Consider the following 57671-nt stretch of genomic DNA (forward strand, 5'->3'; position numbering starts at 1 on the left):
ACCAGCTTCACGTATTCGTCGGTGGGAATGGAGGACAAATAATCATTCGAGGCAACCGTTCTGTTGCTGAACGGGAGGAACACCTTCGCCTCGGCAATGTACGTACTGGAGGCTTTAAGCATACGCAGCCGATTCTGAACGGCGAGCACCTGGTTCATGTGACCGTAATTCGTGACCGGCTCCTCCGAGATGCCAACCTCCATCAGTTCTTTATCGATCACAAACTCAAACATAAGCTGGCTGATGCCTTTAAGCGCAATCTCTAGCGACTGTATATAGAACGCGTCTCTGCTCTGGACAGACTTGGATATTTCCTCATAAATCGTACGCCCCCCCTGCTGGTTCAACAAGAGCGTAATCATCGAAAGCGGCAACAAGACAGCCAATAAAGCTGTAATCAGTTTGGCGAAAATCGTAAATCTTGTTCTTCGATTCATCGATGAGGCGAACATTGCCTGCCCCTCCTTTTCATTTCATTGCCCTGTAAACTGATTTCTCTAAAGACATTCTTGTTCATTTGTGCTTTTACCAATTTGTAAAGAAAAATAGAGGGTATGATAGCGCATAAACACACCACTTACTAAAAGAGCATAATGATTTGTGGAAAGATTTAATATATCTTTCAACCAAGAAGCAGGTAGTAATGAAACCCCTAAGTAGCAAATGATTTTTCTTCTGCGTCAAAATGTCCCCTCCCCCTTTATCGATAACCATATAGAACTATTAAACCTTAGTTTCGACTTAAGATCTGATTCTCCTTTCAATATTTGTATAAAAATGTAATTGTTTGTTGGCTTATTCTTAAGTTATGTTTGGAAATGTACTGATTCTATTTTCCTCTTTTATGAATTTTATCCAAACTCTAAGAACATAAAGATATAATAGTATTAGCTAAGAGTATGAGCTTGAATAATTGTTTGATATTTTTCTCTAACTCCTTGTCCTCTTCCTTTCTTGATTTAGTATTTTGTCAGCCTTCCTTTCCTTGCCTCGTTTGGACAAAAAATCACCTCCATTTAGGTTTACCATAAAACGGCCTATGGAGGACGGCTCGCTGTGATCCCCCTAAAACGACTAATGGCTTCACCCCTAACAACAAAGAGCGAAGCCATTAGACATAAATTCGACAAAGTACGGACAACCGCACGTTGGGCGGTTTATTTCACCTGCTCTGCGATGAAGTTATTATTAACTCAACTTTCGCAGAGTGAAAACCAGCCTAACTGCATGATCAAAGATGACAAGAAGCGTTACCTTGTTGGCGGAGAAGAAGAAATTATCCGGATCTACAGAAGTAGTTGGGATATCTTTTTTCAACAAAAAAAGCATTCCTCATTGCAAAGAAATGCTCTATAACTTTAAACATTCAATTTATAACTTATTGAGCTAACCTGCGAGTTAGCGCAACAAGGCTGCCAATCGAGCTGGCAGCCTTGACATGTTTGAACTATCGTGTCCCGTTAGTGCGAAGGTCTATCAGAGGTTTATGTCACACTCTGGTCGTTTACGATTCAGTTAATATTTATATACATTAAATCGGTTGCCGTCTGGGTCACAAAAGTGAAGAAACGCAAAAAAACCACCCGAAATGTAGTCAGAAGTGCGTATGCCTTCTTTTTGGAAATAAGCATGCTCGGCTTCTAAGTCACGCTTATTTGACACCAACGAACGTTTGGGTTAACCGTGCCACGTTCGGTGAAAAATTGATTAACTCTTCTGTCCTTATCATCTAAACGGATGCTTCCTCAAACCGAATGGCCAACATTCTTCCCCCAAGGATGCGGGAAACAAAGCATCGTAGCCAGAGATACTTCCTTCCCGTGCACCGATATATCAGCTTGCTTAAATAAGTGATTTATACCGGTTACGGTATTTTATAGGACTAATTCCAGCGTACTTCTGAAATGCCAAACTTAGATGCGAAGGGGAAGCGTAGCATAATCGCTCGGCAATTGATTCTAATGAAAGATCCGTTTCAAGAAGCAGTTTTTTGGTTTCCCTAATACGAATATTGGTCATGAAATCTCTAATCGTCATTCCGTATACTTCACGAAAACAACTGCTTAAGTGCGATCGGTGGACGTGTAACTGATTAGCCAAATCTTGTATTTTCAGTCCGACTGCTGATGATTGCCCCAGCCGATATGCGGCTTCGTGTGCAAGTCTCAAATGGGAGGGGGAAATGCCTAGCTCTATGCTGCTGTTGTGTTGATTCATGGCAAACGATGCGAGCAGGCTGATCAGGTTGAGAACGCTAGCCTGCATCTGTAGCATTAGGATGGATGAACGAGTCCTTTCTTTCAAAGGAGTAGTAGGTAGTAAACCAGAATCAAGTGTTTTCAAATCATCTGCAAACTGAGAAAGAAACTGCTTCACCCAAAGTTGAATGACATTACCGTTTGTATCTGGATCTACGTATAGATACGGTTTTGTATTGGATTGAAATACCGAGGAAACGGTCTCGTCTTCCAATTGAAAGTGGAAGACGAATAACTCCGTTTCTTCCTCAACGGGGTTCGAATGGTGGTAAATACCGGGCTTGATTACGATAGCCGAACCAGAAGGAATGTCACAAGGTATTCCGTTAATTGACTGTGACAACCGCCCTTTAGCGACAAAAATGAATTCGAATGCAAGATGCCGATGATTGCCAATAGACCAACCGGGTTCCACTACGACATAATGAAAACGGTCAAGTAGAACGGAACCGTAAACGTTTGAGATATGAAATAATTGTTCCATTATACTCCCCCTTGCGACTCTATGCTTTCGGAAACAATTATAAAAGTGTTAGGGCTATATGACAACATATTTGATATTTTTGCTTGCAATTATAAATACATATATTTTGCACCGCGTGCTAACCTCTAGTTGTCGGACTCATTACAGTTTAACCAACCTGATGAAGGAGCGCTACAATGAATAAACCGAACGGTTCATCCCTACTTAACGAGCAATATAATATCGAGATTGATCCAGTCACCGGTGGAATCCTCTCCTTGGTACATCCTGAGGATTCTTATGGTATGAATTGGGTAGAGGGAAAGAATATCTGGGGAGGCATTACCAGTATTGGCACGGGCAGCTTTCAAGTTGAACATGCTGAAACAAAGGTATTCGACAATGTATCCACATCCATTTACTTTACTGAAAAGCTAAATATCACAGTAGAGCGCTCCTTCAATCCGGACGGCATGTTTCAAGAGAGGTATATCTTTGAAAACAAGACAACCATCCCGCAAACATACGGGGAGTCAGATCTCGGAATATTTACAGTCTTCAATGAGAATTATCAAGATTCGGCAACCTGCATTACGAGGCGCTGCCATACGCATATCTGGTGTGGAGAGAATGTGAGTTATGTAAATGCATTACGAATGGGAGGGGAAGCTCCTCATCTTGGTCTGGTGCTGACTTCTGGCAGCCTTTCGACCTACAGTGTGATTCGGGAGGAAACTTCAGACGATCGAGGGGATTTTATTTTGCATCCTTCTCCCTTTACCTTAGCTCCAAAGCAGTCTATGGAGCTCTCATGGGTCATCTTTTGGCATCAAGGGCCGGACGATTTCTACCGTAAAGCATTAACAATTCCAGGATTTGTAAAGGCGAGCGCCAGTGAATATACCCTATTTCAAGGCGAAACAACTACGATTACTGCACAATATGCAGCTGAATGGAGTGAGCTGCACGTTTCCGTAAATCACAAACCACTGCAATATGCGATAAACGGTAAGACTATGACTTCTGTATTTTCTCCCGAACAACCCGGGGAGTACATCGTTATATTGCAGACGGATACCGTGAGGACCTTTTTGAAAATTTTGGTTCTCCCTTTCTTTGAGCATATTGTAAACAACCGTTGTGAATATATCGTCGATAAGCAACAGTATCTGGACGAGCAAAGTCCGCTGTATGGCGCTTATTTGATTTATGACAAGGAAGCTGGTCGTACGTATTACAGCCAAAGAGACGACCACAACGCTGGACGCGAAAGGCTCGCGATGGGAGCTCTTCTTGCTTTATATTTGAGCGATAACAAAGGAAATTCGGCAAACACGGATTTGGAGAATAGCCTTGATTTATACGATCAATTTATACGGCGGGAACTGTATGATGAACAGACCGGCATAGTATTTAATAACATAAACCGCAACAATGATTGGCACAGACTGTACAATTACCCTTGGGTCGCCGTCATCAATATGGAGCTGTTTAAGCTGAAGGGGAATTCGGTCTTTCTCGAACGAATGACGAGAGCGTTAAAAACATATTACCACAACGGTGGCCATAAGTTTTACTGTATTTGTATGCCGATGTATGAAACTATTCAGCTTCTTAACGAGCAAGGTATGACGAAAGAAAGCAATGAGTTGCTGGGTTTGTACCGCAAGCATGCCAACTATATTATGGAAAATGGGATCAACTATCCCCCACATGAGGTTAATTATGAACAAGGTATTGTAGCACCGGCAGCAATTTATACTACAGAGGTCTATTTACTGACAGGTGAGAAGAAATATTTGGAGGCAGCTGAAAAGCATATTAGGTTATTGTCTTTGTTTAGCGGAGACCAGCCGGATTATCATCTGAATCGGATAGCGATCCGACACTGGGACGGGTATTGGTTCGGCAAGAGGAAACTTTATGGCGACACATTTCCCCATTACTGGAGCACACTGACAGCCGTTGCTTATAAATATTATTACATGGCTACGAAACAAGTAGAATATAAAATACAGGCAAACACGATTTTAAGAAATAACCTCTGTTTATTTGACCGGGACGGATTCGGCTCGTCTGCACACGTATACCCATTCTCCATTAATAAAGTATTAGGAAGATATTATGATCCATGGTCAAACGACCAAGATTGGGGACTATACTATGCATTAAAATTTCTGGATAAGGAATAAGGCTAAAATTGCCGTTCCGTTGAACAGTGTTTAACACTCTGGCGTGGGTGTGTAGGCGTGGGTAACCCAAGTTTTACGGCAGTATGCGCTGCGAAACAAGAGAGATTGAATGCGGTTGGTTTCAATGTTAAATAGTTCGTGAGCTATAGAGAGTTTTGCTTCGTCATTCTTAGGAACTGTTAAAGCATATTGTATAACTGAAAGGCGGACCTACTTGGAGAAGAGGCCCGCTTTTCTAATAAGTCCGATCACTTTATTACAATCTTGGCAAAGGCGGTGTCGCGGGTTAACGCAACACGCTTTTCACTGAGGAATCTCCTTTATAGGCATCTGCACAATCATATAGTTATTAACCTACATACTGTAAACACAGGTTATTTGACTTTACGAATAGTGCATTATCTTTTTAAAGCAAAAGGAGATATTATATGACAAATTTTCTTTCTTTTCACGGGACTATCACTATGATTAATGATTTTTTTACAGGTCAAAATGATGAAGGATGTTTCAAATTAATATCTGTAGACAACGGAATGGGAGCATCAGTAAATTTCGTTGTGTCACCCCATACTTATTTTGTAGACCATGTAATGGTGTCAGTAGGAGATCAAGTGACTGGATATTATGACGGAAATGCACCTGCTCCTCTAATTTACCCTCCACAATATCAAGCAATTGTCATGGTGAAAGATAGCCCATATCCGAATGTAAAAGTAGATTATTTTAATACTGAATTGGTGAGCAGTGATGGACGATTACGATTAAATATTTCTCCATATACTCAAATAGTATTAACAAATGGGCAACCCTTTTCAAGAACCCCTGCGAACCGAGATCTAATTGTTATTTATGGACCTACCACAAACAGTATCCCCGCCATTACCACGCCCTATAGAATTATAGTTTTGTGTTAGGGGTGTCCACGGTTCCCGTTCCTCGGGTTAGTTGAATAGGCGGCTCATAAGATATCGACTCCTTTTCAACTGATCAATAAATACTATTCGTCCTCCATAAACCTCTTCCTATAGCAAATGAATCACAACTCGTTATTTCTCCCAAAGCTCGATCAGTCGACCTTCAGGATCTTCAATCCAAATAAACTTTCCAAATTCACTAACCTCTTCTTCCTTTGCAAGAGGTACACCAATATGTTCAAGATGCTTAATAGTCTCGTATAGATTATGTACTTGGAAATTTAACATCACTTGTTGTTCTGTTGGAAAATAACTGTCGTTCTCGGTAAAGAAGGAAAAGATAGTCTCGTTTCCTAATTGGGGTTTTATCACAGCCCCATTCCAATCTCCAATTTCAATCTTCAACACTTCACTGTACCATTTTTTTGTAACTTCAAGATTCTTGGTTCTCCAAAATACTCCTCCGAAACCTTTTATCATCGTATCTAACTCCTGTCTGTCATCAAATTTTTAGCTATCCGATTACATTAGATATTCGAGATTTCAATTTAAGTTCCTTTTTCAACTATACTGCCCCTTACTTCAACAAAATAAGCAGGCTTAGGCAGCCTGCTGTGTACTCCATTACCTTTAAGACCTGAAATGTCACAGTCTTTTACATCTGCGGCGCATCGTTTCTGCAATGCGCTCTCACAGCTTGGCTATGGTTATCTTCACTCCCCCCTACTAGACTGTGGCAACTGACCTCCGATCTCTTTTTTCTTCATACTTATTCCCAGTATGATGAAGGCGACATAGATTACGATTGCAATCGAATCGAGTAACGTATCCGTAAGTGCCGAAATGTCATGAAATGCCGTTATGCCAAGAATAACCATCAGTCGGACGATCAGAAGCGAAACGATAGTCCATGCGGCAAATCTGATCTTCGATCGCTCGCTTTGGAATGACATGAAAATGAATACGATGCCGAAGACCAAATTTTCCGCCGTGATGATGTGCCAAACATACTTGAATACTATCTGGGTATCCATGGCTATTGCACTCACGTGGAGCATCGGCAGCACTGTGGATTGCCCGTTCCATGCGTGCGTGACGGCAAACAGAATCACAAGAATGCCTGCAATCAGATAATAAAAATTCCTAATCTTGATGTCCATGACATCCCTCCTCGGATATTCCTGGTTCCTTCTTTCGAATAGCCTGGTAAATCTCGCGAACGATCTCTGCCAATCGCTGATCGCTTTCATGATTAAGGTCCCTTAGCGTTTCGGCTGTTACCTCGAGCAACTGACTGACCTTTTCCAGATGGGCAATCTTCTTGCGTGTTTCTGCATTCTTGGCATCGATGAACGCAGCAACTTCCTCGCAATAAGCAGAGTCTACATTCTCCATCCTGTGGAATCCAAACTTCCCCTTGATTTCGTCAAGAGAAAACTCCGCATACTGCATGATTTGAATATTCATCAAGTCGATGAGGTCGTTCTTCGAATACCTGCGGTACCGATTGTATTCCCGGGACGGCGATACGATTCCAATCCGGTCATAGTACCGAAGCGTATCCTTCGGGATACCAAGCATCCGCGAAACTTCTTGTATAGAGTAAAGTTTTTCCATAAACTCAAATTAACATTGGAGTGACCTCCAATGTCAAGTCATTTTTGTTTTTTTCATGCGTAATCGAGATCATGGTTAAACGATATTTTAACGGTTGGAATTGAATTGATCCCGTTGTCTACACGCTATTCAGCGAACCGTCCGCGCGGACTGAAATCCAAGGCTCGCCCCCTGGCATTCCATATAAAAAACGCCACCACGTTGAGTGGTGACGTTTGCTAAGCACGTCCAAATGCTTCATTTCCGCTATAAAAATGACATATATACACCCTTACCTTGTAATAGCTTAAACCCCAGCTTGCCGTACAAAGAACGAGCTGGGAGATTATCATCATCTGTTTCGAGTTGTAATCGTGTAGCTTTGTTCGAAATAGCTAAATCAATGGCATACTCCATTAGCTTCCTGCCTACACCCATCTTCCTATGTTTCGATGATGAATATAGAGCATCTACATGCAGTACTGGGTACCCTTTGCTTATGGAGAAGCTCCAGGAAAGGATGATGAACCCTATATATTCATGATCCTGCTTAGCTAAATAACAAGAAGACGAGCTGTCACTAATAAGCCTATGTAAAATCCGTTCACATTGTTCTAGCTGCTCTGATGATGGATCTAATTCGTCCATGCCACTGGATGAAGAATTGATGTAGCCCGCTACCAAGCCTTTAACTTTAGGAATATGAGATTCATCAAGGGATATGATTTCGATATCCAATATAATCCCTCCCGATAGATTATGATCTTCAATATGATCTATGAAATGAAGTCAGTTTGTTTGCAGGGATGCCCAGCTCCTTATAGGCCAGAAGAATAGCACCGGCTACAGGCGGCAATTGTGGTTCAACCACGCGATATTGCTTAATTGGATTGGCCATGAGTAATTCTGTCAGCTTGCCTCTCATATAGGGACTGCAAATGACACTACCGATTAGCGCGACCTCGACGTCGCGTTGAACAAAGCTCGAGCCCACAAGCTCAATACCCAATCGGAGCTGCTCAGCAGCGCGGTTACATACACGTCTTGCAACACTGCTGCCCTGTTCTGCGGCCCTCGTTACGTGTGGAGCGAACTGTCCAAACAGTTGATCGCGCTTCATCGTATCAGGATGAAAGCCCTGTCGAGCAAGCTCCTGCAGCTGCTCCAAGCTATCCGCTTGCCAATGCTGCAGCATTTCCGTGATCAGTCCCTCATTCGAATCATCTCGATATCCGGCAAGCACTTCATACACAGCTTCATAAGCGAGATGGCGCGCGGCACTATAGGCGTATTGATGATAATCTAAGTTTCTGATCCGCCTGCCGTTATCATCGATGCCCATGATCATCGTGCCCGTTCCGGCGATTGCAATAATACCTGGTCTATTCTGAAGCGCTCCCGCATGAGCAATATCCGAGTCATTCAAGTGCAGCTTGGGACAATGGAGTCCCGGCAAGTCGGTGAAAGGTGTAATCCATGCATCATCTGCTTCTGATTCGTAGCCTGCAATTCCAGCAACCAACATGGCTGCATCAGCTGCAACCCGCTCCGCCTTCGCAAGAGCATCCTCAATAGTCGCTTTCACATGATCAGACGCGTTCTCGTCCTTATACCTAGATGCACAGCCACCCTCCGCATAAGCAAGCTCATTCCCCTTCAGATCGCATATCATGACCCTTGTACTCGTTCCGCCTCCATCAATGCCGATTACAACATCGCGTTCCGTCATATATGTAGCCTCCCTCCGGTCTGAATCGCCCAACATTGGTTATTTCTACTTGTTAACCAACTTTACCTTTATTGAATGATACATAGTAGCTAAGAAAGTCGCTATCATGGGTGCTGCAACAACAACAGATATCAAAAATATCACATAAAATACATCGCTAAGCATACCCGTTGTGATTTCACGTACGATGTAACTTCCAACCATAGCACACGAGGTTATGGCTGCAGCAGGACCAACCGATTTTTGAAGACGCTCGAACTTTTCAACCTTTGTTTCTTTATCCGTATAAATCGGTTTTACACCAGGTAACGCTTTAAATAAATACGTATCATACTGCGAACACACATGCGCCCACCCAGCTGTCTCAAATAACTCGATATATTCGTCTAACTCTTCTTCTTTCAAATCTCGTATATCGATACTAAATGTCACGTCCTCTGGATTCCCTTTTACTAATTCGTACCCCATCCTTTTATATCTCTTCACGATCCAGCCATTTGCGGCCTCTTTGCGCAGCATTATTAGATCTTTCTTTTCTGAAAATGCAATTCCATTCGATACAACATACTTTGTTTCACTCATTTACATCTCCCCCTTTAATCCTTGTTCCGCGAATTCCACCATCTTTTTACGTTTCTCAATATCATGCATTAACACGTTTCTCCCTTTGTCTGTTAACACATAAATTTTTCTTCTTGAATCTGAATCATCATAAAGCTCAATGTATGACTCGTTCATTAATTTTTTAATAATCGTGTACAACGATGCTGGGCCAATCACAACTTGACCTTCTGTGATTTCCTCTATTAAATTCATTACCGCATAACCATGTCTAGGCTTGATAAATCCGGACATGATGTAAAAAACGGAATCCGTTAATTGATCTAATGACTTCATGCATTTCCCTCACTTTATATCACTTTATGATATATCTAAAAATAATATATCACTTTATGATATATTAGACAACAAAAAATGAACAAACAAAAGTTTGTTCATTTTTCTTCCTTACCACCTAAAATCATCCATTAATACTCCATCTCTATTGCTTCACCAACAATATCCAACGAATATCTAATGACGGGTACATTAGTAAGTTCTATACTTCTACGATCGGGTTGATTTCCACCTATATATATTTCAAATAATCCTGGTTCCAAGATGCGCTTGCCCTCTTCATTTATCATTGATAAGTCATATGGTGTAATCGTGAACGACACAAGTTGTGTTTCGCCTGACTTAAGGAAAAGCTTATGAATTTTCTTCAATTGCCATCGTGGAACTGTAACTGAAGCCTCAACATCTTTAATATAAAGCTGAACAGTCTCTTCCCCATCCATTGATCCATTATTTTTGACACGAACCTGTAACTCAATCGAATCATTTACAGTTAATATTTGCTGTTCTATTGGAACCTCTTGATATTCAAAGCGAGAATAGCTTAAACCATAACCAAACGGATATAAAGCATCCTGCTTCATGTATCGATAAGTTCTCCCTTGCATTGCATAATCACGGAAATCAGGCAACTCTTCTGTAGATCGATAGAATGTAATAGGAAGCCGTCCTGATGGATTAATTTCACCAAATAGCAATGATGCTACTGCTTTACCACCCTCTGCTCCAGGATACCACGCTTGAAGAATGGCTGGCACATGTTCATCTGCCCATGACAAATCTAAAGCACTGCCACTTAGTACTACAAGAATAACTGGTTTCCCTAATGCGGTTATAGTTCTCAATAATTCCTCTTGATGTCCTGGAAGCTTGAGGCTATTTTTATCTCCGCTCGCATCCATATTATTCGCATCCCCTTGTTCCCCTTCCAATGTTGCATCAAGGCCTAAACATAGGATGACAACATCACCACGCTCTGCTACAGAAATGGCTTCAGAGAATCGGTCATTCGCTTCATCGAACAAATGGCAACCTTCAGCGTACAGAACTCTAGTTTCTTTAGAAACCTTCTGCTTAATTCCATTCAGAATAGTCACGTACTCTGATGCCGTTCCACTATAGTTTCCTTTAAGTGCTGATTGACTATCCGCATTTGGACCAATTACTGAGATTGTCTTTAATTGATTACGATCAAGAGGCAGCAATTTATGACTATTTTTAAGAAGGACTAGCGTCTTATGGGCCACTTCTACCGCAAATTCCCGATGCTGTTCGCAATCATTTACTTCGTAAGGGATATTCGTATAAGGTACATGTGCTGGATCATCTAACATCCCTAACTTCATCCTACTAATCATAAGTCTAATAACAGACTGATCTATAGTTTCCTCTTGAATTAAACCTTGCTCTACGGAATGGACCAAATTGATAAACATATTACCACAATTCAAATCACAGCCATGATTTACTGCATAAGCTGCAGACTCTTCAGGTGTGCTTGTTACTTTGTGATATTCATGGAAATCCTGGATTGCCCCACAATCCGAAACGACATGACCTTCAAAGCCCCATTCATTCCGTAAAATCTCAGTGAGCAAAGTCTCACTTCCACAGCAAGGCTCTCCATTTACACGGTTATATGCTCCCATGATCGCTTCGACCTTGCCTTCCTTTACACAATCACGAAAAGCAGGTAAATAAGTCTCGTATAAGTCCTTTTTGGATACGATCGCGTCAAATTCATGCCGCTCAGCTTCTGGTCCACTGTGAACAGCAAAATGCTTAGCACATGCTGCCGCTTTCAGATAACGAGGATCTTGTCCCTGCAGCCCTTTAATATATGCAACGCCAAGCCTTCCCGTCAAATAAGGATCTTCACCATATGTTTCATGTCCTCTACCCCATCTAGGATCCCGAAAAATGTTTACATTTGGTGACCAGAAAGTCAGCCCTTTATAGATGCCATGATCATTTTTACGTTGGAACTCATGATATTTCGCTCTTCCCTCGGTTGAGATCACTTCGGCAACTTGCTCGATTAAGTCCGGATTAAAGGTTGCTGCCATACCGATTGCTTGAGGAAACATCGTTGCCACTCCAGCTCTTGCAATCCCGTGCAAAGCTTCATTCCACCAATTGTAAGATGATAATCCGAGCTCAGGAATTGCTCTAGCGGTATGGAGCATTTGCGATACCTTTTGTTTAAGCGTCATACGAGACATTAGATCCTTAGCTCTTTCTTCGAAGCTGTAATTTTCATTTTGATAGATTGGCTTATTCATCTAGTACCCACCTATTCTAATATTTGATCAATATGATTTTTCCCAGCGCATTCGGAGCAAATTTGAGATTAAGATATCATATCATAACGTTTTCCACAAAACTATAATGCTTGTTACCGAAACTGTGGTTTGGCTATATCAATCCACTTTTTGATAAGGTACTTCGATACCTTCATCGATAAATATATGATTCGCAGCATCTACATAACTCATCGTATTGCGTACCCAATAATACGAATCCTCTATTTTAAATAGCGGCACAGACAGCTGATGCTCAAATGAAATCATCCATTGTATATCCTGTTCAATCGTGAATCTTGTGCCCAGGCCATCTGCTAATTCATATCGACCCGCAATATCATCTTCATCAGTGAGCGGTAGGACTACTACATGTTTTGGCGCTTCTACAGCATGGTGTATCCCCATGAAGCAATTCAACATTTCTTGTTCATACTGCGGAAATACTTCTTGATTCGTCGCTAACACAATCACTTCTTCTGTTGATCTATTCATGAAGGCTTGTGCTGAACAACCGATCCATCCACCTGTATGACCAACCCACTCATCTTGAATGATAAAACCATAGCTATAATGCTCAGCGACTGCTGTTGGTGTTAACATTAATTGCACAATCTCTTTGCTTATGTACTGACCTTGCCAAAGTGCTTTTAAGAACTTCGCTACCTCTGCCACCGTTGCATATATACCACCATCGCCATATCCATCATTATATTTTTCACTTTCGTGGTAATATCGGTCATCAATCGCCCTTAAATACTGCTGCTCCTCATAATCATACGTTTGACCCTCCGCTACGTATTGCCTTGCAGGTTGTGTTGTCATCTGGGTAAGATTTAATGGCTCTGCAATATGTTGTTGTAAATAGGCTTCATACGATAAGCCGCTCACTTCCTCAATAATCTTAGCAAGCAACACATAATTCGTATTACTATAAGACCAATGCTCATTCGGCGCATATTGTGGCGGCATCACTTGGATAAATGTTTCAACATTCGTTGTTGAATCTTCAGCAATATACTCTGGAATACCTGATGTATGTGTAAGTAATTGTGCAACTGTCACTTCTGTAAAATGAGGTGCGTTAAACCAATTTGTAATTTTATCTTCTAAATGTAACTGACCTTTTGCGATGAGCTGGAACGTCATGACCGCTGTAAACATTTTGCTTAATGATGCTAGATTAAATTGTGTATTTTCCGTAATAAGATGCTGCTTTGTGATATCTTGATAACCATGATAATACTGCTTGATAAGTCCATTTTGTTCATGATACACAGCACCATTAAACGCAATATGTTTAAGTAAATCCTCCATCAATTAGCCTCCTAAATAAATTAGATATCTAACATATTGAGCATGAAGAAATGTTTATAATTCCTTCATCGCAATCTCCTTTAATCTCTCAACAATGCGTTCTAATTCGTCTACCTCTTGTGATGTAAGTTTGCTGTAGATTTTATCTACGACTTGCTGTTCTACATAATCCTGCTTCGCAAAATACTCCGTTCCCTTGTCATCTAACGTTATAAATACTTCGCGACGATTGTGTGGATTAATGTCTCGCTTGATATATTGATTCATTTCTAATTTCGCAATCAATTGGCTGACTGCGCTGGAGCTAATATTCATTTCAATCGCGATTTCACCGACCGTAATGCGTTTTGCTAAGTACACAATATCTAATACAACCGCTTGTTGAGTCGTAATGCCGCTATTTAAATATTGCTTATAATGTTTAAAGATCAGACGGTTTATCGTATATTCAGCTTCATTAATACGCTTGACTTGTTCAACTAAAGACAAAAAATCACCCACTAACATGTTAGATACCTAACACATTATCAGGTGATTTATGAAACGTCAATCTTTAGATGCGGGTTTACTTTCTTTCCATTACAGCAAAATAATTATCTTCAGGATCTGCAAAGTTAAACACTCTTCCGGAAGGTATATTTACAATTTCACCGACTTTGACATTTTTATTGGACAAGTCGTCATGTAGTTGATCGAAATGTTCCGAGAAAAACATTAAAGAAGGTGTACCGAGATTCATTTCAGGCGACATCTTAGCAACGAACTCCTTGTTGTGGAGAATGATGCTGGTTTCTGCTCCCTTAGTAGGCGCAATTTCAATCCATCTCATTCCTTGACCATTATTCTCCTCAGAAACTACATGAAATCCAACTTTTTCTGTCCAAAAGCCCACTGCCTCATCTTGATTATTTACATACAACATAATTTGCCCAACTTTATTAATCATTGATGTTTCACTCCTTTGTATAAGTATTTTCCTTATATGACCTCGTTCAGACGCTCTTCCTGTCGATTAAACTTGTTTACCAATCTCTGTTTCTAATTGCTTCTTCAATATCAATAGCAATCTGGTATTTCTTTAATATTTTCTCCACTGTTTCCCCAATAGACTCCCTTGCTACCGTTTCTATTTCACTGTCATGCTCCCAGAATTCTTCTTGTATTTCATTAATGGTTAATGTCATTTCATCTAAACTTTCTTGAATTTCCTCTAATGAGTGATTTCCTTGCTTAATAAAATCCTCAGCTCTTATAATCGCAGTCTTAACCTTATCTACTAAAAAGTCTGGAAAATACGAGTCCGCATACATGTCATTTACATATTCAATATCCACCATTTCTCTTCACCACTTTCTATGAATTCTTTTTCAATTCGTAATCCGATTTTTTTATTTCCGCCAAAAAGTCGAACAGTCTGCCTTATCCAAATCATATCCAACGGGCTAAACCGATGCAACTTTATTTCAAATCGATTGTATTTACATCAATTCTTCAAAGAGATCACCGTGTGACGCTGTTCAGCATCGTAGGGCATTGGAATTCTTTCTTTGATGGGTTAATCTATATGAGTAAACCACAGAATTATCCATTGCAGACGTACATCCAACAATTGGTTGTGAATATTACACCGGACCTGATGAAAGAGATGACGACAGAGCAGCTGATCGAATTGATGAAGGCATCGAACAAGACCTTGAACGCGGCCAAACTGATGGTCGCTATGATCCCGATCCTGCTCATCTATCCGTTTTTGCAGCGTTATTTCGTTCACGGTATCGTATTGGGATCGGTAAAAGAATAATCCATTCAACGAGGAGAGGGAATTTATATCATGGCAGCCTACAAAAGAGTTCATGTTATTTTCAAAACCCATCTGGACATTGGCTTTACTGACTTAGCGAAACATGTTGTCGAGCGATACATGAATCAGTACATCCCGCAAGCATTGGATTTGTCCGAGCGATTGGCCGTTGAAGAAGGAAATGCGAAATTCGTATGGACGACCGGGTCGTGGTTAATCCACGAATATTTGCGCACGGCGCCGGTTGAGGCCCGCAGCCGTATGGAGGAAGCGATACGCCAAGACCGAATCGCTTGGCATGGACTGCCGTTTACAACGCATACCGAATTAATGGACGCGGAGCTGTTCGAATTTGGATTGTCCCTATCCGGGGATCTGGATCGCCGGTTCGGAAAAACAACGATCGCTGCAAAAATGACGGACGTTCCAGGGCATACCATCGGTATCGTCCCAATCTTAGCCAAACACGGCATTCAATATTTGCATTTAGGCGTTAATCCGGCTTCCAAAAAGCCTCATGTCCCTGATGTTTTTGTATGGCGCGCCGCTGACGGCTCTGAAGTCATCGTCAATTATGCGGCGGATTATGGCAAGCCCCTTGAAGTCGACGGACTGGAAGATGCGCTTTATTTTGCCCATACCGGTGATAATCATGGTCCTTCCAGCATTGAAGCTGTTCGTGAAATGTATGCTCAATTGCAGCAGAAATATCCAGGCGCAGAAATCATAGCTTCCAGCTTGGATGCGTTTGCGGAGAAGCTGCTCCCACTGAAAGAGCGCCTGCCGGTGATCCGCGAGGAAATCGGCGATTCGTGGATTCACGGAGTAGCTTCCGACCCATGGAAAGTAGCGCGTTATCGGGAACTGCTGCGTTTAAGGGACAAATGGGTCTCTACCGGTGCCTTAGATCCGAATAGTGAAGCGTACGCTTTATTTTGCAACCGCTTGATGCTCATTCCTGAGCATACGTGGGGGCTGGACGAGAAGGTTTATCTCGGCGATTACAGCGCCTACGCCGCGGCTGATTTCGCCGCTGCCAGAGCAGGCGATGCCGTCCAAGACGCCACTGCGCATAAGTTTGCTTTACTGCAGCAAATGGCAAAGCCAGAGCGAACTTTTCGCCTTTTCGAAAGTTCTTGGCAAGAACAGCGCGAATATATCGACCAAGCTTTATCCGCATTGCCTCAAGAACTGGTTAGCGAAGCACTGGCCGCATTCGAGCAAATGGCGCCGAAGAGCAGCGCAGCTTCGGATTCCATCTCGGAGCAGCTTGAATGGAATGCTCGATATGAACTAGGTTGCTTTCGCGCGGCCTTCGCGCCGGATGGATCGATCATTCAGTTGGTTGACCGGAACGGAAAAGTGTGGGCGAACGACACTCACCCGATAGGTGCCTACCGTTACGAGACGTTCGGCCAAGAAAATTACGATCGATTCTATAGAGAATATTCTAGAGATCTTAGACTGCATCACAGCTGGGCAGAACCCGATTTTGGCAAACCAGGCATGGAATATGCGGAACCGCGGCCCGAACATGCAAGTTATCAGGGAGCCCCAAGGAGAATACGATTGGAGAGGCAAACGGAGCACGATGTGGTCCATATCGAGCTGGCCATGGATTCGATCGCCTGCGCCCAGTACGGCGCGCCTCGCAAGCTGATCGTTAGCTATGCATTTCACAAGCAGGAACCGCAGATCGATATTACACTCCACTGGACTGGGAAAGCTGCCTGCCGATTGCCGGAAGCAAGCTGGCTCTCCTTTGCTCCGCTCGTGGATAACCCGAATATGTGGTTAATGGATAAGCTCGGATACCGCCTCTCTCCATCAACCGTTGTGAAGGACGGAAGTCGCAACATGCATGCGGTAGACACCGGACTATTCTACGAAGGCGCGGACGGATGCTGCACGATCCGAACACTGGATGCTCCGCTTGTATGCCCGGGCGAAAGACGGCTGCTTCAGTTCGATAATACGTTTGCTCTTATCGACGGCGGGTTTCACTTTAACCTTCACAATAACGTGTGGGGGACCAATTTCAGAATGTGGTTTGAAGACGATATGAAGTTCCGTTTTCAATTGGCATTTCAATCGTTCGGGAAGTAGACAACTATAAAAGATTTATTAAGCGGCGATTGCTCCTCTAAATTCAATTGGGGAGCAGTCGCCTAACTTTTTAGTAATAAACGGTATTTCCAATGCCGCCAGTTACCGAAATGACATCGCCGGTAATCGATCCCGACAAAGGTGAAGCTAGGAAGGTAACGACATTAGCAATTTCCTCCGCTGTAATCAAGCGACCGAGCGCATTCATTCCCGCGAACTGGCGTAAAGCATCTTCATCCGTAACTTGTTCTCTAAACGCTTCCGTACTTACAATCCCTGGATAAACCGCATTGACGGTAATTCCGTGCTTCCCTAATTCCATGGATGTGGATTTTGTTAAATGGACAACAGATGCATTCCGCGGACCAGAGCTAAAATAATTGCCACCTATTCTGGCAGCCAAACCGCTTATATTAATGATACGTCCCCAATTATTTTTTATCATATAAGGTGCTACAGCACGGATACTGCGAAAATAGCCCAAATACTTTTCTTCAAAATCTTTCAGAATAAGTTCCTCATTAATGCTGTTAAAATCCTCTGGCACTTGACCTCCAACACGAGCCCCGCTGTTGATAAGAATATCAATACTCCCCATCGCCGCTGCTGAATTCTCAACTAGTTTTAGGATAGAATCCGGATTCGTGGTATCTGCCACAATCGGATAGATATTTCTTTTTGTTTCCTGGGCCAATTCCTCTGCAGCGATTTTTAGCGAGGATTCGTTTCTTGAACAAATCGTACAGTCTACACCTTCCAGAGCCATTTGGCGGGCAATCGCTTTACCAATGCCACGGCTTCCTCCTACAATAAGTGCTTTTTTTCCAGATAACTTTAAGTCCATAGCTGTAACCTCCTGGCTGAATTAGCTGATATTATTAATTCCCATTTAAATGATAGATTAGCTGCACAACGCCAGAGGAGAACGTTCTTGTACTAACTATTTTTAAGTTCAACCTCTGTTTTATATCTATAAACAACGGCTTTCCTTCTCCCAAAATAACAGGGTGAACAGATAATCTAAATTCATCAACTAGCCCTAAATTGATAAACGTTGTAATAAGACTTGCTCCACCATATAACCAGATGTCTTTACCAGGCTTGTTCTTCAATTTATTTACTTCTTCAATAAGATTGTCGTTTATGAATATTGCTTTATGATCCGTTCCCTTTTGCGTTCTGGAAAACACGTATTTTTCTTTGCTGTGAACTAATTCCCACATTTCTTTTTCAGCATCCGTACCTTCAACTTCTGGAGTAAATTGTCCCCATAAATCATAGCTTTTTCTTCCGTATAAGATAGTATCAATTTGATTTAAGAAATGAATAAACCCCATCTCTGAGTCCATGATGCACCAATCAACTTCCCCATTTTTCCCTTCAATAAAACCATCTAAAGTAACAGCTAAATCTAAAATGACTCTTCTTGCTCTTACGTCATTGGACATATTTCTTCCTCCCTTTAACGGAACAATTTTATTAACAGCGTGATTGTTCCTTGCTCTGTTCATATTTACTTCAAGCACTAACAAATGTTACCTTAAGGCTACAGTATGTCATATTACTATAGCTTTAGTTTTTATTAAGGAGGTAAAGATGAACACAATAAATTACTATTATTTGAGTTTAATTTCAATATTGATATCAACATTTACTCAGTACAAAAAGTTTATCTTCTTGCTTAATGAGGACTATATAGTTCCCAATCAAGCTAATGGTTTGGGTGTAGCTTTAGGTATCATTTTATTTCCTTTTCTAATTTTTATAACACACCTAATTGTTCATTTAGCTATTTACAATATTATTGTGAAGCGACATAAAAATAAACCTATAGATCTTCAATGGCTTGTTTCAAGTGGTAGTTATTTTAAAAAATAATTTTGCTTTTGGGAGTTACCACTATATTGATTCTTACATCACAGAAAATAACCATATACCCAATATGGATTTCTTTTGTTGACTTTTTGACTTATAGTAATTATTTGTTTTGGTTACTCATTTTATTAACTAGGTCTAAAGTGGCATAGCTTCTTCGCCATTCACTTACGTTTCAGTTGTTTTCATTATATAGAGCTGGAATGGTTATGTACTACAAATCATTTACTTCTATTTAACAGGCTTTTTCCCTGTTACAGCGGACGAAACCCACAGTTTAGATGAGATAACAGGGGAAAACCGTGTTACAGAGTCGAGGCACTGTAGAGATGGAGAGGCCAGAGTGAGATAACAGGTTTTTTTCCTGTTACAGCGGGCGAAACTCACAGTTTAGGTGAGATAACAGGGCAAAACCGTGTTACAGAGTCGAGTCGCATGTATTTGATAATAATTTGGAAGTCAAAGAGCTCAGCTTAGTTAGCTGAGCTCATTTTCATTCTCATTACATACTTTATTATTCACGATTATCCCGCATTATATTGCGGCTCTAGCACAACTTCTTGGTCCTTGCTCGACTCATTACGTTGGCTAGGTACTGAGATAAAGATCGCCATCAAGAAGGAGAGCACACACAAGATCGCGATGACTGAAAAGGTAATTTGGAAACCACCGAACGACACACTCAGGAACGAGCCAGCCAAGGCACCTAAACCGAATCCTTGATAAATGATTCCGTAGTTCTTGCTCTGGTTCTTCAGGCCGAAATAGTCAGCCACAATCGCTGGGAAGACTGTGATATTACCGCCAAAACAGAATGCGATCGTCGCGACACATGCGAAGAAGATGCCCGTGGTCAAAGGTATAAAGCTTAAAATCAGGACGGACACTGCCGTTGCGAGAAGCGCGCCAGCTACAACTTTCATACGTCCTACTTTATCAGACAATGGACCGAGTACGAGCCGACCGGAAGTATTGAAGATCGCCACCATAGCTACAGCATTCGCTGCTGTGCTGATATCAAGACCGGCAAGCTGCACACCGATGTCTTTGACGATACCGATCATATACAATCCACTCATACAAGCTGTGAATAGAATAATGAAGAGCATATACGCTTCTTTCGTACGCAGCATTTCTTTGACTGTATAGTTCCGTTGACTGTTCGATTGGGTATTTGCTTTCGCAGGTGTTTCTGTAATTACGGCTTCTTTGATTAAGAACGAACCGGCAATCACCATCACCATCACGATCAATCCCCAGACCAGGAAAGCTTGGGAGACTCCCAAGGTATTGATGAAATGCGCATTGATATATTTAAAAACCAAGCTGCCTGCCCCAAAAGCTCCCACCGAGATCCCCGATACTAGTCCTTTACGTTCAGGAAACCATTTAATTAAATTCGATAGCGATGTGATATAGGCTGTACCATCCGCAAAACCAACAACCACACCAGCTAGTAAATACAACATCCACAACGATGAAACCTGTGAGCTAGCGATTAGCCCTGCACCGAGAACAGCACCTGCAATCATCGTCAAACGCTGAATTCCGATACGATCCTGAATCTTACCGGCGAACAATGTCGCAAAAGCCAGTGCAAAGCTGGTGATGGAAAACGTAATCGATACGGAGCTAAGCTCCCATCCAAATTTGTCAGCTAACGGCTGATTAAATAAACTCCACGTGTATATTGTACCTAATCCCATTTGTACAATGATTGTCCCTAGGACGATCATCCATCGATTTACCTTCGCTTGGGGTGCTTGATGCGTTCTCATGATAGATCCCCTCTTTCCATTCTGCTATGATCAAGATGTTTGCGTTATCTGTAGGGAAGTGAAGGCTTCTTGCGCCTCGCTTTCACACCCTTATCTTACAGGATAAAACGCTTTCTTGAGCCATAAGCGACATGAAATGACGGGATCACGGAATGAACTGCATTTATATACGCATCAACTGCCTAAATTCTTTGACTTTACTTCGACTGACGGGCACTTTGGCATCCAAATCACGTAGACGCAGCAGGTAAGTATTGTTGAACCATGGAACGATTTCATGGATTTGGGACAAATTGATGGTATAGGAACGATGACAACGATAGAATCGATCTTGAGGCAGCATGGCATGAAAGTCCGAAATACTCATCGGCATCGTGTAGATTCCGCTCTTCGTGAATACGTTCGTCACCTTCTCTTGTGCTTCCGCATAGTAGATGTCATCGCTGTCCGTTACGATATATTTGTCATTTTTCAGCAGATTAATGCGTTTCTCCTCAGATCTTTGCCTGCTTTCCACAGGATTTGGACTTCCTCCTTGCTGCAGATCCCGTTCGAAGGCGGTCTCCAGCTTACGTAACATCGCGGCAATCCGGTTCTCGTCATAAGGCTTCAAGATATAATCAAAAGCTTCCAGTTCAAATGCTTGGGCAGCATGTTCCTTATAAGCTGTTGTAAAAATAACATACGGTTTATGGGCGAACTTACTGATATTAGTCGCCAGCAGCATCCCGTCCAGAGATGGAATGTTGATATCGAGAAATATCGCATCGACTTCCTTCTCCTGCAGAAATTTAAGCACATCAAGGCCATCCTCGAATCGCTCCACGATTTCAATGCGGCTATGTTTGGTAATCAGATACTCCAGCTCTTCACTGGCCAATACTTCATCTTCCACAATTATCGCTCTCATCGTGTCTCCTTCTGTATGTCAAAAAAGATGTTCGTTCCTTGATCCAGTCGCTCCATCGTAACACCATGCCCGAAAATGAGCTTCACACGCTTATGCACATTGAAAAGACCAATATGGTTCGGTGGAACTCGCTCCTCCATCACCTGTTCAATGAAATCTTCACGGATACCCACACCAGTATCCTGCACACCTATCCGAATGTAATCTTCATTATCTTTGACATAGATGGTGACCGTTCCGGGTCCTTTCTTCTTCAATATACCGTGGACAATCGCATTCTCCACTAACGGTTGAATGATGAGACTGGGAATCTTCACGGTGACTTCATCCACATCATAAACAACACTTAACCGATTTCCAAAGCGTGCTTTCTCAATTTCCACGTAATTCCGAACCTGCTCCAGCTCCTTATGGATATCGATCAATTCATCCGTTAGCTCCAAATTATAACGTAAATATCCCGATAAATTGACGATCAGCTCCCTCGCTTGATCCGGTCTATTCCGGATTGAGGACCCAATCGCGTTCAACGCATTGAACAAAAAGTGAGGCTGAATGGTTGTCTGCAGCGCTTTGAGCTCAGCTTTATTCGCCATCTCCTTAATCTCTTCCACACGGGAAACTTCCATTAATGTCGAGATGATCTGGGATAAACCGACGGCCATAGTCTGCAGCGGATAGGTAATTTTATGCGCTTTCCGATAATAAATCTTCAAGGTCCCCGTAACTTCTTCTCGCTCTTTCAGCGGAATAATGAGTAAGGATTGAATGCCGGGCATCGCATCATCCAACGCATGGTTGCTTATCATGAACTCCCCGCTCCGTATCGTCTCTTTGGTCATATCACTTATGATCTCATGCCGGAATTGATAGCGGTCTTCCCCATAACCGACGTAAGCGAGCACATTTGAGGCATCCGTAATCGCCACCGCATCGGCTTGAATATCTTCTTTAATAATGGAACAGATCTTGTGCAAGGATTCCGTATTGATGGAGCGAAAATAGGGTAATGTCTTATTCGCAATGTCCAAAGCTAACTTCGCTTGCTGCGCAGCGATTCCTTCCCGCTCACTTTCCACATTCTGAATTAACAAAATGATCAATCCCACATTCAATTGCCCTAGGATCATTGGTCTTGCAATCTTGGATACAATCTCGATACCTAATGATGTAGGCTTCGCCATGAATATGATCAACAGCATCGTTAATGCCTCGCAGGCCATCCCGGCAAAAATCCCGATAAACCAACGCTTCTCTTTCGGTGTTCGAAGATGAATATAGCCAGATACCAGCCCCGCAATAATACTCGTGATGAGACATGGAAATGAGGTCACACCGCCGATGTCGATCAAATAACGGTGGATTCCGGACACTACGCCCACGACAAGACCGACCCAAGGCCCGAATAAGATGCCTCCTGACATAATCACGATGATCCGTACGTTGACGAGCGAGCCTTCCACATCGATGCCTGAGTAGGTACCGAATATTGCAAAGGTACAGAACAGAATCGTAACGACGGCGAACTCCTTCGATGACAGCGATTCTTTTTGCAGAATCTGCCTAAAGCTCGGAATACGAGTTAATAAAAACAAAATAATTAGCAATAATGCTGCCCGCTCAAAGAGCTGAAGCAGCATCGTGAAATCTTCGTCTATGGAAACTACCTCCCGTTATCACAAGCTGTTGTTTGTTTATTTTATCAAAGTTTGCGCTGTTTTCACGCTCCAAATCCATGCAAAATGTTCAACTAAATATAATTAGGCCGACCTAAATCTTATTAGGTCGGCCCAATATCATCTTCATTTTCACGAAAAAGTTGAACAGTCGGTCATATTCAGAATTTTAAACTCGATCATTCTTTATAAAGTAAGGGTAAGCTTATTAAAAGCATAACAATCCCTAGTGCTAAAAAATATAGCGGCATCGCAAGGACTGTTCCGTTATGGAAAACGCTCATACCATAGGTTGTAGCGCTGACGAGTAAATAATAACCTAAGCTAAATATCGCACCCGCAGAACCTATGACATCTTGAAAGTCAATGAGCGCTAAGCTTAAGCAGTTTGGTAAAGCGGTACCTGTACCAAATAAAATAATGAACACACTAGCCATCATGGTTGCCATTTGTAATGAAATCGGTAAAAAATGTACCGACGTAGCGAGCAATGTACCGATGAGCATAATGGCTAACCCGAGCACGATAACCTTCTCAGGTTTTGTGTGGCTAACGAGTCGTTTAGATAGCATCGCACCTGCGATAGAAGCGAGCGCAACGATAATGCCTAAAAAACCATACATCGCACTTGTTAGTGTAAAGTATTGCGTAAAAATAAACGGTGCTTCGGTATAATAGCTAAATAATACACCGTTAATACCACCAATTAATACGCCGTAGCGCCATAGACGAGCATTTGTAATCATGCGCTTTACTATTGGTAGTAGTGGCATCATTTCGATTGTAGCAGGCGATGTTTCAGGTAAGCGTAAAAATGCATAGCAAAATACAATAACACTCATAGCGACTAACACCAAAAATACAACTTTAAAGCCAAAATAATAATCGGCAAAGCCACCAATTAACGGGCCAATGGCAGGTGTGAAGGCCAGGGCAGCTGAAATTTGAGCAAACAGTTTATGACGCTCAACGCCAGAAAAGCTTTCGCGTAAAATCGTTTGTGTCACGACAGAGCCAACACTTGCACCAAACGCTTGAACAAAACGCGCGACTAATAAAACCGCCATCTCATTTGCTACTAAACAAAGTACGTTACCAACAAAATATAAAAACAGCCCATAAAGCATTGCTTTGCGACGACCGATTTTATCGGATAAACGCCCAAAGAAAAATACCCCGAAAGCAAAAGCGATAAAGTACACACTCATCGTAAGCTGTGCATCACTCATAGAAGTTTCAAACGCTTCTGCGATAGAAGGTAATGATGGGCTAAAAATGGTTTCACTAATTTGTGGGAAGCCTACTAATACAATCAGTAATAATAAGCTAGGTATTTTGTTTCCGATGTTCCCCTTCAAAATAATCCTCTCCTAGATGATTATAGGTTTGAAAGAAAAACATCGTAGCTTGGGAAATGGTGGCTTCACGAGTTTAATTCTTTCTAAATCACTCATGAATTCACTTCCTTTCGATAAAAACACATAGAAAATTATACTATCTTTTTAGTAAGTATCCAAGAAACAGCTAAATAAATTTATGATAAATAACCGTTGCATCTAATTCACCATTCGGAGAAATTGCATAACCCGGTATTTTGCCGGATTCTTGATAGTCTAATGATTTGTACAATCTATTGGACGGATCCCCTTCTCTAGTATCTAATACTAAAAGAGACCTGCTTTCTTGTTTTGCTCTTTCTTCTGCTTTTTGCATAAGTGATCGTCCAATACCGTTACGTCTAAAGTTTGGATGAGTCATTAACTTACAAATTTCAGCTCTGTGGCTTCCATTCGGCTTAGTAATTAAATGCAATTGAACACTGCCCGCCACTTTATTGTTTATTTTGGCAATAAACAAGATCACCTCTGGTGCCAAGACAGTTTGCCAATACTTTGTCGCTTCATCTAGCTCCAGTGGAGGTAAAAAACCTACTGACGCTCCATCATCTACTACGATTTTCAAAAGTTCAGAAAGCTCTTCAATATCTTCATCAAGTAGTTTAATCTCTTTTATTTCTAGATTTTGCATTACTGTTCCCCCTCTTGTTCACTCAATATATAAATTGTATATCATCACCAATTGAAGGAACATAAAATTCTGTATCCCGAAACTTCCCCCGAAAATGACTAAAAGCCTCGCCCCTAATAACAAAAGTGCGAAGCCATCAGATATAAATTGTTTAGCTGTAATCTAGGTGTCTCCATCCTTCATCACGTTAAACCACTAGAAGTTTGATGTAAAACCTGAGAAAACACCGAGAAAATCACAGAAAAATCGAGGAAAAGCCTGATGTAGTGAGGGATATGAGGCATTTGGGTCTTCCCTATCCCCTTAATCCCTGCTCCCTGAAACAATAGAAAGGCCGAGCGAAAATCAGGACAAATGCCTAAAATTCGTTCGGCTTAGCGGCAAACTTTATTTGCTCAGTGGCAGACTTTAAGTGCGGAGTTGCAGACTTTAAGTGCGGAGTTGCAGACTAAAATGCATATCTACAGTGGAGTAAATAATCCTGAGTAAAAGCATGATCAATGCATGGTTTGAACCCGCTTCAAAGCCTGAAAAACTTTGATAGGACTGAGAAAATCATTGAGACAAAAATAGATACTATTTTCGAGAAGAAGTCTGCATGGGATGAAATCATAGAGAAGAAAAAGCCGAGCAAATGGCGGGAAATATACCTGCATCTGCTCGGCTCTGATATGACTTTATTTTCTATGATACGAGTTTAGGTACATTGATATGAGTTTATTTTCTACTCATAGCTCTGTTTAGCGACATTATAGTTGGTTCCTAAAAAATCCACTAATATCAAGCATTTTGGGGTTTTTGGTCTCATTTTCAAGTTACATTATAGTTGGTTCCTCAAAATTGATCGCTCAACACGCGATTACATTAAAGTTCGTACCCGGAAATAACATTGAAGTTTGTTCCTAAGATGGGATTTGACTTTTTCACCGTTAAGAAGAAATTTGGGGCAGCCTTTGGTGCGGCCCATGATGATAATTAAGATTCAATTGGTTACCACTTATTATTCAATTACTCGGATATGGATTATCGCCTTTACAAATGATACAAAATGTATTGGCGAGATCGATTTGCTTGATCTGGGATTCGTTTGTATATCGAACGGTATAACTCTCGTTCCTCATCTATATGGATGCAAAGCAGCTTCCGATACCTCTGGCATATCGCGGTTAACAAGTCCCGATGTACTTTTAACCTCGTCCCGTACGATAACCCTTCTCTAGAATACGGCTCGTCTTGATAGCCCTCCAGCCATTCCTCGTACTGAGCCACCATATTGTCCTCTTGCAATTAAATTTAATCCATCAAAACCAAACTTGAAATCTTGCACAATGCCAGATCGTCGCCACTCATCCAAGATGCTACCGCCCTGGCTCCATCGGATTTAGTCACCGACGCGGCAGAAGTTGTGACTACGGTCGACCACGCGGCACAATACGACCTACTACTGCAGGAGGTGGGATAAGTGGCAACCAGCAGTTTAATCGAAGCACGAATTGAAATCGCATGCGGTGAACTGCGCATGCCAGGATTACTTCAGCAATATCCCACTCTACTGCGAGATGCGTTAGAGCAGAATGTCGATCACCTTCATTTCTTAGCTTTGTGCCTTGAACATGAAGTGCTCAAAGAACGGGAACAAAGGCAGCAGTACCTCTTGCGTCAAGCAAATTTTCCAAGACCGAAAACACTGCAGGAGTTTGACTTTACACAAATTTCGAAATTACCGAAGATTAAAATCGAGCAGCTGGCTAAGGGCGCGTTCGTCACAAGGCGCGAGAATGTCTTGTGCATAGGCAGACCTGGAACGGGAAAGAGCCACATTGCGACCGCAATCGTAATGGGGGCTATGCTGGAAGGACATCGAGTCCGCTTCATTCCCGTCATACAGCTAATCCAAGAATTGCAATCAGCCGAGTCCGAGTACCGTTTGGCCCGGTATCTTAAAAGTTGGAGCAAGAACGATCTTGTAATTCTGGACGAGCTAGCTTATGTACCTCTTAGCGAAGGCGGAAAGCTCTTATTTCAATTCATCTCTCAGCGTTACTAGCAGGGTAGCCTGATCATTACCTCCAACCTGGAATTTTCTCAGTGGGTGGATGTATTTGGTGATCCTGCGCTAACCACTGCATTGTTGGACCGACTGATTCACCACTCCTATATCCTTCTGTTTGACGGTGGCTCCTACCGACTACGACAAACCATGGAAGGTCAAGGAATGAATGCTGACTCGTGTTTATTTTCAACACAAACCAAAGCTAATGTTTCACTCCAATACCGGCACCTTCAGGTGCCGATTTTTACCGCTGGGGTGGCCAACTTTTAGATTGGCAAGGTGATCATTGATTGATATATACACCAGTTCCTGCTGAAAATCTTTAGAAAAGACATCGGTGGTGATTTCACGCAGACTATCTCGTTGTTGAATCTGAGCATACAAGAACAATTTCAGGTAGGCCAAGCTCGTAAGTTTTTTGAGTATTTATCTTGTTCTCCTAAAGTGACACGTTCTGTGAACATCTTCGTACAAATGGGAAACATCCATTTACCAAATGAAGAAAGTAGGGTATTCTTGTCCATCGGTGTAATCCTTTTCGATGGATTATGGTCAGATACTACCTGCCATTTCATTGTAAAGGATTTTTTTGTGCATGGATCATTAAACAACACAAGATTGTGAAGATTCAGGAAAAATTAATGCAGCGCTAGTGATTGGCGATAATAAAATCATTCATAATCTATCACCAGAAAAAGATGTTACCATTAGTGACCTAGACAGCACTTGGTATAAGAATCACTATGTAACAGCTGCTCGTATTATTAAGTAAAACAAACAAATCCCTGCTCTGTGTAATCAGAGGCGGGGATTTCTATTTAACGAAGATGCTTTATCTTGATCGATTCTAAATGTTATTATGAAATAATACAATTGTCCTAGTCCTATAAAACATAAAGGTAAAGCAGAGTAAAAATATCTCGACACAGGTGCAAATGGAAGATACACAATAATATTTGTCAAAAAAAACATAAACAAAATTAAACCAGAAGAAATATTTTTCTTAATCGCCATAAATATTAGACCTATAACACCCAATATCACTGATATAATATGGGCAATTTGAAAATAACCTTTTGTTATATATGATATCCCCGGAAAAATATCTCCAACTAAATATTTTAATTTCCCCCACGTATACCATTCAAGGTATGTAAAAGGTTCGTTTATGAACCCATTAATAATTCGATGCATGGCAATTTTACCCATATCCTCAGGTTTTTGTAATGGATCAATATCAGGGAAAGGATTGTTTGGGTATGCCCCCCACAAAAGTGGATTACCCGCTTGTTCTGCTAAAAGAACGATTTTATCAAGAGATATTACATTTCTAATCCACCAAGGAAGCATCGTAACGAAGAAGCCAATGATGAGAAATACGAAATCAATCAATTTATATTTTATCTTTATATCTTTATCCCTTAAAAAGAAATAAACAATTAAAATGAACAAAAATGGTAAAATTGCTGGACGAATCAAAATACAAACACCAAATGTAAATCCAAGTAAAAAAAGATTTTTTTTGTTTTTCTTGTTAATAGAATGTATTAATAGAAGTATAAATAGAAGATTGAAAAAACCATATAAGGTTTCGGTTAAAATATATGAAGAAGATAGTATAAATGTTGGATGTAGCAAATAACAAGCCATAACAAACAATCCAATAATTCGTCTACTAAACAATTTAATAGCAATTAAATATAGCAACAAAGAGCAGATTAGTTGAATTATTATTTGAACCAACTGAATTTGCATTATTGGTGGATTTCCACTTTGGTAGCCAAAAACATAATAACAAAAGGCTAAGAAAATTGGATAACCTGGTGTTGTAAATGCATTAGGAGTAATAGAGGTTCCATAAGGAGTGTAACCATATATACCTTTATCTAGTAACTGGTATACCATTTTGTTATACCCTACTTCATCTCCAGAAAGTGGCTTATTCCATTCAGTAAAATAACATCTGAGTAACAATCCTATCAAAAGTAATAGAATAATTGCACTTTTGAACAGTATATTATTCCTTTTCAAATAAACTTCCCCCAAGATATGGTACTTATGTGCAAGTAACGACCTGATAGTAACAAGATCAGCATGATATAGATAACCTGCATTGTAAGACCCTATTTCGTTGATTTAATCAATATTTCACCATTTAATAAAGTTGTTATCATGGGGCTTATGCCAGATACGGTAGAAAAATGGGTACTCCAAGTGCTGTTTAGAACTGCTTGAAGAACAACAAGTTTCATCGCACATACATATATCTTGGTTGAATGGTCGAATAGCCAACTGCAAAGCGATCCTTAAGTGCGCTTTGGACATCTCCTGCCGTCTTAAATTATTCTCACTTATGAAACTCATCATTTGCTCCGTTGTTAAGAGTCCCTTTATATTCTCCCCAACCTTTCTGATTCTATCAGTTTAGCAACTCGGTTTGGGAGTTTACATAATCTATTTTACAGCCTCGGTGGAATTGATTATACCGAAAGAGCTACCTTTTTTATTTTTATGCTACTGAGTTTTGGTTACCCAACAGACGTAATTTTGTTATTCTGCTCTAATAATTTTAGCCATGTACTTACTTCCGTTATTTTTTCAATTGCTTTATTATCTACTATAATAATTTCATTTTTACTATTTTCTGGTTTGTAGAAGTTACTATCAAAAGCATCAGAATTATAGGTTGCATGGTTAGTCCATTTTTTTCTTTTAACTATAGTTAACCATTTAGGTGCTTTGAAAATTATTAAGAGATTGAACCGATTTATTTTTGAAAGTATTTCATCAATTTCTTGGTAATTCTCTGAAGTATAATCTAGATATAAAATAGTTGCATTCAAATTTGGCTTGATTTCATTTAGCCATAGTAGTATAGTTCTTAGTTTTTTTCTCTCCTTTTTCAATAAATAGATATATATTGAAATTATAGCAATAAAAAATATTAGATTACAATATGTCACTGCTTTTTCCATTACTTCTCCTTTTCCTTTGAAGAAAAATTATCTGTCCTATTTCAATGGATAAAGAAATATTTATTACCAAAATAATCGAATTAATTGCACTCGATAAATCAACTGTATATCTTGGCAAATATAAACCAATGACTAACAGAGATAGAATCATAAAATTTCTTAGCAAGGGGAATTTATTCAAAAATCCGATTGAACCGAAACATGAACATGTATTTGTCTTTGATTTCCTATTTTTTCTCCAAGTGAACCATGTAAATATTAAAAGAGTAATAATTGCGATTATTTCTTTTGTTATTTGTAATATACCAGTTGAAAATGCAACAATAAAAAAGAATTCCAAAAACAAAATTATATATACTAAAAGAGTAATTAATATTTCCGGCGCTAAAATATAACTAATTATTTCGAATTTAAAATTCTTAATTTCTTTTATTTTTGAAATAAACGAGAGAGAAAATAATAATGCAATTAGTAAATTAATCGAATAAGCAAAAGCTATTTCCATCGAAAATCCTCATTCCACTTTGGAGTACCTAATAAGTTATCATACTATTCTTACCGTTATTGGATAAGAGAGATGCTCTTCACCATCGATAAACAGTTTCACTTGTAATATACCTGCTTTATACACTGCGCAATTCACTTTTAATGCCATATCCACTCCTGGAGAAATATCAAAATCTTTGTAATTTCTAACAATGGCAACGTTAGAAAAGCCATACATTTCATTGTCATCATTATAAATCGCAACTTGGCAATCAATCGTTTGATCAGTGGGCATTCTATACAACTTAATAAATATATTGAATTCGTATACAAATGGCAAAGTTTCAGATGAAATGAAATTTATTACTTTACCTATTTCGCATTCTTTTAAATCATTATTAATAACAACAGCGTTTGATACTAACATTAATGCTTCCATTTAATCACCTCTGGAAATATTTTCATGCATTTCATTATACCACTTTGCTTGGGACTGATACATATTTGTATATTCACCGTTCAAGCCCAGTAAATAATTATGAGTTCCTTCTTCTACTAAACAACCATTTTTCAACACATAGATATAGTCAACTTGTGAGCAAACTCCAAGACGATGAGATATAATTATAGAAGTCTTTCCCTCACTTAGTTTTAATAGCTCATCAAATACGGTAGCTTCTGCCAAGGGATCTAAAGCAGCTGTCGGTTCATCGAAAAAAACAACATCAGCATTCTTTAAATAAACCCTACTTAAAGCGACTTTCTGCCATTGCCCACCTGATAAATCTTGACCACCGGGAAACATAGGACTTAAATTAGTCTCATAGCCATCAGTTAAAGTTGAGAAGTACTTATGTATTCCTGCTTTAGTTGCAGCTATTTCAATTGAATTATTATCATTAATATTTTCAATTTTACCAAAAGCAATATTTTCCCTTATTGACAACTGATAATGTAAATAATCCTGAAAGGCAACTGTTACCTTTTTTCGTATATTATCACTAGATATATTTTTTAAATTTACATTGTCATAGTATATGTCTCCGGTTGTGGGTTGATATAAACCTAGTAAACACTTAATTAAAGAGGTCTTTCCAGCTCCATTTTCTCCAACAATAGCTACTTTTTGACCTGCTTTTATTGATAAATTAATATTGTTAAGTATTAGATCTGTCTTGTAAGAGAAAGATAAATTTTTAACATTTATTCCTGTAACTAATTTCTCGGGAAGTTCCAAAGTTTTATCACTCTCATTCAAGTCTGGTATTTTCAAAAAATTAAAATAATGACTTAAATGTAATGAACTCTCATAGAGTCTAGAAAAATCAATGGCAATACTTTGAAGCATTCCTTGTGTAATTAATATAGTTTGGAAAACAGCAATAAATGTTCCTAAAGTTATTTTTCCCGAAACTCCTAAAAACAGAAGGAAACTCGACATACTGATCAATATTATTGTACTAAAAAGTTCGGCTACTATATTTTTTTTAGTAGAACTAATTTCCAAACTCAGTTTTTCGCTAACATTCTTCCAATATATATTTTTCCATGATCCAATTAAATACTCAGAGATACCATAAACTCTAATTTCTTTTGCCGCTTCCCTACTTGTTAACAATTCTTCCAAATAGTTAACTTTTCGATCGCTTGGTGTTTGATGAATTATTTGGGAGTATCTATTTTTCCCAATGATAAGATTTATGGTGAATATCGGTATTAATAAAATTAGAAAACCTAGTCCGAGTATTAAATTGATATTTATTAATACAGCTAGATATCCAACAAATGTAATTATGTTTTGAAGCATTTTAAAAAGAGTCAAAACTACTTGTACACTTCGAGAACTCGAAAAAGAAAGTCTTAGGTGATCATGGTTATTTGAATTATCAAAAAAAGTTAATGGCAATAATGAAGCTTTCTTTAATATTAAGCTATCAATTTTGTATTTAGCGTTTTGTTCTAGTTTTGAACTAATAAGATGTTCATAGGACCTGATAAATGAACTAAGAAGCATAATAGCAAATTGAAATGATAATAGTATAATTGAGTTTCCTAAGTTCTCATTTCCAAAGTTAAAAGTTGTTGCAAGAGAATCAAATAAATTTTTTGTTAAAAGTAATTGAATAGGAGGAATCAAAGACAAAACTAATTTACATATAAAACTTACTATTAATAAATATGGAGATAACTTAAATATGTGAACTAATGTTTTGAAAATATACATGATCTGTGTATTAATATGATCAATTTTCACTTTTATCATCTAACAATATCCTTATCCAAAGAAAATTTTATATCTGAATTGATCAGTATTAAGATGATTATTGACAAATTATGAGTCGTTGGCAGAGGCGCTTGCCTGATTATTCAGTAACATTATGCTCAACATTTAGGATTAAATAGATCCAAGTCCCACTAATTTCAGTTTTGAACTATATTAATAAATACGTTAATCACCTATATTACTATAAATAAACTCAAAATTTTCTTTATCGAGAACAACACCTTTATTTTTAATTATGTGATTCTTGTCTATAATCATTAAAAATGGTAAATAAGTTATTTTGAAAATTTCTTCTAATTGTTTAGTATTTATGGATATTACCGGAAATTCCCAATTGAAATAATTAGCCATTTCTATATTATCTTCAACATCCCCGGTTGAAAATAGAATAAAAGGAATCTTTAGCTTATCAATAAGCTCTTGTATAGATGGCAGAAGATCAATACATTGCATACAGTGAAGAGAGATAAAAACAAGAGCTGTATTTTCTTTATAATCTGAGATTTGAATATTTGTATCATTATAATTTATGAATGACATATTTGATAAATTTGTTCCAATTGCCATTCCTGTTTCTCTAGTAGGTTTTTTTAATAATTTCTCCATTCTGAACCCCCTCCGTTTCCGTTGTATAATAAGCTTTAATTAGTGGTGATATAATGTTAATACCTGTTTCAAAATTATATAAGACACCACCACCGACAATCTGCCCTATACTATTTATTCCAAGAACCCAAGGAACTGAGTAAACTTCAAATTGATTTGTGACATAGTTAATGTCACAATAAAATATTTGAGTATTTGGGAACTTATATTGAACTTCTTTATACTGTTCTTCTGAGGACTCTAAAAAAATAGTAAAGTTGAATTTACTATATTTATTGATGATTTGTTCAACAACTTCAAAGTCACAAGTTATACAAAATGTGCTTACAAAAAAAATAACGCCTGCTTTACTTGATATATCTAATGAAATTATATCTATGTCCTTTGAAGAAGAATTAAATAGTTCAACATATAACGGTATATATTTTCCGATTTTATATTCTTCAAAATCTCTTAATTTTAAAAATTTTTTGTGACCTTCATCCATATATATCTCTCCTTATTATTAAAATAAAACCCTTTGGTTATTACCAAAGGGTTTTATTATGTAAGTCTAGCAGCAACCAACCCATCTCGAATTGCAATAAACATCTGTATAAGTGCCTTCGAATTGATAACAACGTTGAATAGTATCGACATATCTAGTTTTTGCTGGAGGAGTACAGTTTGATGCTCGAGAATCACAACCTGCAGCAGTATCATAGTTAACGATTGACACTGTTCCAGGAGGACAGCTATATCCACATGTTGCCATTTTTGTTCACTCTCCTTTCATAAATATTCGTGTAATGAAATGTCGACTTTTTTCATTACAGCGTAATAATATCATAACAGTAAAAATTTGTATATATAAAATTTGTAATTTAATACCACTTTTTGTGGTGTTTTACGCGAACCTGACAACGAGTGTTGAAGAAGCCACGAACCATTTCGCCGTGGGTGTAGCCTTCATCATCTCCCAGGTGTGCGTAGGGCTAAGTTGCTCATCGAACTTACCAAACAAACCGTTGGTTCTAACCAGGCAACACACGCTTACAAACTCCATCTTAAGCATCTTCTTGAGGAGTATGACTTAGCAAGCACACAGCTGCGGAGAATCGAAGATGAAACCAAGGCCGTACTTGAACGAATCCCCTATGCGAACAAAATTCTTGCTATTACTGGTTTGCTATTACTGGTGTAAGTGCGATCGCTTTAGCTGACGTTTTAGGAGAGTAAGTCTGGCACGTAGCGAGGAAGCTTACAAACCAGATAAAGTTTTTGCACTAGCAGCTTAAAAACAAACAATAACACCGCCTACGCAAGTTGGTATATTCGCAGGATCACAAAGAAAGCACGGAGTATCGGGATACGTTAAACAAAAGGGCTCGGACCCGTTCCGTTAGAAAGACCGAACTCCACCCCTTAGATAGGTGTAACGAAGGAATGAGAGGGCTTGTGACCCGTTGAGACATGGGAGTGAAAATCGCTAATGGCTCTGTGGAGTATATGTGCATTAAAAGGAATTGATTAGGTGAGGATACCCCCATCTCTATTCCCGCACGCCTTCTTACGGCTCAATATAGCAAGCCCCGACTCTCATCACTCTTCTACCGAATCTAATAGGGATGAAATCCTGCGAATACACGAGCTTGCGTGAGGGAATTAAATCATATCGAGGGAGTTTAATCATCAGAGGAATCAAGTTCCTCTGATGAAGGTGGCTCAAAAATTTGTATCCATTCTTTAAGTTTTGCTTTTGGTATGAAAAAAGTTCCTTCTGTATGCATATCATTTCTAGCTTTTAGACGTTCAAATAACACTTCTTCAGGCACATCTACAAAATGAATTTTAAAGTCAGCCCCTAAGTTTTTGGCTTTAGAATGAAACTCGTCTCGTTGACTTCGAACCCAGCATCCAAAATCCAGAATTACATCAACACCAAGAACTAAAACTCTAGCCGCCACATCCCACATTAGGGATTCCACTGAATCATGTCTAGAATCATGCTTAGCTTCGTCAGAATCCGTCATGTTATCCCCGAAATCATACCCAAATAATTTGATATGCCATTCATCGGGAGAAGGGCGAAGTGCGGAGTATTTCGTTTCAAGTTGCCGAGCCAGGGTAGTTTTACCGCTACAAGGGAGACCAACCATTAAATGAAGTGTCGCCACGTGATTCCACCACCTTATATAAACGGATATTTCTAAGGATAACAGCATGGACAAGCCTTTTTTGAATTTGCCCCAGGGCTATAATACGGAGGTCGGGGAACGCGGTGTGAAGCTGTCCGGAAGCCAGATGCAGCGCCTTGCGATCGCAAGGGTGTTTCTGAAGGGCCCGGATATTCTGGTCCTTGATGAAGCGATTTCCGCGCTGGATCTGGAGTCAGAACATTTGATTCAGCAAGCCTTGCAATCCCTGTCCAGCAATCGGACGACGCTAATCGTTGCTCATCGCTTGTCCACGATTACCCATGCCGACCAAATCGTCGTGCTCGAAAACGGACAGATTACGGAACAAGGCACTCATAACGAACTGATGGAGTTAAACGGCTGTTATTCCCGTCTTTATAACGTTCAGCATTTGGAATCCTAATATGAAAAGAAGCTTCCCTAATGGACGGTTAACGCCGTATTAGGGAAGCTTTTTTTGAATATAGACATCATTTCACCCTATATTATCTATTTCGTGGTAGAAGGTCCGATCGTTTGGGTATAGGCCGATTTGATATAATCCAAGGTTTCGAGATGCTGTACAACATTGTTAACTAGTGTTATGAATACCATGAAGCTAACCGCAATCACAAGTATGTTCTTTAGCTTACCTTTATCAATGTCTCTTACAAATCCAGCAGCGAGAAGGAAGAAGGCAAACAGATAGTTACCGGCGTATAAGTACATATCGTATTTGTATGCAGCTAAACCAAAACCGATCCCGACATGCAGTACAATAGCAAAGAGAATATAAATAGCCCAGGACCAGCTTTCCCGAGAACGGATCCCTTTGATCAAGCCAAGTATCGCCATCCCAATCAGGGCTAATCCTACCAGGTTCACATAAAGCGGATAGGGTTTACTCAAATCTGTGGCAAAGGCAACAATTCCCGGGTCAATTAGTGCAACGTCTGGCGTCAGAACAGGACTGACAGCAAGCATATGAAAGACTTTGGAATTGTGGGCAAAGGAGAAAGGTGCTACATAACCGAATGCACCGTTTGACATCCCTTCCATCAGATTAGACAGCCAGGTTTTCCCGGAGAAAAGAACATATTGGAGAACCGTAAAGCCAATAAGCAGCAATAAGGATCCGAACATTATCGCTGCAAAGCGGCGGAAGGTTTCTTTTCTTATATTGGGATCAAACAAACTAATAAAGAGTGCTCCTGTAAAAGTAATCAAGTTCGTCGAAGTGATTCCGAAATTAATGAGCGTCAGGGAAGCGCCTGGAATGGTGGAAAAGTGACCGGTATCCCTGCTTTTCTGTAAATAAGCAGCTGACAGTATGATAAAGAATTGCGCGTAAGGATAGGAATCCGGAACTAAGGATGTAAACAGCGTGTAAGAGCTTACGCCAAACCAAACGGAAAAGAGGATCGAGAGAGTTCGGTTCGTTTCGCTGCGGCGTATGATCAAAAATAAGATTATGGTGCTCAGTGCATTCATGGCTGATTGCAGCAAAAGGAAAAGCAGATTTCCGACGGTATGTAGAGACAGATAGTTCAGCGGTGCCGATATAAAGTTGTACAAAGGATGAATCGGAGAAGATGTAAACTTTCCGTATTCCATCGACGGGTCAAAGTTAAACAGATTTAACGTGAAGGGCGCACCGTTAAACGGACTCGCCGGTCCGAGGATCTCGGCCTGATCTTTGATGTAGATCAGGTAAGGCATATTGATAAAGACGTAAAAAGCAAAAAGCATGACCCACATGATAACAGCGATCTGATTGTCTTTTTTATCCCGAAGATAATAGTTATAGAATGACATTTTAGATATTACCACCAATCTAAGTACGAATTTGTTTACCACAGCAACAGTAAAAGGCCAGAAATGATGAAAAGAACACCGGTGATTCGAATGATGCCGATTGTTTCTTTAAAGAACAATTTTGCGAATAACAGCGCCCATAGAAATGTGAGTGCGTTAGCGGGCATGACCACGGTATACGGTAATTTACCTAGCAAGTAAATATTCAATAAAGCGCCTATGCCGTAGGACAAAAATCCGATGAATAGCAAAATATATCTTTTATTGGCCGTGTAACCTTTGAAGAGAACACTGCCAAGAGAGCCGAAGAGTGTCATGACGATAAGAAGCATGTATAAAAACAGTTCACTTTTCATAGGAGGTCAACGTCACCCCGATCCCAATAAGCAAGACTGCCGCTATTTTTTGAAGTGTAATCGGCTCGTCTAAGAAGATATCACCATAGATGAGTGCAACAACATAACTGATACACATGAGGGGGTAGGCTACAGACAGTTTTTCAAGCGCCAACGATTTAATCATGAAAATGGCTCCCAGACCATAACAAGCAAAGCCAACAGCCATGTAGATCAGATGAGTATGTCCCCATTTCCAGAACAACTGGCCGGTTGCCGTTAAGATCGCGGAGATTATCATGAGCCACTTGCCGATATGCCGGGTCTTGGACTTATTCATATATTCCATGACAAACCCTCGCAGTTTCCCGTAGTTTTACGGTTGATCAAAAATCGGTTTTTGACCAATGTGAGCATCGGGATATCCGATAGGGAATCGGAGTAGGCGCATGAGTGCTCGTAATCCAGCGCCATATTGTTATCTTTCAAATAACGCTGGATCCGAGTTACTTTTTCCTCACCCTTGCAGTTCTTACCTTCGATTATCCCCGTATAGCGCCCTTCCTTCATGACCAGTTCTGTTCCGATGACCTCGTCGACTTCGTTCAGTTCTTTAAAATATTTCATGTAAGTAGCCGGCGATGCGGTTACCAATAGTACATGGAAACCTTCCTGCTTTCGATATCTTATCTCCTCCATCGCTTGAGGATATATTCTGGGCTTGAGTTTTGTTCTAAAGAAATGCTGTAAGTCAGTTTCATCCATATATCGGATAGAACTGAAATAAGCGCTTTTAGCTCGATCTGCACTCATGAGTTTCATAGCGTACAGTACGGAATAGAGGCCGACCATAAGAAGTTGATGTATGGCTGCCGGATTCTTCTTTATTCCGTATAAAAGAAAGGCAAACATGGAGTCGTTCTGAATGATGGTTTTATCGATATCGAAGATTGCGAGTTTTTGAGACATGGTAACTACCTCTTTTTCAATCGTATTATTCAAAATAGCCCAAAACTATGATAACGCTGATGACATAGAGAATGACCGTGACCAGAATGTGGCGATCTTCAAACAGGATTTTATCGGGTGATCCGCCTTTTTTCTCGATGTGAATCAAATATAAATACCGGAATATCCCGTATATAACTAGCGGAATTGTCCACATCAGGTGTATCGAGTGATCGGATGTAAATGTAAAAATAGAGTAGCAAATAATCGTGGCCGTCGTCACGATCCCGCTAAGCTGGTCTAACAGTTCAATAGAATAATGTTCTAGCACTTTGCGGTGCGTTCCTGTCTCATTATTTAATAACAAAAGCTCATGTCGTCTTTTTCCGATAGCAAGAAAGAGTGAGAGCAGCATCGTACAGAGCAGGAACCAGGGTGTAAACGGAACATGAATGACGAGTCCGCCAGCGATTGCACGAAGTACAAATCCAGCGGCGATGATCATAATGTCAATAATGACAATATGTTTAAGCTTTATGGAATAGGCCACATTCATGCAGAAATAAACAGCAAGTAGAACTGTAAATAAAGGATTCAATATATATGAAATGATAAGAGAACCGATCAGAAGAAACGCCCCAAAGGTCAGAGCGATCTTGGGATTCAGTTGTCCGGAAGCCATAGGGCGATACCGTTTTTCAGGGTGGTTTCGATCAGCTTCCCTATCAATGTAATCATTTAAGATATATACGCATCCTGATACGAAGCAGAGCAGAAAAAAGCCGGCAAAGCTGTTGACTAGGGCAGTTGGTGTTACGGCGTCAAAAGAAAATAGTGGGGCTGCAAAGATAAGTAGATTTTTACTCCATTGTTTAGGACGCAACTGTTTAAAAAGCAACATGGGGAGTTCCCTGTGGAGCACAGGTTTGTTTGCATATTCATTTAGAGTGGGCTGCACCAATAGAACCTCCTAAAGGTTATTTACATAGCCGAAGAACATATTTGATATGTTTCCAAATATTTCAATGATAGATATCTTATCATATTTTTCAAAGCAGTGCTTTTTAAGCCCCAATCATGCTCGTTTTGGTCCCGATAATCCCTCGCAGGGCGAACTGCAGATTTAATTTTCATGGGAGTTTAACAAGTTATTTTTCATTTTTCGTCTTTTTGATTGTGAAATAGTCCCCTTCACTTGAGCCGTGAACCGTGATTCCTACACTCTCGCCATCTTTCTCAAATATAGAAGTCGCACCTTCTTTCAAATCTTTTCTTTCCAACCCCAATTTTCAATTGCTTTATAATAATCATCCCTAATTTCATTAGCGCCACCTTGAGCATTATAAAGATATTTTTCGTATTCACCCTCTTGTTGTTCTACATACTTTGCTTCCTTAGGGATAGAAAATTCAGGTATGGATTTAGAACCAACATAAGCAACTTCTTTCGAGCAACCTGTAATAATCACGATTAACGCAATTGCAAACACAATGAAATTTTTAGACATATAGGAGCCCTCTTTCTTGGCTAGTTAATTGTGTAACGCACCGTGTATTGATAATGTTTCAATAAAGGTTTTTACAACTAATTACAATAGTTCCGTTAAACTGACCGTTACCTTCATGAAGCATCGTCAGTCTAATACTCTATTTCCCGGTTTATCAAGAGCTAACTTTAAAAAAGTCAGATAAAATAAAGAGTTCTACATATTGTACATGACTAATATGTGGAACTCTTTATGTTTAACTATCGTGTCCCATTAGCGTAATGTTAATCTCTATAAATAAGGTCTTTTAAACTTTTTTCATTGATTCCATTTTGAACAAACTGGAAACTCCTGTTCGTTAGTCTTTGTACTCGATCGATTATTTGTCCTAAATGATAACCCGTGTGTTCGACTAAATGATAAATATCAAACATATCGAGGTTCTGCTCATCCTTATTCCCTTCTGTATAATCAAACATGACTTCTCTCCATGAATTAAAACGTTCAGTAATAAATTGAATTAAGTCTGTTGCAGAAGTAGCGACTTCATCAGGGAAGTAATTTTCTATTCCGCCCTCGACTTTCCCGCTATTTGTATATCTGATGACATGCCGTTGAATATGCTGTCCTATGTGTAACACTATGCCCCCAATTGAATTAAGCGTATCTTTCTCATGTTTCCAAAGAACATCTTTATCTACGCTATCCAAAGCTATTTTCAACTTTGGAAGGTAATGCTCGCACATTCTAAATATAGAAATGCGTGTAAACTCAAGTAGTTGGCTGCCCATAAACACCGTTCCTTTTTATCAATATTCATTCAATTTCCCATTGAAGTATACTGCCAGTTAGCTTAATGACTTCCGCAAGTCTAAAACTTTATTTACCCGGTCTAATACTTTATTTTTCAGTCTAAAACTTTATTTTCATCGGACAACTGACACAGTAGACTTACAGTAAAAACAATAATACAATTACATTATATTAACAATCAAGAAATAAACTTCCCACTGTAATAACCATCAAAAAATATAAAAAAAGCTCGCTGTTCAAACAGCGAGCTTTTTCAGTGTCAGCTATCAAAAAAAACATAGGCTTCCTTAAGAAGTGGACTGAGAAACTGAAAGTAGGTTTCATATCCTGTATTTATTCCCCAAATCCCATTTTTATTACTTATGCCCCACATTTATTCCCTACGTCCCGTATTTATTCTCAAAGGACATCAGACACCTACTCTATTGTAAAGACACTAACTATAATGTAACTGGACACAGTTGTTCAGTGACATTATAGTTGGTATCTCAAAAATACAGTGTTATCAAGCATTTTTGGTTTTTTGACCTCATTTGCAAGTTGCATTATAGTTAGTATCTCAAAATTCATCGCCCAATAAACTATTACATTAAAGTTCGTGACTAGAAATTACATTAAAGTCGTTGTCTGGACAAATAATTAAATCTCCATTTTTAGCATAAATACCTAGCCTACAATCCCTATCATTCATTTGATTCTTGGAGTTGTTTTTGATTTTCTATAACTTCACCTAGCTTCATCGAACACCAATGCCATGTTCTTTCTTCATCAGAATTTTCAACATATTCATCTATAGGTATACTATTATAAAGTTCAATTATTTTTTCTATAATCTCTTCTTTAAACTGATCCGTTCTTGAATAGCTTTCCAAGTATATAAGTAAGCGATTTAGGTTTACTAAATAATCCCAAGTCATTTTATTTTTCTGTTTACATATAAAGTTATGAAATTCATGAATGTTAAGAAGCAACTCTTCTTTTGAATGAAAATGTAGCTTCTCACTAAACAAATACGTAGGATCAACTTGAGTAACTCTCAACTTATCTGCAATTTCTTCTATTAACTGATACATCCTTATAAATTTGTTAACATTTTTTTCGCAGTGTTTAATTGTCACAGTTACATATTTGTTTTCCTGATTATCAGTAATAATGTTCTCTATTGATTTATCAACCCAACGCTTAAAAAAATCCAAGTCTAAGATAGATTGATTCTCTTCTTTGAAAATTCTTTTGATTGCCTTGACTATTTCTCCAAATTTGTAAATATCACCAAAATCTTCTCTTATACTTTCATAAGTATACTTTGAATCCTTCAATTTCAATAAATTAATAATCATAATTGTATCGTTTTGATAGCGCACAATGAGTGGCATTATCACCCCATTAAGATAAGCACAACTTACATCTTTATCCTTTGTGTTTTGAAAACGTGCACCCCCATCTAGTATCTCTTTTATATTTGAAAGGTATTTATCTGTCTCTAATAGAGGATTTCGCTGTGCCTCCCCAAGTAGCTCGAATAAATCCTTAAGGGAAATTGCTTCTTCCCCATACATATCCATTATATGATTTACTAACTTTTCTATTCTTAAACTGACGATTTGATGGTTAATCCTATAGCTATTGAACATAATCACTCGTAAATATGCCTGAACTTCCTCTAAACTATTAATGTTCAAACTGTGATTAGGATTATCTAAGTTGCACAGGATTATTTCACTATCTGTTTTCTTATCGACACATAAACTATCGAAAGAGCGATTAAGAATTATTGCATTACAAAAATCATTTAAAATATCCATTTTAATCCCTTGTTCTTCGCCGATACTCATTCTAAAAAACATTGAGAAAAATAAATTTAGTAAGTAGTTCTTGTTTTTGAGATATTTGATATCTTGCATGACATTATAAAAATCATCGCCTTGCTGTATTAATTTATCGACATGTTCCCCAAAGAGAATTTTAAATATAGCAACTCTAACGATTATTTCACGAATTTGTTCTACCTTACTTAAATTTATCTTAAAGGTTTCATATTCTGAAATTTGTAGATCGATAGCTTCTAACAGTATTTTTATTTCCCTAATTATTTTTTTAACTCTTCTTACATTACTTATTCCATCGTTTAATTTCTGAAGATACCCCTTAACCTCCATTTTCCTAGCAATTAAATCATTTAATTGTGTATCAATATTATGTTGATTCTTGCTAGTGTTTCTGCTTAATGAATCTATTTCCTTTTGAATATCATCTACTTGATCACTAATATTTTTTATCAAGTCTGTTATGAATACAACTATATTTTTCTTGATTTCTTTAATAATTTTCTGAGTCCATTCATTAATAAATATGCTTTCATCCACAGTCTGTATAAAATAACTAAAGAGTTCTTGATAGTCAATTTTAGATAGCTGAAACTTTTTGTTAACGAATTTATCCAAATATACTCTATTAATTTTTTTGTTCCCATCTATTTTTTTCTCATCCATTAAAAAAACAACAGTAATACCGTTAAAATTAACTATTTCTTTTATAAAAACTAATGTAGAATTGAAAGTTTCTTCTTCAACTCTATCAAAATCATCTACAATAATATAAATCTTACTTTTGTCACTTTTCGCTCCATCTTTTTTTCTCTTGTTTTCCTTAATTCCACTCGAAAGAAGTTTTTGTATATCTTCTTCTAATCTTTTTTTACTGCTTCTAAAATCACTTGGTTCTTTACTATCCAAATCCCCTAAAAACATATCTAATTTTATTGCTTGCTTCAGATTAAGTGTATTTATTGTTTGGATAATCACATTCAAATACTGCTTAAAGGGACTATCTCTCCCTATAAAAATCCCATTAGAACTTAAGATATCTTTAAGCTGGTTAAAGAAATATTCCATTAGTTTTTCAGGTGTATCTAATATCATCGGTTGAATAAAAATAATATGATTACGATTTTTCGTCAATTTGCTGGACAACACATTAATTAGACTAGTTTTTCCTGTACCCCAATCTCCATTTAAAACCATAGCAAACGGTTCATCATAATTATTTGTCTTTAGTATTCTAAACATATCGCTATAATCTTGCTTACGAGTAGGTAGCAATTGTTCGTATGAATGAATTTCAACATCTGATTCTTCATTTACTTTCGCAACCTTCTCAGTGATACTTTTTAGCGACAATAACTGTAATATATACCATCCAAAAATAAACATTCCAATCATTAAGAGGTCATTTAAAACAATAAGATTGTTAATAGATATTGCTGTGAAAATATACGTTAAGCCTATGATATAGTATACTTTTAATAGATTATCGGTAATTTTTTTTAATGACTTGAAATAAATGATTATCTCCTTAATAAAAACAATGAGAACGATAAATAGAACAAATGAACCCATTGACCAATAGAGAGTTAATAGTTCATTTATATTTTTTATATCTGCAAGATTCATTAAATACCCAAACAAACAAGACATTGAAATATGGGTTATTAAGTTGACAATTTGCTTTTTTTCCACTCTAAATTTCTTATTTTTACTTGATAAAATTAAACTAACAATAGCAAGTACCAACAAACATAAAGATAAAATAGCATTATATTTTGCGATAAAATAAGGAATATAATTATAAACTTCATTCAAAACAACACTTGCTTCATCTACTATGTTATTTATAACGTTGCCTATTTTTTGATTAAATTCCCCCATACTAAATCATACCACTCCGATGTTCATAAATTTTGTTTTAAAAATTTAAGCAGTCTCTAAAGGTTGGTTCAACTTGCTGTACCCCATTTATACTTTCCAGAGGCAAAGTTCCGACACATTATACATTTACTATATTAAATAAACCACTCAATTTAGTTAGAAGCTCATCATCTATTGACGGAACATTTATAAGGATGCGTTCTCGTGCCCTACTTAAAGCAACGTAGCTAATTCTGTGTTCTTCATTATTTTTTAAATCCGGCTTTATAAATACATCTAATTCAGCTGAAGATTTAAAAACAATAAGTACATTATCGAATTCGTCTCCCTTTGACTTATGAATAGTCCTGTGTTTACTATTATCATCAGTAAAATTCACACAGAGGGCTAGTTGCTCATACGTATAACTCTCGTAAAATGTTGTAGCTGCCCCCTTCCCCAACTTAGATATCTCTGTTTTTACTTCATTTTTTATAAATGTATAGAATTCATAGAGAGATTTATCCTTATAATCATCGTATTCTTTCAAAAGTAAAAAAAGCGACTTTAATGCCTGCTTTCTTCTTTTTTCTTTATCATTAATATCTTTTTCAATACCTTCAAGTTCTTTAATTGCTTTTTTTATGTCTCCTTCGCGAGCATATTCAGCGGCTTTTAAGCAAGTAACAATCACTTTGCTCCTATACTTGTTACTGCTAGATGATTTATCTATATCTAAGAGTTCTTCAATTAGCTTATTGTTCGATACTTCTCCGTATAAATCTCTTCTCATTGCATTTGATGTTGGGTTATCACGTGATAATGAGTATACCTCTTCACCATCACCGCAGAGTTCTCTTGCCTTTAGTAACGCAGCCATCCTTTCCCCAAGTAAAAGGATGGGCTTATCCCCCTCAATATTCCTATACTTGTTTTGCTCAATATCTTTTCGAGTTATGTTCAGTAGATCAACAATGGAATTTGTACTTCTTCTATTATCCTTCATAACGTATTCCAGCAAACCAGGTAACGAAAAGGAAGCAAATTGGCTGGGGTCGGCACCTTGAAAGCCATAAATGGATTGAGCTTCATCTCCAATGATTCCAACAATTGTTTCCTTCGCACCTATAAGTTTTAGAATCTCCACTTGAATTGGATTTGTATCTTGAAATTCATCAATATATAAATAAGGGAATTTCGCCCGTAAAACACTTAAAATAAACGAGTGGTTCTTAAGAAGCTGAAAGCTAAAAAAAAGGACATCACTATGATCGACAATACCATTTGACCAATAAAGTTTTTTGTATATTAGTAAATCTGAACCGAGAATATCTAGACAACTTTTATTCAGATATTTTCTGACTTCCTTATCACCATTTTTTTCAATTCTATATGCTTGTTTATTATTCCCAGCGATTGTAAGGTTTCCATGTTCATCTAATTGATACGTCAAGTGATGTAACCACCGAGTGAGAGATATTGTATTTTCTTCCCGCTTAATTAATTGGTTCACTGAGTATGGATGTTTTAATCGATCGACATTGGGGTGATTTTCAATCCAATGCTTTACTTTTTTAAAATGAACTACTGTATCTTCATGTCCATCCATTTCTTTCACATTCAATTCATATTCGTTTTCGAGATATGAAGCGTAAGGCTTCACAATGTGTTTATATAAAAAACTATGTAGAGTAGAAACTTCTACCTGATTAACATTAGTGCCTAATCGATTTAAAATGGTTTCTACTGCAACATTGGTGTAAGTAATACACGCAATTTTACGCGATTTTTTTAGTCTTTGGGTATGATGCAATACGTTCTTTATATGCTGCACGAGCCAATAGGTTTTACCAGCTCCTGGCCCAGCGGCTACACGAAAGTGATTTTCGATAGGTATTGAAGTCTCCGAGTTTATTTCTATCATTGGAGTATCCATGTAATGGCTTCCTTTATATAGTTTGGGACGATAAATTCTTGAAACCCATCTTCCCCTTTCTTATTATAATTATCCGTGAGTACATAAGCTAATTCCAAAGCATTTTCTCCTTTTCCAACAGAATTCAGATAACGAGATGCAATAAGAGCTCTTGCCTTTTGATCTTTAGTCCATGAAGTATTCAAGTTTATACTTTCCAGAATTCTTTTATTCTCATCACTTTCTCTTACTATAAGTTCATAGTCTGACAACTCTGCATCAGTCTTGAATAATCTCATTATTTTTTTTATTTCCTCTTGATTTTTCATAGAATTAGTAACTAGCGTTTCAAGCGAAGGATTGTGTAAAACCAAATCATATTCAAATGTTTTCCCTTCCTTTTCATCTTGACTAAAAATCGCAATATTAGAATATCCGTCAGGCGGATATAGACTAAAAGAAGGATTATGCTTATATTCATACACATCTCTTTGGACATCGTATTCAAAAGGGTAACACATACTATAACTTGATCCCTTTACTCTCCTCTTTCTTTCAGGATCTCTATCTGTTATACATGCTATTTTTTTATTTACGGCATATGGATTATTAAGATTAAACAAATACAGAAAATGCTCAAAATATCTTCCGCCAACATTAATTACAGCTACATGATTTTCCTCTAATGAAAAACCTAGATATCTTGCTAAGATCGGTAATAACAGTTGTTCAGCAATTCCTTCTACTAAAATCACTTTTTGTGCAAATAACATATCTGATTTAGTGGCATCAAGAAACCGTTGTACATATTTTTTACTTTTTTCATTATCCTGAAATACTTTTCCTGGATAACCCACACTTGTTTCCCCTATTTCATTATGCAAACAGATCATTTCATCTAAAGAAACAGAAGATGTAATATGGGTTGAATGAGTAGTTACAAATATTTGCCTGACCTTCTTATCTTCCTTGTTTTTCAGCAAAAACTTTAAAAACTGATATTGCATAGCTGGATGTAAGTGAGCCTCTGGTTCTTCAATTGCTAAAATAGGAAACACTTTAGCATTACTACCCAAATAGCTTCCATCTGAACTCACCTGCATTTTAGATAATAACAATGACATAAAGATCAAGTTATTGTAGCCTAGTCCATTATGGGTTGCTGGGATTTTGATGCCAGTTTCATATTCTACAATTAATTTTAGGGCTGAAAACATCTCAACATCAGATATGCTTCCTTCAAAATTAGGTTTCGCTTTATTAAAAGATGCGCCTGTTTCTTTGGCATAAGATAATATCAGTTCCTTCCCAAGTCGCATTCTCTGTGAAAGATTAAAAAGTAATGACTCCGCTGCATCAGAAAAACTTTGCTTTTTGAGTTTAATTTCTCCTAGTTTTTGTGATTCTGCTTTTGTTTGGTCTGATTTTATATCGTAATCCATAAAGAAGTCTAATACGTCTCTAAGAAGCGTGTTCTTACCTGAAAGCATATCTCGTTCAACATCTCGGATCGCATCTAAGAACTGAAAATCAAATTTTTGTAATGATTCGCTATCAGCCACGGTTTGAGTGACAATATTGCCTCCCCATATTTTATATATATAAAGCCTTAAAAAATCCTGTTGAATTATTTTCCAAGCTTTATCTATATCGATTGCACTGGCAAGAGATGCTACATACTTTTCAGATTCTTTCTCAGGAAGATGGAACTCATATGTTAATACTGATTCATATGGCTCCTCAAGTTTAGTTAACCAGTTTGCTACTGTCACCAAATCATCGGAATTGAGATCTTCGTTGTCACTTTGTTTTATAGTCACACTTATACGAATTTTTGGAGGACTAGATTTCAACTCATTCAGTGAAATACTCTTATTAAAATCGTGTATGTCCAATCTCTTTTTCCCATTGGAATCTAAGACTAAAGCTAGAGCCTCGATAAGGTTTGTTTTTCCGGCATTGTTATGACCAATGATTACATTAATACCATCGTTAAAAGTGATGGCTTTATTGTTAAAATTTCGGTAATTTTCTAACTCAATATTGGATATATACATATGCTTCTCCTTTCAGTTCCTCAATTTCACATTGCCTTTGGTTACCATACTTGCTAATTCAATTCCTGTGTTAGAAATCATTATACATGTATCCTCGTTCTGGAGATGTTCCATTTAAGAGTCTCCTGTTATTTTCATTTCAATCTAAACTCCCGAATGATGCCCCATTCCTTGTGAAAGTCTAAAGCAGCCTTCTTAGCATCTTTCTTTTTTAATCCCATTTTTATAAAACGTTTTGTCATAATTCGCTGATGAATCAAGTTCCATTCCTTTGAAAAGTGTGTAGAAGGAATCTCCACCAATAATCTAGGAGAATTGATGGTATTAGACAAACGATCTCCAGGTTTTCCTGGTTGTATATACAGCAATTGGGAACGAATAATTAAATCAACTACGCCTCCTTGCTTTTCGGCATTAAAGGATACAAAAAACTCAATTGGTACAGGATCAAGCAAAGAAAATACCAAGGTAATATATTTGTCAGCTGCACTCTTTCCCCACTTTGTATTTACGTGCCCATTCTTTATAGTAGTGTGTGTTAATATAGCTCTTTCAACTTCAGGAAGATCAGTTGTATCAACAATGACTAAGGGGACATTCTTTCCATTGACAACGTGCAATGAGGAAATTGCAGCATCAGATACGATAGTAAGATGCGACATAGTAGAAATGCTTTTATCCTTTTCCCATCCTTTTTTAAAGATCATAACCGATTACCTCCTCACGCACAGATATCTCCTCTCGTTTTACAATAACATCATGGATATCCGTAACTACGATAAAGTGAGTATCAATTAATAATCGTTTAAATGTGTCTTTATTGATCTCAAACGTGACCCACCCAGAATTTGAGCTATGGGGCTGAATATTAATGGGTACATCCAATCTAAATAGGTCCGGATAAATACTCAAATTATCCGTGCAAGATACTATCAAAGCATCGGTATTGTTATGTGAAAGTGAGAGTTGTAATTTACTTATTGAAGTTGACTTGTCTGACAAGTTGGATAATACAATCTTAAAAAAGTAGTAGACGCTATTTTCTTCTTTTTTGTTATATAAAAAACTATTTTCAATGTCACGAATAAAGAAATTCACTTTCCCATCTTCATACATAGCACTTTGTAATTTTAATGCCTTTTTTGCTATTCTAGCTTGCCAGAGAGCAAAAAGAGCAGAAAAAGTGGCAATAGCCGCACTTATTATTGCTATGATATCAAGTGGCTGAGCGTTATTTTGCATTACCAATGTCTCCCTTCTAGTTTTTGTTTCTCATGCTTCCCAATTAAATGTTACTAATCTTTTCTCATAGTCCATGCTTAATTGTGCATTGCATGCAAAAGCCATTTCCCGCCATAAGTTCAAATGGAACTTTCTCACCACAATAAGGACATATCTCTCCATCTTTGTTTGTAGTAGCACACTTTTCGCAAACATATCCCCCATTACGGCTTGGATATTGACCCAGGTTATGCCCACATTCATCACAGAGCTCATTATGTGTATAGCTTTCATCTTCGACTATTTCTAGATCTGTTATTTCTACCTTTGAGTAAGAATAATCATGTATTAACTTATCAATATAGTTATCGATTTCTTTAGTAACTATTACTTCAACAACCCCCTTAAAGACATGTGTTATAAGCGGGGATAAAATAACTTCTTTTGTATCCTCATCTCGTCCGACATATTCTTGCGAATATGCTTTTATTGAGAAGCTAAAACGTAGCTTGTAATAAGCCAGTTCATCATTGTAGCCTTCAAATTCACCCGATATTAATTCAATATGATCATAATCCTCATCAAAATCTAGTTCCGATCCATCATATCCGCTTTCTTCATATGTAAAAACTTTTGGAAATTCACCAATAATGTCATAAGCTAATCCTGCATTTATAATGCCACTTATATAACTATCAAAACTGTTGTGCAAGACCCATTCAATAGCTGCAGGAATTTCTAATTGCTTTTCCCACGCTAGGTAAGAAAATAGTTCAATGGAGGTAACACCCAATACTTCACATTTGGTAGATACTTCAAATTCTTCTATTAGAAAAGGATGCAGCCCTATACGATGAACACCTTGAATCGACCACCAATCCTTCTTTATATCGTCGGTAACAAATAGTATATTTTGTTTAGTTCTAGAACTATATCTCATTATTTCCTTCCATATTATTAAATCATTGAACATCTGAATACCGGTCTTGCCTTTTCCGTCCTCAAAACCTGGAGGAAGCATTTTTTTATACCTTATTTCTCCGTCTTCACATATTGTATATAATTCATCGACAGTATAGCTTTCAAGTAACTTTCTATTTTTTATTAATTCTTCAATAAACAAGCTTGGTTTATCTTTAGTCAAGAACTCATTATTAATATAGGTTATTATGTCGTGCTCTTCTTCGTACGTTTGGATTGCAGTATGAACCTCATCTACTTTTTCTTGAAATGTCTCTTTTAACTTTTGCACGTCTGGAAACAGAAAACTCGCCAAAATTTCGAACTGCTTTACTGATTTATCTGAAAAAGAGTTCACCAGGTCCTTGAAATTTTTAAAAGCAATTTCGAATTTCTTTTTTTGTCTTCCATGAGATTTTTTCTGATTTTTCTTAAATTCTCTATGAACAGTATTCGGAAGTATAATTCTATCTTTGGACGATTCTAAAAGTGTAACAAAAAAATCAGCCGCTTCAGGAGAGTACTCATATAAATTCAAATAAACATTTGTGTCACAGACGATAATGCTTTCTTTATCAAGAAATAATTTAATTGACTCATTCATTGGTATATCCCCATACACAAAAAGTATTTTATGATTTTTCTTTCCAAACACCATGATCAAAAACAATCTGTATCCTTCTTACGAGATCAGTTTTCTGTTCATTATCTTCAACAACATAATTATCCCCTTGATGCATTTTACAATGAGGACAGATATGCATGACATACATTGACTCAGTTACCTTGCTGTAACGTTCCTCAAGATGAACTCCGTATTCTTTTGCAAAAGGGATTAACGAATTTGGTTTACTGTAAGCGAGATCGCTAATTATTGGATACCCATTTCTTAGCTCATTCTCGATCTCAGGATTAAACATCAGAAATATGTTCATCATGTTCTTACATTTCCAGCACTGATACCCACTTCGGATATCAACCTCCCATTCGAATCTCTCGGGTTGTTCATAAGGAATCATCCCCATAAACTCCTGATACTCAGGCTTATTTGTCATGCCATTCTCTCTCATCCAAGAAAAATAACTAGGGTTCTTTCGGTACACTTCTTCAATTGTCTTACCTTTATATTTACCAAATGTCATTGTCATTTCCATTAGTAAGCCTCTTTTCCGTGACATTAACCAACGCTATACTATTTCGACAAAGAAACAGCCTCCCCTGCCAAAAGACCCATAATTAGTCATGAAATATGCATTAGGGGGCCCATTGTGTTGAAAAATCAGAAGTCCTATCCTATCATGAGCTCAGTTTTTGAAAGTATGATGTCGTAAAGTCGGATGTGGAATATAAAGGATGTTTAGATTTTGCGGTATCTAGAAGTCCAGTGAAAAAGTCAAATGCTCCGCAAACATTTTGGCCTTCGAGTTAATGCTTTCGTAGCACGTTTTCTGACGAAAAAGTGTAACTGTCGCTCCAGATTTCTACTATTTACACCCTGATTTGTGGTAGAAGTCCGCTAGCGAAGGCGATCGCTGCCGCTTCTCCGGCTCCAAACCCTTGTCTCCGCGCTTTTTTCACCGGGCTTCTATGTGAGAGGTGAATGACACTACCGAAAAACAAAGATCGTTTACATTAGTAGTCCCGGTATCTGTAAGTAACCATAATAAGCTGGTGGTGACTACCATCAGCTGAATTTTCCCTCCTCAGTTCGCAAAAACGTTTATTTAGAAATCAATTTTTGTATTATTTCGACAGTTGTCGATATTTCCCTGTCCTTTTACTGTGTTGCACAGCACAATTTGCGTCCGTATTCGGGGTAACTCTCGACTCAAAACGAGCCATGATAAAAAGGCATCCGTTAGATCAGGATGCCTAAGTTAAAATCTTATATATTAATATCCACGATTTCTTGCTCTATTTTCCGCTTATAGTTAAGAAGTAAGGCAATCACATCATGAAACATAGCGAATTCACTTTTTCCTAACAATACGCTTATTTTTTGCATATACGGCTCTGTAATAGGGCTACCATGTTCAACAAACTTCAAGTATGTGTTTGGGTCCATATAAATTGGAGTAAAAAAAATACCTGTATCCTCACACAATCTTTTATATATATACATTCCGCCTAAATCAATATCTCCCCAATGAAAGAAATTAACTTCCACTTCATGAGTCTTTACATAATCACTTATTGATAGTAACAGTGTTCGCCTAGCGCTGTTATGAAACCCACCCAGATAGACAACAAGGTGGTTCAATTGGTTATTGTGGCAATACTCAACATAGTCATAATAAGAAGTTTCATTTTCGATTGTAACTATCGCCTTAACATTCAACAATTCCGTACAACGAAAGCTTAAATTCTCGGGATGAATCCCTATGCCAAATCTATCCGCCGCGAAGTCAATTTTCCCGTAATCGGTTTGAACCACCCATTTTCCAAATATCTTAACCATTAACGGTTTTGCCGAAACTCCGTAGGATTCAAGAATACCCTTTTCGTCCAAGTCCTCTTTGTCCGGAGAAACGTACTTCTTGATTACATTTATAATCCTTTTTTCATAAGTCTCAAATTCCTTCGAGTCGTTATACAAATAAATACTCCATTTGCGCTTTGTAATCTCTTTATCATTTAGAAAAAGCTGATTTAAACCATACAATGCCCTTCTTGTCTCGTCTTCAGATTTTAGAGAAAAGATTGAAGGTAATGAATTTAAACTTCTTATATTTTGTAGCATTTCATCATAAAAAGTGTGAAGTTCACGCGGCGCATCTTTCATTAATATTAAACAGATCTGCTCCATCTGACTGTACTGTTCTGATTTTGATTTTCTCCCCAAGACAGCCATAATGTTCGGAACCGCTTCTTCATTCAATGTAAGTCTTTTTAGTTCCTCACCTCTACTGTATTTCTCCCAATCACAAATCAAGTAACCAGCTTTTTCGAGCTCAATACAGTCTAAATTAAATTCCTTTCTATAATTACTCTCACTTACGTGAAAATAATTAGGGAATTCTCTTTCATTGATCCCGATCTTTACACGTTGTTTCGGTTTTTCATTTGTGCCATAACCACTTCGATTCTCAAACTTGTCTATTAACTTATAGAGTAGTTGTTTCTGTTGTTCTGTAAGCATCTTGCTCCTCCGTATTGAAACTGAATGGTGCAACAAAACTATGGTAATTATCTTTTAATACTACAAAAGTATTTTCCATATGCATTGAATACATATGAACACTTCCAGTTGGGGTAACGATAATTGGCTGAAACCCGCAGCTCTTAATGAATTTAATCGCCTCTGCTACTCTTTCTGCATCCATACGATTAAATGCTTCATCGAGAATTACTAGGCGGAAGGTGTCCGTCTTTCTAAATAACTGATACGTGTAATAGAAGGATGCCAAAATAGCAACGTAAAAGGGTACTTGCGTTTCCCCACCGGATTTTTCCAAGGCAACTTTAGAGTATTCAATGGTGTTTCCTTGGCTATCCTTTACACTTAGTTCGAAATCTAGATAACTTCTGTAATCTAAGAGCTCATGATAATCGTGCAACTCTCTTGAACGAATAATGGTGTCAAACAAATTGTCTATTAAATCCTTATATTCTTCCTGAAAAGAGTAGCTAAAAATTGATGCTCCAATAAGGTTAGGGTCCTTTAACATCTTATAATACTGCATCATTTCATTATCATTTCGCGCCCCAATTGTAAAGCGATACTGGTCAGTTCCAAACTTCATGTCTTTTAACGAGCGGTTCAAAGCATTGAAATCCTCCTCAGCACGCTCAATTTGCTCCTTGAGTTTAGAAATGAAATCTTCTTTAAATGATTGTTGAGCCAATTCTTTGGCTTCAACTGCTCTATCTTTATAATCGATTATCTTTTCATTTTCTAGATAAGATTTACGACTTTTATATTTATCATTACTTTCTTCTTTAGCATCATATCCTATATCAAATTCATGGTTGTAATTGTTTCGTTCTAAAATTATATCTCCCCAGAGTTTCCCCTTATCACCTTTTAATAACTCAACTTTACTAAGGGCGTTTTTCTTAATTTGGTTGATTGGATGTTTACGTAATTCCTCACTCCAAGCCGCTTCTAAATCACTCAACTTATATACATCTTCACTCTTTTCAAACTCATAAAGGGATTGAGTCGCCGCCGCCAAATTGTTCTGCCAATCAATTAATGTGGTTCGATTATCTTGTATCCTCTTATTAATTATTGCTTGTTCAGCTGATTTCGCTGACGACTCATCGTTAATAGATTGAGCTTCACCCTTTTTATGATTAATTTTCTCGTTTAACAGCTCTACTTCCGACATATCAATAGCCATCAGTTTTTGATTCAATTCGTTAACCTGAATGAGTAATGATTCTAGATTTTGGACTTTACTTGCTTCACTTTTCATTTGAGCAAATTTATCATGCTTGTTGGAACTAAAACCGCGCAAAATAATAAAATTTTTAATTTTATTTGCGAGCGCTTCGCCGTGCTCCACTAAAGCTTTTCTCTCCAACTTCTTAATTTTTAGTTGAGCTTCGATAGCGTCTTTACCGATGTAAGGAACCTCGTACCTTTCCTTGGGTATTTGCCTAGCGGTAAAATTTGAGTAAGTCATACAAGTAGATGTAATACTTCTTGGATGATTCTTGAGATCGGAAACATCTTTAACTTTCATTATCGAACCCATAAGCTGATTGGCATAATCTAGTGCATATGAAATGCTAGAAGTTACTTCTTCTGCTAGGCTGCCAGGCTGAGCTGCCGGTTTTTTTAATACCAACTTATCTGTATTCACAAGACCTACTCTCTCGATTTTATGACTAAATTTCATTCTCTCGTAAATCTCAAGAGCTTGTTCGAAATAACCTGGCGGCACCAAAATATCGAACTTTTGGGTGTGTAAATATCCTTCAATCGCATTCTTCCATTCATCATTCACAACATCAATTACTTCACAAAAAATGTCTACCCTTACTTGCTCGCTCTTGCTTGGAACTAAATGCTCCTCAAGAAGACGTTTTAATTTCATTGAAGGTGATTGTTCTGATAATATATTCTTATTCTCGAGTTGATTTATGGTTCTATCCAACTCGCCAAGAGCTAGATTCCCATTGTTCTGTTCGTTTTCCATGTTGTAAAGATGTTGGTTCAACCATTGAAACGCGTCACTCCACTTTGTTGCCAAGACCGTATTATTTTTTGGAAAAGCATTACTCTCTATAAATTCCTCCAGAGCATGTTTTACTTCTAATATAGAATGAGTAAGTTCTATTGGCGCATTGGAATGATATAGTAAATGCTCTAACTTACTCAATTCCCTGACTTCTATTTTTGTACCGTTTTTCAACTCCACCAACAAGCTTTCGAGTTCTGTAATGTTCGAAGTAAGCAATTCGATCTGTGAGCGAAGGTTATCAGCCTTAATTGTGGATTTATGCGCCCCTACCTCTTTATATAACTCACCGATTTCTTCATCAAGCCTCAAATAACTATTTTTTAACACCTCAATTTTACGCAAGCATTCATTCTGATGTTCAATATCCAAACTAATATCTGAATTAAGTCTCTTGATTTGTTCATTTGCAGCTTCGACATCATGCTTCTTGATTAAATAGTAATTTAATTCAATCCCTTTTAATATTTCTTCAAAATTTTCATAAAGTTTATTTATCTTACTTAGCCAGGTAATCTCATTATCTGCTCGAATGATCAGCCTGTTAAGCTCCTCCATACGCTCCATAAAATCGCGCATTCTAGAAACATCAACGGGTTCCTCGTCTAAAATATACTCATACACAAAGCTTCGAAGATTTGTAATTGGCGAGAAAGCTATTCCTTTGGGTAATAACGTAAAAAATGATTCCTTGATGTTGCCAAGAATCGTTTTTAAATCGCTTTTATACCCTTCCAAGTCATTATGAAACGGTTTATGAGATATGTTATTTTTCTTTAAGTCTCGGAAGAATTCTTCTTTGGTCTTTGGAGTACGTCCGTTTATAAATAGCTCATCAGCCAGCGGAAC

Annotated in this window: 51 protein-coding genes and 3 pseudogenes (2 of these 54 cut by a window edge); 8 read left to right on the forward strand and 46 right to left on the reverse strand. The window is 38.1% G+C overall.

Features of this window, described 5'->3' with window-relative positions; genetic code table 11:
* Nucleotides 1–452, reverse strand: the start of a protein-coding gene (locus ACXX53_RS18885; RefSeq protein ID WP_458570243.1) for a sensor histidine kinase. The gene continues 1336 nt to the left of window position 1, outside the view; only the first 452 of its 1788 coding nucleotides appear in the window; the start codon lies at nucleotides 450–452; its stop codon lies beyond the left edge, outside the window.
* A 625-nt stretch (nucleotides 453–1077) separates the two neighbouring features.
* On the opposite strand from ACXX53_RS18885, the gene ACXX53_RS18890 reads away from it, so the two are divergent.
* A complete protein-coding gene (locus ACXX53_RS18890; RefSeq protein WP_458570244.1) occupies nucleotides 1078–1356 on the forward strand; it encodes a hypothetical protein in 279 nt (92 codons plus the stop codon).
* 486 nt (nucleotides 1357–1842) lie between these two features.
* On the opposite strand, the gene ACXX53_RS18895 is transcribed toward ACXX53_RS18890, so the two are convergent.
* Complete coding sequence (locus tag ACXX53_RS18895) at nucleotides 1843–2742, reverse strand: AraC family transcriptional regulator (protein ID WP_458570245.1); 900 nt, start codon at nucleotides 2740–2742, stop codon at nucleotides 1843–1845.
* Between the two features lie 176 nt (nucleotides 2743–2918).
* On the opposite strand from ACXX53_RS18895, the gene ACXX53_RS18900 reads away from it, so the two are divergent.
* Both ACXX53_RS18900 and ACXX53_RS18905 read left to right on the forward strand, forming a co-directional pair.
* On the forward strand, nucleotides 2919–4913 hold the full coding sequence (locus ACXX53_RS18900) for a hypothetical protein (protein WP_458570246.1): 1995 nt from the start codon (nucleotides 2919–2921) through the stop codon (nucleotides 4911–4913).
* A gap of 428 nt (nucleotides 4914–5341) precedes the next feature.
* Entirely contained in the window at nucleotides 5342–5827 is a 486-nt protein-coding gene (locus ACXX53_RS18905) for a hypothetical protein (RefSeq protein ID WP_458570247.1), read from the forward strand.
* A gap of 132 nt (nucleotides 5828–5959) precedes the next feature.
* On the opposite strand, the gene ACXX53_RS18910 is transcribed toward ACXX53_RS18905, so the two are convergent.
* The 12 genes from ACXX53_RS18910 to ACXX53_RS18965 all read right to left on the reverse strand — a co-directional run bounded on the left by ACXX53_RS18910 (nucleotide 5960) and on the right by ACXX53_RS18965 (nucleotide 15003).
* Nucleotides 5960–6307 (reverse strand): VOC family protein, encoded by a 348-nt coding sequence (locus tag ACXX53_RS18910; protein WP_458570248.1) that lies wholly within the window; start codon nucleotides 6305–6307, stop codon nucleotides 5960–5962.
* A gap of 233 nt (nucleotides 6308–6540) precedes the next feature.
* Complete coding sequence (locus ACXX53_RS18915) at nucleotides 6541–6987, reverse strand: hypothetical protein (RefSeq protein WP_458570249.1); 447 nt, start codon at nucleotides 6985–6987, stop codon at nucleotides 6541–6543.
* A complete protein-coding gene (locus tag ACXX53_RS18920) occupies nucleotides 6971–7444 on the reverse strand; it encodes a MerR family transcriptional regulator (protein ID WP_458570250.1) in 474 nt (157 codons plus the stop codon). Before ACXX53_RS18920 ends, ACXX53_RS18915 begins: the two co-directional genes overlap by 17 nt.
* A gap of 246 nt (nucleotides 7445–7690) precedes the next feature.
* Nucleotides 7691–8161, reverse strand: coding sequence for an N-acetyltransferase family protein (locus tag ACXX53_RS18925; RefSeq protein ID WP_458570251.1), 471 nt, complete (start codon nucleotides 8159–8161; stop codon nucleotides 7691–7693).
* 28 nt (nucleotides 8162–8189) lie between these two features.
* Nucleotides 8190–9152 (reverse strand): BadF/BadG/BcrA/BcrD ATPase family protein, encoded by a 963-nt coding sequence (locus ACXX53_RS18930; protein ID WP_458570252.1) that lies wholly within the window; start codon nucleotides 9150–9152, stop codon nucleotides 8190–8192.
* Nucleotides 9153–9197: 45 nt separating this feature from the next.
* Entirely contained in the window at nucleotides 9198–9734 is a 537-nt protein-coding gene (locus ACXX53_RS18935; RefSeq protein WP_458570253.1) for a DUF2812 domain-containing protein, read from the reverse strand.
* Nucleotides 9735–10049 carry a PadR family transcriptional regulator gene (locus tag ACXX53_RS18940; protein ID WP_458570254.1) on the reverse strand — a complete coding sequence of 105 codons (315 nt, stop codon included), beginning with the start codon at nucleotides 10047–10049 and terminating at the stop codon, nucleotides 9735–9737.
* A 131-nt stretch (nucleotides 10050–10180) separates the two neighbouring features.
* Entirely contained in the window at nucleotides 10181–12331 is a 2151-nt protein-coding gene (locus ACXX53_RS18945) for a glycoside hydrolase family 3 C-terminal domain-containing protein (RefSeq protein ID WP_458570255.1), read from the reverse strand.
* A 138-nt stretch (nucleotides 12332–12469) separates the two neighbouring features.
* On the reverse strand, nucleotides 12470–13666 hold the full coding sequence (locus ACXX53_RS18950; RefSeq protein ID WP_458570256.1) for a serine hydrolase domain-containing protein: 1197 nt from the start codon (nucleotides 13664–13666) through the stop codon (nucleotides 12470–12472).
* 54 nt (nucleotides 13667–13720) lie between these two features.
* Nucleotides 13721–14155, reverse strand: coding sequence for a MarR family winged helix-turn-helix transcriptional regulator (locus ACXX53_RS18955; RefSeq protein ID WP_458570257.1), 435 nt, complete (start codon nucleotides 14153–14155; stop codon nucleotides 13721–13723).
* 76 nt (nucleotides 14156–14231) lie between these two features.
* Nucleotides 14232–14612, reverse strand: coding sequence for a VOC family protein (locus ACXX53_RS18960; RefSeq protein ID WP_458570258.1), 381 nt, complete (start codon nucleotides 14610–14612; stop codon nucleotides 14232–14234).
* A 76-nt stretch (nucleotides 14613–14688) separates the two neighbouring features.
* Nucleotides 14689–15003 carry a DUF5713 family protein gene (locus ACXX53_RS18965; protein ID WP_458570259.1) on the reverse strand — a complete coding sequence of 105 codons (315 nt, stop codon included), beginning with the start codon at nucleotides 15001–15003 and terminating at the stop codon, nucleotides 14689–14691.
* 170 nt (nucleotides 15004–15173) lie between these two features.
* On the opposite strand from ACXX53_RS18965, the pseudogene ACXX53_RS18970 reads away from it, so the two are divergent.
* Nucleotides 15174–15467, forward strand: a pseudogene (locus ACXX53_RS18970) (carbohydrate ABC transporter permease); the annotation flags it as partial.
* A 30-nt stretch (nucleotides 15468–15497) separates the two neighbouring features.
* The gene (locus ACXX53_RS18975) at nucleotides 15498–17573 is read left to right on the forward strand and encodes a DUF5054 domain-containing protein (protein WP_458570260.1); all 2076 of its coding nucleotides are present in this window, start codon (nucleotides 15498–15500) and stop codon (nucleotides 17571–17573) included.
* 70 nt (nucleotides 17574–17643) lie between these two features.
* Here ACXX53_RS18975 and ACXX53_RS18980 read toward each other — a convergent pair whose 3' ends face one another.
* Both ACXX53_RS18980 and ACXX53_RS18985 read right to left on the reverse strand, forming a co-directional pair.
* Nucleotides 17644–18417, reverse strand: coding sequence for an SDR family NAD(P)-dependent oxidoreductase (locus tag ACXX53_RS18980; protein ID WP_458570261.1), 774 nt, complete (start codon nucleotides 18415–18417; stop codon nucleotides 17644–17646).
* 34 nt (nucleotides 18418–18451) lie between these two features.
* A complete protein-coding gene (locus ACXX53_RS18985; RefSeq protein ID WP_458570262.1) occupies nucleotides 18452–19021 on the reverse strand; it encodes a dihydrofolate reductase family protein in 570 nt (189 codons plus the stop codon).
* Between the two features lie 148 nt (nucleotides 19022–19169).
* Here ACXX53_RS18985 and ACXX53_RS18990 point away from each other — a divergent pair, with 148 nt between their 5' ends.
* Nucleotides 19170–19451 carry a hypothetical protein gene (locus ACXX53_RS18990; protein ID WP_458570263.1) on the forward strand — a complete coding sequence of 94 codons (282 nt, stop codon included), beginning with the start codon at nucleotides 19170–19172 and terminating at the stop codon, nucleotides 19449–19451.
* 521 nt (nucleotides 19452–19972) lie between these two features.
* On the opposite strand, the gene ACXX53_RS18995 is transcribed toward ACXX53_RS18990, so the two are convergent.
* From ACXX53_RS18995 to ACXX53_RS19015, 5 genes are all read right to left on the reverse strand, one after another.
* Nucleotides 19973–21226 (reverse strand): L-lactate MFS transporter, encoded by a 1254-nt coding sequence (locus ACXX53_RS18995; protein WP_458570264.1) that lies wholly within the window; start codon nucleotides 21224–21226, stop codon nucleotides 19973–19975.
* Between the two features lie 163 nt (nucleotides 21227–21389).
* Nucleotides 21390–22136, reverse strand: a complete 747-nt coding sequence (locus ACXX53_RS19000; protein ID WP_458570265.1) for a LytR/AlgR family response regulator transcription factor — start codon at nucleotides 22134–22136, stop codon at nucleotides 21390–21392.
* Nucleotides 22133–23776, reverse strand: coding sequence for a LytS/YhcK type 5TM receptor domain-containing protein (locus ACXX53_RS19005; protein ID WP_458570266.1), 1644 nt, complete (start codon nucleotides 23774–23776; stop codon nucleotides 22133–22135). Before ACXX53_RS19005 ends, ACXX53_RS19000 begins: the two co-directional genes overlap by 4 nt.
* Nucleotides 23777–23991: 215 nt before the next feature.
* A complete protein-coding gene (locus tag ACXX53_RS19010) occupies nucleotides 23992–25170 on the reverse strand; it encodes a multidrug effflux MFS transporter (RefSeq protein ID WP_458570267.1) in 1179 nt (392 codons plus the stop codon).
* 166 nt (nucleotides 25171–25336) lie between these two features.
* Nucleotides 25337–25840: an N-acetyltransferase family protein gene (locus ACXX53_RS19015; protein ID WP_458570268.1), complete on the reverse strand. Its 504-nt coding sequence runs from the start codon at nucleotides 25838–25840 to the stop codon at nucleotides 25337–25339.
* Nucleotides 25841–27302: 1462 nt separating this feature from the next.
* On the opposite strand from ACXX53_RS19015, the pseudogene istB reads away from it, so the two are divergent.
* A pseudogene (istB, locus tag ACXX53_RS19020) lies at nucleotides 27303–28163 on the forward strand (IS21-like element helper ATPase IstB).
* On the opposite strand, the gene ACXX53_RS19025 reads toward istB, so the two are convergent.
* From ACXX53_RS19025 to ACXX53_RS19065, 9 genes are all read right to left on the reverse strand, one after another.
* Nucleotides 28104–28319: a DUF4372 domain-containing protein gene (locus ACXX53_RS19025; protein ID WP_458570302.1), complete on the reverse strand. Its 216-nt coding sequence runs from the start codon at nucleotides 28317–28319 to the stop codon at nucleotides 28104–28106. The pseudogene istB and the gene ACXX53_RS19025 overlap by 60 nt on opposite strands.
* A 372-nt stretch (nucleotides 28320–28691) precedes the next feature.
* Complete coding sequence (locus tag ACXX53_RS19030; protein ID WP_458570269.1) at nucleotides 28692–29924, reverse strand: glycosyltransferase family 39 protein; 1233 nt, start codon at nucleotides 29922–29924, stop codon at nucleotides 28692–28694.
* 497 nt (nucleotides 29925–30421) lie between these two features.
* Nucleotides 30422–30868 carry a hypothetical protein gene (locus ACXX53_RS19035; RefSeq protein ID WP_458570270.1) on the reverse strand — a complete coding sequence of 149 codons (447 nt, stop codon included), beginning with the start codon at nucleotides 30866–30868 and terminating at the stop codon, nucleotides 30422–30424.
* Nucleotides 30843–31373, reverse strand: a complete 531-nt coding sequence (locus ACXX53_RS19040) for a MauE/DoxX family redox-associated membrane protein (RefSeq protein WP_458570271.1) — start codon at nucleotides 31371–31373, stop codon at nucleotides 30843–30845. Before ACXX53_RS19040 ends, ACXX53_RS19035 begins: the two co-directional genes overlap by 26 nt.
* 39 nt (nucleotides 31374–31412) lie before the next feature.
* Nucleotides 31413–31793: a hypothetical protein gene (locus ACXX53_RS19045; protein ID WP_458570272.1), complete on the reverse strand. Its 381-nt coding sequence runs from the start codon at nucleotides 31791–31793 to the stop codon at nucleotides 31413–31415.
* A complete protein-coding gene (locus tag ACXX53_RS19050) occupies nucleotides 31794–33617 on the reverse strand; it encodes an ABC transporter ATP-binding protein (protein ID WP_458570273.1) in 1824 nt (607 codons plus the stop codon).
* A 186-nt stretch (nucleotides 33618–33803) separates the two neighbouring features.
* Complete coding sequence (locus ACXX53_RS19055) at nucleotides 33804–34244, reverse strand: TlpA family protein disulfide reductase (RefSeq protein ID WP_458570274.1); 441 nt, start codon at nucleotides 34242–34244, stop codon at nucleotides 33804–33806.
* Nucleotides 34216–34731 (reverse strand): hypothetical protein, encoded by a 516-nt coding sequence (locus ACXX53_RS19060; RefSeq protein WP_458570275.1) that lies wholly within the window; start codon nucleotides 34729–34731, stop codon nucleotides 34216–34218. The genes ACXX53_RS19055 and ACXX53_RS19060 overlap by 29 nt, the downstream gene beginning before the upstream one ends.
* Nucleotides 34732–35908: 1177 nt before the next feature.
* A complete protein-coding gene (locus ACXX53_RS19065; protein ID WP_458570276.1) occupies nucleotides 35909–36400 on the reverse strand; it encodes an AAA family ATPase in 492 nt (163 codons plus the stop codon).
* A gap of 67 nt (nucleotides 36401–36467) precedes the next feature.
* On the opposite strand from ACXX53_RS19065, the pseudogene ACXX53_RS19070 reads away from it, so the two are divergent.
* A pseudogene (locus ACXX53_RS19070) lies at nucleotides 36468–36824 on the forward strand (ATP-binding cassette domain-containing protein); the annotation flags it as partial.
* Nucleotides 36825–36910: 86 nt separating this feature from the next.
* On the opposite strand, the gene ACXX53_RS19075 reads toward ACXX53_RS19070, so the two are convergent.
* The 16 genes from ACXX53_RS19075 to ACXX53_RS19150 all read right to left on the reverse strand — a co-directional run.
* On the reverse strand, nucleotides 36911–38215 hold the full coding sequence (locus ACXX53_RS19075) for a DUF6080 domain-containing protein (protein ID WP_458570277.1): 1305 nt from the start codon (nucleotides 38213–38215) through the stop codon (nucleotides 36911–36913).
* A gap of 35 nt (nucleotides 38216–38250) precedes the next feature.
* The gene (locus ACXX53_RS19080; protein ID WP_458570278.1) at nucleotides 38251–38571 is read right to left on the reverse strand and encodes an EamA family transporter; all 321 of its coding nucleotides are present in this window, start codon (nucleotides 38569–38571) and stop codon (nucleotides 38251–38253) included.
* Complete coding sequence (locus tag ACXX53_RS19085; RefSeq protein WP_458570279.1) at nucleotides 38561–38899, reverse strand: EamA family transporter; 339 nt, start codon at nucleotides 38897–38899, stop codon at nucleotides 38561–38563. The genes ACXX53_RS19080 and ACXX53_RS19085 overlap by 11 nt, the downstream gene beginning before the upstream one ends.
* Nucleotides 38887–39552, reverse strand: a complete 666-nt coding sequence (locus tag ACXX53_RS19090) for an HAD family hydrolase (protein ID WP_458570280.1) — start codon at nucleotides 39550–39552, stop codon at nucleotides 38887–38889. Before ACXX53_RS19090 ends, ACXX53_RS19085 begins: the two co-directional genes overlap by 13 nt.
* The gene (locus ACXX53_RS19095; RefSeq protein WP_458570303.1) at nucleotides 39545–40456 is read right to left on the reverse strand and encodes a decaprenyl-phosphate phosphoribosyltransferase; all 912 of its coding nucleotides are present in this window, start codon (nucleotides 40454–40456) and stop codon (nucleotides 39545–39547) included. The genes ACXX53_RS19090 and ACXX53_RS19095 overlap by 8 nt, the downstream gene beginning before the upstream one ends.
* 303 nt (nucleotides 40457–40759) lie before the next feature.
* Nucleotides 40760–41005: a hypothetical protein gene (locus tag ACXX53_RS19100; protein WP_458570281.1), complete on the reverse strand. Its 246-nt coding sequence runs from the start codon at nucleotides 41003–41005 to the stop codon at nucleotides 40760–40762.
* Between the two features lie 263 nt (nucleotides 41006–41268).
* Nucleotides 41269–41775: a hypothetical protein gene (locus ACXX53_RS19105; protein ID WP_458570282.1), complete on the reverse strand. Its 507-nt coding sequence runs from the start codon at nucleotides 41773–41775 to the stop codon at nucleotides 41269–41271.
* Nucleotides 41776–42480: 705 nt separating this feature from the next.
* Complete coding sequence (locus ACXX53_RS19110) at nucleotides 42481–45504, reverse strand: P-loop NTPase fold protein (protein ID WP_458570283.1); 3024 nt, start codon at nucleotides 45502–45504, stop codon at nucleotides 42481–42483.
* Between the two features lie 118 nt (nucleotides 45505–45622).
* Nucleotides 45623–47419: a UvrD-helicase domain-containing protein gene (locus tag ACXX53_RS19115; protein ID WP_458570284.1), complete on the reverse strand. Its 1797-nt coding sequence runs from the start codon at nucleotides 47417–47419 to the stop codon at nucleotides 45623–45625.
* Nucleotides 47404–49455, reverse strand: coding sequence for an ATP-dependent nuclease (locus ACXX53_RS19120; protein WP_458570285.1), 2052 nt, complete (start codon nucleotides 49453–49455; stop codon nucleotides 47404–47406). Before ACXX53_RS19120 ends, ACXX53_RS19115 begins: the two co-directional genes overlap by 16 nt.
* Nucleotides 49456–49589: 134 nt before the next feature.
* Entirely contained in the window at nucleotides 49590–50162 is a 573-nt protein-coding gene (locus tag ACXX53_RS19125) for a hypothetical protein (RefSeq protein WP_458570286.1), read from the reverse strand.
* Nucleotides 50152–50697: a hypothetical protein gene (locus tag ACXX53_RS19130; RefSeq protein ID WP_458570287.1), complete on the reverse strand. Its 546-nt coding sequence runs from the start codon at nucleotides 50695–50697 to the stop codon at nucleotides 50152–50154. The genes ACXX53_RS19125 and ACXX53_RS19130 overlap by 11 nt, the downstream gene beginning before the upstream one ends.
* 64 nt (nucleotides 50698–50761) lie before the next feature.
* On the reverse strand, nucleotides 50762–52240 hold the full coding sequence (locus tag ACXX53_RS19135; RefSeq protein ID WP_458570288.1) for a PIN-like domain-containing protein: 1479 nt from the start codon (nucleotides 52238–52240) through the stop codon (nucleotides 50762–50764).
* 28 nt (nucleotides 52241–52268) lie between these two features.
* The gene (locus ACXX53_RS19140; protein WP_458570289.1) at nucleotides 52269–52790 is read right to left on the reverse strand and encodes an exodeoxyribonuclease X C-terminal domain-containing protein; all 522 of its coding nucleotides are present in this window, start codon (nucleotides 52788–52790) and stop codon (nucleotides 52269–52271) included.
* 731 nt (nucleotides 52791–53521) lie between these two features.
* Nucleotides 53522–54775 (reverse strand): Wadjet anti-phage system protein JetD domain-containing protein, encoded by a 1254-nt coding sequence (locus tag ACXX53_RS19145; protein ID WP_458570290.1) that lies wholly within the window; start codon nucleotides 54773–54775, stop codon nucleotides 53522–53524.
* Nucleotides 54741–57671: the 3' portion of an ATP-binding protein gene (locus tag ACXX53_RS19150; RefSeq protein WP_458570291.1), read on the reverse strand. Its footprint extends 390 nt past the window's final position; 2931 of the gene's 3321 nt are visible here — the last part of the coding sequence; its start codon lies off the right edge, out of view; its stop codon occupies nucleotides 54741–54743. Before ACXX53_RS19150 ends, ACXX53_RS19145 begins: the two co-directional genes overlap by 35 nt.

Source organism: Paenibacillus marinisediminis, assembly GCF_054343325.1.

Bases quoted from the DNA above. Each gene is read 5' to 3' on its own strand.
- ACXX53_RS18890 (WP_458570244.1), top strand. From the start codon at position 1,078: ATGGCTTCACCCCTAACAACAAAGAGCGAAGCCATTAGACATAAATTC.
- ACXX53_RS18895 (WP_458570245.1), bottom strand. From the start codon at position 2,742: ATGGAACAATTATTTCATATCTCAAACGTTTACGGTTCCGTTCTACTT.
- ACXX53_RS18900 (WP_458570246.1), top strand. From the start codon at position 2,919: ATGAATAAACCGAACGGTTCATCCCTACTTAACGAGCAATATAATATC.
- ACXX53_RS18905 (WP_458570247.1), top strand. From the start codon at position 5,342: ATGACAAATTTTCTTTCTTTTCACGGGACTATCACTATGATTAATGAT.
- ACXX53_RS18910 (WP_458570248.1), bottom strand. From the start codon at position 6,307: ATGATAAAAGGTTTCGGAGGAGTATTTTGGAGAACCAAGAATCTTGAA.
- ACXX53_RS18915 (WP_458570249.1), bottom strand. From the start codon at position 6,987: ATGGACATCAAGATTAGGAATTTTTATTATCTGATTGCAGGCATTCTT.
- ACXX53_RS18920 (WP_458570250.1), bottom strand. From the start codon at position 7,444: ATGGAAAAACTTTACTCTATACAAGAAGTTTCGCGGATGCTTGGTATC.
- ACXX53_RS18930 (WP_458570252.1), bottom strand. From the start codon at position 9,152: ATGACGGAACGCGATGTTGTAATCGGCATTGATGGAGGCGGAACGAGT.
- ACXX53_RS18935 (WP_458570253.1), bottom strand. From the start codon at position 9,734: ATGAGTGAAACAAAGTATGTTGTATCGAATGGAATTGCATTTTCAGAA.
- ACXX53_RS18940 (WP_458570254.1), bottom strand. From the start codon at position 10,049: ATGAAGTCATTAGATCAATTAACGGATTCCGTTTTTTACATCATGTCC.
- ACXX53_RS18945 (WP_458570255.1), bottom strand. From the start codon at position 12,331: ATGAATAAGCCAATCTATCAAAATGAAAATTACAGCTTCGAAGAAAGA.
- ACXX53_RS18950 (WP_458570256.1), bottom strand. From the start codon at position 13,666: ATGGAGGATTTACTTAAACATATTGCGTTTAATGGTGCTGTGTATCAT.
- ACXX53_RS18960 (WP_458570258.1), bottom strand. From the start codon at position 14,612: ATGATTAATAAAGTTGGGCAAATTATGTTGTATGTAAATAATCAAGAT.
- ACXX53_RS18965 (WP_458570259.1), bottom strand. From the start codon at position 15,003: ATGGTGGATATTGAATATGTAAATGACATGTATGCGGACTCGTATTTT.
- ACXX53_RS18975 (WP_458570260.1), top strand. From the start codon at position 15,498: ATGGCAGCCTACAAAAGAGTTCATGTTATTTTCAAAACCCATCTGGAC.
- ACXX53_RS18980 (WP_458570261.1), bottom strand. From the start codon at position 18,417: ATGGACTTAAAGTTATCTGGAAAAAAAGCACTTATTGTAGGAGGAAGC.
- ACXX53_RS18985 (WP_458570262.1), bottom strand. From the start codon at position 19,021: ATGTCCAATGACGTAAGAGCAAGAAGAGTCATTTTAGATTTAGCTGTT.
- ACXX53_RS18990 (WP_458570263.1), top strand. From the start codon at position 19,170: ATGAACACAATAAATTACTATTATTTGAGTTTAATTTCAATATTGATA.
- ACXX53_RS18995 (WP_458570264.1), bottom strand. From the start codon at position 21,226: ATGAGAACGCATCAAGCACCCCAAGCGAAGGTAAATCGATGGATGATC.
- ACXX53_RS19000 (WP_458570265.1), bottom strand. From the start codon at position 22,136: ATGAGAGCGATAATTGTGGAAGATGAAGTATTGGCCAGTGAAGAGCTG.
- ACXX53_RS19005 (WP_458570266.1), bottom strand. From the start codon at position 23,776: ATGCTGCTTCAGCTCTTTGAGCGGGCAGCATTATTGCTAATTATTTTG.
- ACXX53_RS19015 (WP_458570268.1), bottom strand. From the start codon at position 25,840: ATGCAAAATCTAGAAATAAAAGAGATTAAACTACTTGATGAAGATATT.
- ACXX53_RS19035 (WP_458570270.1), bottom strand. From the start codon at position 30,868: ATGGAAAAAGCAGTGACATATTGTAATCTAATATTTTTTATTGCTATA.
- ACXX53_RS19040 (WP_458570271.1), bottom strand. From the start codon at position 31,373: ATGGAAATAGCTTTTGCTTATTCGATTAATTTACTAATTGCATTATTA.
- ACXX53_RS19045 (WP_458570272.1), bottom strand. From the start codon at position 31,793: ATGGAAGCATTAATGTTAGTATCAAACGCTGTTGTTATTAATAATGAT.
- ACXX53_RS19050 (WP_458570273.1), bottom strand. From the start codon at position 33,617: ATGATAAAAGTGAAAATTGATCATATTAATACACAGATCATGTATATT.
- ACXX53_RS19055 (WP_458570274.1), bottom strand. From the start codon at position 34,244: ATGGAGAAATTATTAAAAAAACCTACTAGAGAAACAGGAATGGCAATT.
- ACXX53_RS19060 (WP_458570275.1), bottom strand. From the start codon at position 34,731: ATGGATGAAGGTCACAAAAAATTTTTAAAATTAAGAGATTTTGAAGAA.
- ACXX53_RS19075 (WP_458570277.1), bottom strand. From the start codon at position 38,215: ATGTCATTCTATAACTATTATCTTCGGGATAAAAAAGACAATCAGATC.
- ACXX53_RS19080 (WP_458570278.1), bottom strand. From the start codon at position 38,571: ATGAAAAGTGAACTGTTTTTATACATGCTTCTTATCGTCATGACACTC.
- ACXX53_RS19085 (WP_458570279.1), bottom strand. From the start codon at position 38,899: ATGGAATATATGAATAAGTCCAAGACCCGGCATATCGGCAAGTGGCTC.
- ACXX53_RS19100 (WP_458570281.1), bottom strand. From the start codon at position 41,005: ATGTCTAAAAATTTCATTGTGTTTGCAATTGCGTTAATCGTGATTATT.
- ACXX53_RS19105 (WP_458570282.1), bottom strand. From the start codon at position 41,775: ATGGGCAGCCAACTACTTGAGTTTACACGCATTTCTATATTTAGAATG.
- ACXX53_RS19110 (WP_458570283.1), bottom strand. From the start codon at position 45,504: ATGGGGGAATTTAATCAAAAAATAGGCAACGTTATAAATAACATAGTA.
- ACXX53_RS19115 (WP_458570284.1), bottom strand. From the start codon at position 47,419: ATGGATACTCCAATGATAGAAATAAACTCGGAGACTTCAATACCTATC.
- ACXX53_RS19120 (WP_458570285.1), bottom strand. From the start codon at position 49,455: ATGTATATATCCAATATTGAGTTAGAAAATTACCGAAATTTTAACAAT.
- ACXX53_RS19125 (WP_458570286.1), bottom strand. From the start codon at position 50,162: ATGATCTTTAAAAAAGGATGGGAAAAGGATAAAAGCATTTCTACTATG.
- ACXX53_RS19130 (WP_458570287.1), bottom strand. From the start codon at position 50,697: ATGCAAAATAACGCTCAGCCACTTGATATCATAGCAATAATAAGTGCG.
- ACXX53_RS19135 (WP_458570288.1), bottom strand. From the start codon at position 52,240: ATGAATGAGTCAATTAAATTATTTCTTGATAAAGAAAGCATTATCGTC.
- ACXX53_RS19140 (WP_458570289.1), bottom strand. From the start codon at position 52,790: ATGGAAATGACAATGACATTTGGTAAATATAAAGGTAAGACAATTGAA.
- ACXX53_RS19145 (WP_458570290.1), bottom strand. From the start codon at position 54,775: ATGCTTACAGAACAACAGAAACAACTACTCTATAAGTTAATAGACAAG.